The organism is Rheinheimera pacifica, from assembly GCF_024809855.1.
In the GTDB taxonomy this organism is placed as follows: Bacteria; Pseudomonadota; Gammaproteobacteria; order Enterobacterales; family Alteromonadaceae; genus Alishewanella; species Alishewanella pacifica_A.
The window spans coordinates 1-56,937 of record NZ_JANUEM010000011.1 but is presented as its reverse complement, the minus strand read 5'-3'; the positions used below and the strand labels follow the sequence as shown (position 1 = coordinate 56,937).

Below are 56,937 nucleotides of genomic sequence, written 5' to 3'. Positions count from 1 at the left end.
TCAGGCGGATCGGCTTGGTCTGGCAGGTTGTTCAGCGCACGTGACACCCGGTCGCGTACATCGTTGGCGGCAGAGTCGATGTCGCGTTCAACGGCAAATTCAATCGAAATATTCGAACGGCCATTACGGCTGACCGAGTTAATATTTTTAATGCCTTCAACGCCGCTGATACGATCTTCCAGCAACTGGGTAATTTTAGACTCAACAATTTCGGCAGAGGCGCCAGGGTAGTTAGTGCTGATACTAACAATAGGGGTGTCAATATCCGGATACTCGCGCAGTGGCAGCATACTAAAACAGACAATACCAAACACCATCAACAGCAGGTTTATAACCGTAGCAAATACCGGTCTTTTAACCGATAAATCGGACAGCAGCATATCAGCCTCCAACCCGGTTAATGGTAATACCTGAGCGCAGTTTCTGAATACCCTCAACGACCACTTCATCACCGTTTTCCAGCCCGCTCAGTATTTCAACCCAGCCTGGTACGCGCTGGCCGGTTTTTACTTCAACCTGAGTGACTTTGTTATCAGCATCGACTTTATAAACAAATTGCTTCTGCTGCTGTGGCACCAGCGCTTTTTCTGAAATTTGCATAGCCACACGGTTATCCAGCTCCAGCTTTACATGCAGCAACATGCCCGGGCGCAGGCGTAAATCTTCATTAGGTAAAGCGCCGTGTACTGTTACGGTACGGGTTACCGGGTCCAGCCGGGTATCAATAGCGCTGACGGTCCCCTTAAAGGTGATATTGCCATAAGCGGCATTTGTGACAGTTAAAGGCATACCTACACTGATATCAGCCAGATAATGCTCGGCAACGCTAAAAGCCACCCGTAGTGTATTTAAATCATCAAGCGTGGTGATCACAGTGCCATTGGTAATATAAGCACCAACACTAACCTGGCGCAGGCCAAGATAGCCATCAAAAGGCGCACGGATAGTCATTTCAGCTAACTGGGCTTTGGCGATATCAAGTTGTGCCAGCGTGGTATTAACGCGGGTTTGTTGTTCGTCCAGCAGCGATTGAGCAGTAGCCTGTGTCGTCGCCAGATTTTTCAACCGGTCTAACTGACGTTTTTGATCTTCCAGTATGCCTTCCAGCTCTGTTACACGTGCGCGCTCTTGTACATCATGCAAACGGGCAATCACTTCGCCTTTTTTGATGGCTTTGCCTTCACGGATATTCAGCTCTGTGACAAAGTCGCTGGTTGGGGAGATTAACTGAATTGAGTGATTGGAAATACCGGTGCCCAGTGAGTTAACACTGCGGATCATCGGCTTGGTTTCTACCTTGGCAGTACTTACTGCTACAACGGCGGCGTCGCGGCGGATGTCAGTTTTTTGGCTGGGTATCCAATACAAATAGCCCACAAATACCAGCAGAGCGATGAGTATCACCCAAATTAATTTTGAATGTAATTTTGCCACAATAACCCCGGATAACAGCTTGATAATAATTTCTGCCTTATTGTATGGAAGAAAGCGTTATTTAGATTTCCTGTTATCGCAGTCGTAGCGGCGTTGGTCGATTCAGCGGTGTATAACTGCGGTTTAAAGCAGCAATATTTGCTGAACTAAGCAGCAAAGCCTGTCATATTGGTCATAATATAGGGGCAGCAGAGGTAATAAATATGCAGCTAAATCAAATTCAGGGGGGCGCCAGTCGCGGAGGCGCGGCGCTGATGATAGGCAGTAGCACCGTATTGCTGTTACTGTTGCTTAGTATGCTCTGGGTAGAGCAATTAAATGTACTGCATGCGCTGGCATTTGTTATGGCGGCACTGGGGTTGTTTGCCGGTTGGGCCAAGTTATCAGAACCTGCCTACTTTTTGCAGTATGATGAAACCGGCCTACAGTATTTTCACCGCCGCGGCAGTTGGTTTTTGCCCTGGAGCAGTTTTTTATACAGCGGTGTGCCGCAGCTGGAACAAAAAAAACTCAGCTATATTGCTTTTAAACTGACCGACTACGACAGCTTTTTACAAAGTCTGCCACTACGGCTGGCTGTGCGTATTATGACAGAGCAACGAGCCTTGTATGTTGGCGCCATACGCCAGGGTTGTGACAGCGGCCAATGTGCCAGTGAGCTGATGGCGGAGGGCGAAAACTTCAGTACGGCAGGTCAGCAATATAACGGCATTAAGGCTGCTTTTGCTCACCGGATGCAGCGCCTGGTAAATGCCACTGGCTTTGATATTTTTGTGCCTGTTGAACTTAGCGAGGCAGATGCGCTTAACCTGTGTAAGCAGATTAATCAGGCAAGGTTACAATGTATCCAGAATACAGTAACCTAGACACTAGGTACTGACTGTATCATAATGTTGTCATTACCGGATATTGTGCAGGGCAATGAATGAATACTTACGAAAGAGCATTTTTAGTTAGTGGTCGCAACACATTGATACATAAGAATAAAAAGCTTGATTTGGTTATAGTAAATGATGACGGTGATCCGGTAATTGTCGTGACGCGTCATGGCGTGAAAGTTTTCACTGAAACGGTACCTGCGAACAAGGCTGATGCAAAAGAGCGCTATATGGAAGTGGTAGATATTTCCAGCTCAGACGTTTTTAGCGAGGTGAAAACCTTACTGTTTGTTCAGGCTATTAATAATAAAGAGTATAAAATTGATTACAGCAAGGCGGGTACAGAATTGTTTATCCGTATCCATCAGGAAAACTATATCTGATGTATTAGCCACAACTGAGCCCTGTATTAGCAAAAGGGCTTGTGTTAAGGCCGGTTATTTGCTTCATTAGACTAGCTTTCGTGCAGTAACCTGAAGTGTGAAGCCATATGCAATTTACCGAGCACAATAATAGTATAAAGATAACCGTGCCTGTAACTCTGAATGCGCTGACAGCGCAGGACGTTAACGCCCAGTTACAGCAAGCTGGCTATGGCCGTTGCTTTGTAATTCAGGATCAACTGACCAACCTGCTGATTGAATATCAGCAAATTCAGCAAAAAATTAAAGACAAGTTGCAAGCCGAAGGTGTGCCATTAACCTATCGTATTGCTGACATGCGCCCGGCTGAGCTTAAGTTTGATATTAGCGAAGATAAAATGTCAGCTGCTGCCATTATCACCTCAGCCTGGGGTGGGGCTCCGGTGTCAGCCAATATGCTGGTTAAAGCTGCGCAGGAAGCCGGCGTAGTATTTGGCTTTAGTAAAGAACACATTATCAAACTGGTAACGCATGCCAGCAAGGCAGATCCCGGCAGCAAAGTTAAACTGGTTATAGCGCGTGGCCGTCAGGTCGTGCAGGGGGCTGACTCCCGTTTTGAGGCGCTGATCCCCGATATGGAAAGCCGCCGTAATAAACCCTTACTGCAGTCTGACGAAAAGGCCGACTTACGCGACTTTGGTGTTATTCCGTCAATTCGTGCTGCCGAGCCGTTAATGCGCCGGCATCCGCCGACTGCCGGTGTTGATGGTATGACCGTTAGCGGCAATGTGCTGCCTGCAACACCCGGCCAGGTTATAGAGTGGAATTTGGGCGAAGGCAGTGAGTTATCCGCTGAAGACGCTGATTTACTGCTGGCCGCACGTGACGGTTTACCCCGGGTCATCGAACATGGTGCTACCATCGATGAAGTATTTACCGTAAAGAATGTTGATTTGGCTACCGGACATATTATTTTTCGCGGTTCTGTTGTTATTAACGGCGATGTAACGGAGAGCATGAAAGTTATTGCCGGCGGTAATGTATTTGTAAAAGGTTATGTTGAAGGCAGCCTGATAGAAGCAGGCGGTGATATCAGAATTGGCGGTGCCATTATAGGCCATCAGATCGCTACTGCAGAAAAAGACACCGAATATAGCACTGAGCTAAAAGCTCAGGGCGATATAGAGTGCAATATTGCTCAATATGCCCGGCTAAACGCCAGCGGTAATCTTTATGTTAAAAAGCAAATCATGCATTGTACGGTGTCGGCTGCCAAAGTGTATGCAGGGCCTGAAGACAACCCTAATGGTAAGGTGATTGGTGGCTATTTTTATCTGGATTACGGCATTCATACCGGCAACCTTGGTGCACCGTCCAGCAGTAATATTTACATTGAACTTAAGCGGCTGACCGATCCGATCGTAGAAAAACAGGAAGTGCTGCGTGCCAGTATTGCTGCTGCGAAAAAAGATATGCTGGAAATTCGTGAGCAGCTGGAAAAGCTGAAGAAAATTGAAGGCAATGCCCAGATAGAAGCACGCCGCCAGGAGTTACAGGGCGAGTTTGATGAGCACAAAACCGTAGCGCTGGCTTTAATAGAGGATGTTAAAGCACTGGAAATGCAGCGCAAAGAAAAACTGGAACAGGCGCTTATAGTCGCTCATCAGCAGTTGTTTTCAGCGGTTGAGGTGCATTTTGATAAAGACATTATCCGTAGCCGTCGCGAGTACGGCCCGTCAAAAATCCTGCTGGTAGATGGCAGTGTGTCAATAGAACCATTCTATTAATATGAGTCAGGCTGCATTTTCGACAGTTGGCAACTCCTCTGCGATGCAGGGTAATGTGTTTTTTACAGTGCTGACGTAGGCTTTGTCTGTCATCGTTACCGGGTAAATTATCAGTGAAGCGTTTTTTCTGTACCTTTATGCTGTTGCTTGCACCGCTGCTATCTGCAGCTGAGTGCAATATGGCCTTTGCGCACGGTATTATTATTTCACCTGATCAGATCCGTATTTTGCAAAACAACCGCACCCATGTGCAGATTAATGCTGATCATCAACTGTTTATCCGCGGTGAGTGGATCACACTGGAAGACGATGACACCTTATTATTGATGCAGTACAGCCAGGGGTTGCGCCGTTTTGTGCCAGAGATTGTTAGCATAGCGGTAGATGGCGTTGAGCTTGGGTTGTCCAGCATTGAAGCTATGTTTAGTGGCATTGGCAGCCAGGCGCAGCAGGCAGAATGGCGTGAGCTGGTGCGGGAAACTACCTTTCAGTGGATGTCGCGTTTTGTGCGCAGCAACGATCATTTCTATCTGGCACCGCAAAGCCTGAACGAGCTGGATTACTTTCTGCATGACGAGTTGAAACCGCAACTGGACAACCTGACCCGTCATACGGTTGGCGCGGTCTGGGGCGCACTGCGCGATGCCTTACGCCACTCCGACAACAATTTTGAACGGTCAGACAATCAGGATTGGCAATCGGTTGGTCAAATGGTAGACAAAATTAATCTGGGGCTGGATGCCAAAGCGGTAGAGCTGGAAGAGAAGTCGGCATTATTTTGTCAGCGCATGCAGGAGCTGGATGAAATTGAAAAACAATTACAGCAGCGCCTGCCAGAGCTGGAACGTTACAACGTAGTATCGCAAAAACAGTAGCGGTTTACACCACACCGTATTCTTCGCCGAGCACCGGTGGCATGGCGTTGTCTACTTCGTCATTAATGGCATCAAGGGTTTTTTCTGCTTCATCAAGCGAGCTGACTTCCGCCACATGAAACAGTGCTTCGCCTTCGTTTACCAGGGGCAGGTTGTTACGGCCAATAACAATACCGTCAAAGCTGGCAGGCACCGCCACTTCAAAATCGGAATAGGGCGAATAGATATGCGCCAGTACATCGCCGGTTTTTACCGTTTGGCCCAGGCCCACATAATATCGGGCTATACCGTCATGTTCAGCCCGCACCCAGCTGCTTTTCTTCGAAAATAACGACTTAGTGCTGGGCTTTTTTCGCATGGCTCTGAGCATACCCAGATCAGTCATGACATTTAAAATACCGCGTACGCCGACATTGATCGATTGCTCGTCAAAGCGCAGCGCTTCACCTGCTTCATACAGCAAAAGCGGAATGCCTAAATTATTGGCTGTACCGCGCATAGTGCCGTCACGGCTGGCCGCTTTAATAATAATGGGCGCGTTAAACACTTCCGCCATGCGCAGGGCTATTTTATCTTTGGCACTGGCACGTACCTGAGGCAGGTTTGAGCGGTGGATAGCGCCTGTATGCAGGTCAATGGCATGGGTGCAGTTTTTTAGTATTTTGTCGGTAAACTGAAATGCCATCCTGCTGCCGAGTGAGCCTTTTTCACTGCCGGGAAAGCTGCGGTTTAAATCACGCCGGTCAGGTAAATAGCGGGATTGCTGCACAAAGCCATAGGTGTTTACTATTGGCACTATAATCAGTGTCCCTTTAAGCTGATTCAGCCGGGGTAGCTTTAGCAGGCGGCGGCATATTTCCACGCCGTTAATTTCATCGCCGTGCAGCGCTGCGGTGACCAGCAATACCGGCCCGTCTTTACGGCCATGGATCACATGGGCACCAATGTTCAGTTCAGTATGGGTATATAGTTTACCAAAAGGGATATCTACTACAGCGCGACTGCCCGGAGGGATACTACTGTTTCCCAATATAAAAGGTGCTCTGGTGCCATTTTGCATTAGCCGGTTCCTTTGGTGTTAAGTTTACGCCTGGTTTTGTGGCTGGCCACTTTTTGTTCCAAAAAGGCAATGCTGATATCAGCAATATCTTTGTCAGTAGCTGCCTCAATGCCCTCAAGTCCGGGTGAGCTGTTTACTTCCATGACAACCGGGCCATGGTTCGAGCGCAGCAAATCTACGCCGGCGACATTTAAACCCATGGTTTTCGCTGCCCGGATAGCTGTGCTACGTTCTTCTTTACTTAGCTTTATTGCTGAAGCGGTGCCGCCACGGTGCAGGTTTGAGCGAAACTCGCCGGCTTTAGCCTGGCGTTTCATGGCTGCGACGACTTTATTACCAACAACAAAACAGCGAATATCCGCGCCGTTAGCTTCGCGGATATACTCCTGCACCAGGATATTGGCATTTAAACCCATAAAGGCTTCTATTACGCTTTCTGCAGCGGTGCGGGTTTCAGCCAGCACCACACCGATGCCCTGAGTACCTTCAAGCAGCTTTATTACCAAAGGTGCCCCGCCTACCATTTCGATAAGGTCGGGGATATCGCCGGGTTTATCGGCAAAACCGGTTACCGGCAGGCCGATCCCCTGACGCGCTAATAACTGCAGGCTACGTAGTTTGTCGCGGGCACGGCTGATGGCAACTGATTCATTTAAGCTATATACACCCATCATTTCAAACTGCCGCAGTACAGCGGTGCCATAAAACGTGATAGAGGCACCGATGCGTGGGATAACGGCGTCAAAATCTTCCAGCACCTGGCCTTTATGATGAATAGATAAATTGGTGCGGTTAACGTTCATATAACAGGTAAGGGGATCAATCACCTGCACCTGATGGCCACGCCTGGTTGCTGCTTCCACCAGGCGTTTGGTGGAATACAGTTCAGCATTGCGCGATAAAATCGCAATTTTCATGCGCTCTCCAATAAGAGGTAAGATCAGCTGCTATTGTAAAAGTGTCTGCGCCCTGAGGCAGCAACAATACTGTTGTCAGTAGCAAATAATCAGCTTGCTTTTTATGTTAGCAGCAGTAATGAGCCCAAACCCAGGAAAACAAAAAAACCGGTCATGTCAGTAATGGCGGTAAGCACAACTGAGCCCGCCAAAGCCGGGTCAATATTTACCTTTTTCATCCAGATTGGAATGATGACACCGGCAAATGCCGACACGACGATATTAATAATGACAGCAAGCCCGATAACTATGCAAATAACCCAGTTGTCGAACCAGACATAAGTTAACACCGCAATAACCAGCCCCCACAGCAAGCCGTTAAGCCCGGCTACACCTAAGGCTTTACGCAATAGCGTCATATGGGTTTGCGGAGTAATTTGTTCCAGCGCCAGGCCACGGATGATCAACGTTAATGTCTGGCTGCCGGCTATGCCGCCCATGCTGGCCACTATTGGCATCAATACAGCCAGCGCTACTACCTCTGCCAGAGTCGCTTCAAATAACCCTATGGTATTGGCGGCCAGAAAAGCCGTAATAAGGTTAACCCCCAGCCATAGTGCACGGCGTTTTGCGCTGTATAATACCGGCGCGAATAAGTCTTCTTCTTCGTCCAGACCGGCGGTATGCATAAACTGGCTTTCCAGGCTGCGGCGCACGTTCTCCAGCGCTTCACCAATAGATAAGCGGCCAAGCAATTTGCCTTCGTCGTCAACAACCGCCAGGGCGGTATAGCCAGAGCGCGAGACGATATCAGAGCCCTGATCCAGCTCCATCTCACCTTCAACTACAGGTGCTTCGTTATCAATCACGGTTTCAACCGGCAGGTGGCTGGCAAGGCCAAGTAATTGTGTGGCATGCACCAGCCCGGCATAGCGGCCGGTGCGATCCACTACAAACAGGGCATCGTGGTATTCTGCATCTTCTGCCAATTGGCGAAACAGCCGGATAGCGTCACGTACTTTGGCATTTTTATTGATGATCAGCATATCGTGATCAGCATAACGGCCACACTGATCTTCATCATACGCCAGAGCGGTATCCAGCCAGCGACGCTGGCTTTCATCAAGACGTGAGCAGGCGTAGTCATAAATCCGCTGTGGCAGCTCGTCAAGCAGTTCAATCAGATCATCAACTTCCATGCCTTCAACCAGGCTACGTAGCTGCGCTTCGTCTAATTGCTTAAATATATTGTCGCGGGCGTCTACCCGCATATAGGTCAGTGCTGCTATCTGGTCATCCGGGTGCAGGCTTAGCCAGGTGCTTACCCGTTGCTCTACCGGCATGGCCTCCAGTGCGATAGCAATTTCTTCCGGTTCCAGCTGGCTTAGCTTTCCGGTCAGGTGTTCCGCTTCGTCTTCATTAAAGCTGTCGCGTACAATTTCTTCAATATCCAGCGGTTGGTTTTCAGCCATTTACAACTCCCCAGCCTGTGGCAGCATTACCACCAGCCGCGTATTTTAAACCATGTCAGCCCGGTTATGCCGCCTATTAACATGGTAATTAACACAATAAAATAGCCATTGTTCATTTGCAGTTCTGGCATATTGATAAAGTTCATGCCGTATATACCAGCAATAAATGTCAGTGGTATGAATATGGTACTGACTATAGTCAGTACTTTCATCCGTTCGTTAATCTGGTGCGAGGTGGTAGACATATAACTATGCACCAGATCGCTAAGCTGATCGTAGTACATATCGGTCATACTGTGCAGCCGTTCAAATTTCTCATAAAAGTCGCGGATTTCCGTGTTGGTAAAGTGACGGAACAGCGGGCTTTGCTCTTCATATAAAGCGTCAGAAAAAATATCTTTCTGATAGGCCAGGTTACGGTTTATTTTTCGTAGTACTGAGCGGTAGCGCATAATCAGGGCCATTTGCTCGTCGTTACCGCTGTGCAGCATAACATCTTCCAGCTCACTTTGTTCGTCTTCAAAGTTTATTAATTTTTCCAGGTAACTGCCTGATACGGCAAAAATTAACTGTTTTATCCACTCGGCAGTATTATGGTTTTTTCCGGCGGTAAGCTGTGGCTCTAATTGCTTTAGTAACACTGGATTATGGCATTGTACTTTGCTGATCAATACTTGTTTGGAATACAACAGATTAACCTGGGCACTGCTGCTGTATTCACTAAAGTCGGCGTCGGCATAACCGCGCATAATAAGCAGGGTAAAGTCGGTTTGTGCTTCCATTTTCGGCGGATGACGCTCACGGCTGAAATCTTCAGCCAGAGTCGGGCTTATGGCAAAGCGTTGCATAACTTGCAGTTGCTCTTCCTGGCTGGCGTTGTTCAGATTTATCCATAAGGTGGCATCAGCCGGTAAACTGCCTGGTAACCGGTCTAAGGTGCTTTCATGCCAGGTGCTGGTTTCTGGTTCAAAATAGCTAAGTGAAATCATATAGTTTCTCCGGCAAAAGTGCTTATGCTACAGCATACTCATAAAAAGCGCTTGCGGGCAAATGAAGCAGAGTTGACAAGGCTAAGCGTTAAGAGGCGCGTTTATTAAGGCGATTGACAAATATTGATGTAATAGCTGCAAATAAAGCGAGTATAATGCGAATCATTCCCTTTAAGTTTTTGGCTGTACCATGAAAAAGCTACTGTTGTTGTGTTTATTCCTCGTTACCTTGCCTGGCCAGGCGTCTGACAAACTTATCCAGTTAATTGAATATATCGGTGCCGATTATAAAGAGGCTGTGCAACAAGGCCAGGTGGTCAATGCCGCCGAGTTTGCCGAGATGCAGGAATTTGCCAGCCTGATCCCGGCGCAGTTGCCAGCCGGGCAAACCGAACTGCAGCAGCAGGCAGCATTATTGCAGCAACTGGTAGCCAGCCATGCCGATGAAGCTGAAATTCAGCAATTAACAGCCGCTATGCGTAAAATGGTTATTGCTGGCATGCCCGCTATTAAACTGCCATTACAAGCACCGGATCATCAACGCGGCAAAGCCTTGTATCAGCAAAATTGTGCTGTTTGTCATGGTGATACCGGACACGGTGATGGCCCGGCAGGAACCGCACTTGACCCGTCACCTACCGACTTTCATGACACCGAGCGCTATAACGCCCGCAGTTTATTCGGGCTGTTTAATACCATCAGCCTGGGCGTAGCCGACACCGGTATGGTGGCTTTTTCACATCTGGATGAGCAAAGCCGCTGGGATCTGGCGTTTTATGTTGGTGCTCTTGCCAGCGAAGATCAGATAGGTGCCCGCGGGGCCCAGCCAGATGCCGGTGAAGGCAAAGCAGCTAAAGCTGTGCCGTCGGTACTGATTAGTAAAACTGCCATCACAAATTTAATTACTGCTACCCCACATGATGTGACACAGCAGTATGCAGAGCATGGCGCTGCGCTAATGGCCTTATTTCGCCAGCAGCCGGAGCAATTTTTTAATGCTGCGCAGGCCTCGCCACTGCAAATTGCACACGACAAGCTGGAATTAATTATGCCGCTGGTACAGCAACAGCATCATACCCAGGCATACGATATGGCGGTATCGGCGTATCTGGATGGCTTTGAGCTGGCAGAAAACAATCTGGCTGCGGTAGACGGTGCGTTAAAAGATCGCATTGAACAGCGTATGTTGCAACTGCGCCAGTTAATTAAGCAGCAAGCTGCCACTGCAGTATTACAGGCAGAGATCAGTGAAATACAGCAGTTGCTGCAACAGGCGCAGCAGGTTTTAGATGAAACCGAGCTGGCACCCTTTAATGTATTCTTGCTGGCGTTACTTATTTTACTGCGTGAAGGTTTGGAAGCCCTGCTGGTTGTGGCGGCGATATACAGCGTCGCAGTAAAAACGCAGCAGCCGCGCTTAAAGCGTTCAGTGCATTACGGCTGGGTGGCCGCACTGGCACTGGGCGCCGTTACCTGGGTGGTTGCCAGCTTTGTTATTACCATATCGGGTGCTTCGCGCGAGCTGACTGAAGGTTATACCGCGTTAACCGCAGCGGCTATTTTATTTTATATGGGCTTTTGGATGCACAGTAAAACATCTGCAGCGCAGTGGCAGCAGTTTATTGGTCAGCAGGTAAATAAAGCGCTGAAATCCGGTGCTTATTTTGGTCTTGGGTTGGTAGTGTTTTTAGCGGTTTACCGTGAAGTATTTGAAACCATCTTATTTTATCAGTCTTTGTGGCTACAGGGCGGTGCAGTGCATCAGTCCGGTTTTATCGCCGGTATTGCAACGGCGTTACTGGTATTGCTGATATTAGGGTTTGCCATGTTTAAATTTGCGCTGAAACTACCGCTAAAAACCTTTTTTGGCAGCACCGCCGTGCTAATGATAATGCTGGCTGTAGTAATGGCGGGCAAAGGGGTTGTGGCATTGCAAGAGGCTGGTACCGTGCCAATAACGCCGCTGCAGCTGCCAACGATAAGCTGGTTAGGTGTGTACCCCACAGTACAGGGCTTGGTTGCCCAACTATTACTGCTGCTTGCAGCTGTTGGGCTGGTGGTATACCAGCGACGTAAGGATAAAATATAAGCATTTGGTAACACAATGTTTGCGGCGCAGTACTTAACCGGATAAAGCATTTTATTTACAGGGCTTTAACGGTTAAACTGCGTCGTTTTATTTTAGTAAGTAATAGGAATGCCATGAAGTACCTCTGCTGCGTCGTCGCTTGTTTTGTTTTATCTGCCTGTTCTTTTTTTGATACTGATGTTGAGTTTAAACCCACGCAGGGCGAGGAGCGACGGTATCAGGTATACAGCATCACCAGCATCGAAGTTGATAATGGCCGGCGTACTGAAACACTTAAAGCTACATCGCATCAGTTAATCCGCTACAAAGTCACTGACACCGGCACAGACAGCCGCTTTGAGGTGCATATTGATTATATGCACATGCGCGATGGCCAGGGCAGTGGTGTCAATAGTACTAACAGTGCTGAACGTAACCCTGAGATGCACGCGCTTTTTTCCCAGGGGTTTGAGTTCACTGCTAATTTACGCAGCGGCAACGTAACCGATTACAGCGGGTTGAACAAACCGCTCTGGCAGGCACTGCTGGCCGATCGCGGTGCAGAGCTGGAGCAGGAAATGCAAAAGCTGTTTGGTTCAGCCACCTTTGTTAACAAAATACCTGCAACAGTGGGCGCTACTGTGCAGTTGCCGGCTTATCAAGGCCAGGCAGACGTTACTCTGACAGTGCTCAGGGTTACAGACACTCATGTTCTGGCTAAAGTAGAAAGTGAGCAGGACGACGGTAAATTTTATGGCCAGATGTTGCTGGAGCGGGAGCGTGGCTGGTTAGTGCGCCTGACACTGATAGTTGAAGCACCGTTTGAGCGCTATGGTTACAGCGGTACTATGCGCAGCAATATTATGATGTTTGAGCAACAGCCGCAATCAGGCGATTTGAGCCAGCGCTTTAAATATAACCACGACTTTCCTGCCTTTGAATATGAAGCACAACCTGACTTTGCTGTGGATGAAGCCAATGTTGATCTGACAGAGGAACAAGTATTTCCATTTGATAGCGGCTACTTTCAGCAGCAGGATCAGCAGTTACATCTGGTGTATCAGCATGATTTTACTGAGATGATGCCTGCCGGCGAATTTCAGTTAACTAATATTACCGCGCGCAATGCTCAGGGGGAAATTCTGCCGCTGCAACTGGAAGAAAGCGGTAGCTACAGCTATCCGGATCAGAATGGTTTATATAAGTCGGTGCGGCAAAACCTGTTAGCTGGCTGGAATGCTCCGGCTGAGCTATTGCAACAGGTAGCGCAGTTTAGTGCTACGGCGCAGTATACGTCGGCCAAAATAGTTACGCTTAGCCTGACGCCCGATCCGGCGAAAACAGTAACGGCGCAATATAAAGATTTGCAACTGGAGTTAGCTCCGGTTGCAGGCGAGCCACTTACTTACCACTTAATCAGCCGGGGCAGTCATAAGCAGTGGCTGCTACGCCGCTACGATGGTGCCGAAGGCGCGACAGTGCAGTATCTGCAGCCCCATAGCGACGTACCTGATTGGCTAAGTGAGCAAGAACAAACAATGGTGGCACTGGCAGCATCACAGCAGTATGAAAACCGGGTGCAGTTTACTTTTAAACAATTGCCAGCCAGCCTGACATTATATGTTAATGCGGTATCTGACAACGCAGTGTTCAGTAAAGACATTCTCTTTGTACCAGAACAGCACTACGGACAAAAAGCGGTTTATCCGCCAGCACATGAAGAGTTGTTATATCTGGAGGATATGTACGATGGCATATATGACAACTTTGCTGAATTTGCACCGCAGCAAGCTGATCCTGCCTTGCTTGATCTGCAAAGGGTGAACAACTACGGCGTAAGCCTGCAGCTTAGCGCAGAGCAAGCTGCAGTTTGCACGTTAAGTATTACGCAAGCACCTGAAGTTAATGGCCATAAACTGCAGTGGGTTCAGGTTAAAACCAGTAATAATCTCAGCGGTGCGCCGGATAAGCACATCCGTTATATGTTAAGTACAGCAGATGGTATCCGGCGTAACTTTTATGGCATCAAGGTAAGCAGCAACTTAACCTGCGCTGGTACACCACAGTGGCAAACTGTAGCTTACCAGCCGGAGCAAAACTGGCTGATAGATATCAGCCAGTTGCCAGATGTTGATACTACGCTAAGCGTTAGTCAGTTTATGCAACGCTATCGTTTTTTAAATGTCAGAAAGCAAGCGTTAGCGCCATTAATCTCAACTGACAGCAGCCCTGATTTTTACCAGCAGCCACTACAACAGGTATTGCAGGATGGCCGCTGGTTTGCCCTGGCGGGCCGTAGCCTGACTATTGAGCAACTGATAACCACCGGTGAGCCGGTTAATAAGCAGTGGCACACACAGTTCCCGGCTTTACCTTAAGGAGCGCACTATGAAAAGTTTATTAATCTTATGCGCACTGTTGTTATCGTTTAACCTGGCGGCAGAGCGGATTTTGTTGGATCAACAATGGCAGCCCAGCAACGAGCCCGGCGAAGCCATGTATTACATTAACCAGCCACCGCAGCAGCAAAACGGCGTTTGGTCATTAGAGTTGTTTCATCTTTCAACCAACAAACGGTTTTTTAAAGGCAGCTTAAGCGGGCCGGATTTAGCCGGGCATTATCCGGTTGGCGATTTTGAGTTTTTCTACGAAAACGGCCAGTTGTCTCGCACAGGCAGTAGTACCGCTGGTGGCAGTTATCACGGCACTCACCGGCACTATTGGGAAGATGGCACCATACAGGGCGAATATCAGTATCAAAATGGCCAGTTGCATGGTGAACAGAAAACCTATCATAAAAATGGCCAGCTACACCGCCACGAACAACGTGTTAACAACGAAAATCGGGGGCTGTCGCAAAGCTTTCATGCGAACGGCGAGTTAGCATCAAGAGCAACCTATGGCGAAAACGGTATGGAAGGCTTGTTTGAAACCTTTCATGATAACGGTAAGCCGGAACAGAGAGTAAATACAGTGGCTGGCGAAAACCAGGGCGAACGGCTGTACTGGACTAAAGACGGCTGGCTGGTTTATCAGCAACACTATCTTAATGGTAAATTGCACGGTGAAGAGCGTTACTATCAGGCCGATGGCGTGTTGGGGGCTGTAAAAAACTATCAGCACGGTATTTTGGTAGGGTTGCAGCAACAGTTTAGCAGGGCAGGGGTGTTAATACAGCAGCTAAACTATGACGCTGACGGCCGTGAGCTGCAGCGCATTGACTACCATCAAAATGGCAATATCAGTACGCAGACTGATACAGAGTATCTGGCTGAAGGCTCTGTGAGCACTGAGCAACGTTTTACCGACGATGCCAGGCTAAGCTATAAATATCAGCAAAATACTGCAAAAAACTGGAGTTTACGCGAAAGCTTTAACGCTGATGGTGAACACACCGCACGCGAAGAAAAGCTTGATGATCAGTATCAGGGGTTATATTTAGGTTCGGCCTGGAATGGTGATACAAAACTGGTAAGCTATGTTAACGGCAAAATGCATGGCGACTATCTTGAGGAGTCAGAAGATGGCAGTAGCTTTGTGCGTGGCAAATATCAGCACGGCGTAAAAGTAGGGCAATGGATAACCCAAACCCGGGATGTGATACTGACTGAGCAATTTAATCAGCAAGGCCAGCTGTCTGGCGAAAGAACAGAAATAACCACCAATGGTTTAGTACTGCGGCAGGAGTTTTATAAAAACGACAAATTGCACGGTGACTATTTACGCCACGGTTTTGATGGACAGATACAAGCCAAAGGCCGTTATGTTAATGGCGAACGGGAAGGTGCCTGGCAGTTGCAGGACGAAAACAGCTACCGGGAAGTGAAATTGTGGCACGGCCACTATAAAGCCGGACATGAGGTAGGTAAGTGGCAGGCATTTTCTGCTAATGGCCACTTATTGGGAAGCATACAGTATGATCAGCAAGGCAAGATACAAGGCAAAGTTTACAGCTTTAACGAAGATGGCAGCCTGATACAAACCGAGGAGTATGTTGATAACCGGCTACATGGCCGGTCAGTGTATTACGCCGATGGCGAACCTTTTTCGGTGCAATTGTTTGAGCAAGGCAGGTTCATCAGCGACTAAACCCAGATAGCAAAAACCGGCGTAAGATGCCGGTTTTTGCTTTATTGCTGCCCTTACGTTATTGGTTTTTTAAGGATACTGTTGTTTAAAGTCAGCCAACCAGAGCTTTGCGTCAGATCAATAACGTCATACTGGCAACGGCTACAATAGCTGCCTTTTGCAGCAGTATGAGCCTTAGCTATGTTTTCACCTGAATTACTCTCTCCGGCCGGTAGTTTAAAAGCGATGCGCCTGGCGTTTGCCTACGGTGCTGATGCGGTATACGCCGGACAGCCGCGCTATAGCTTACGGGTGCGCAATAATGAGTTTGATTTAACCACACTCGGAACCGGCATCAACGAAGCGCATGCGTTGGGTAAAAAGTTCTATGTAGTGGTTAATATTGCGCCGCACAACAGCAAGCTAAGCCGTTTTATTGCTGATATGGAGCCGGTAATAGCACTTAAACCCGATGCACTTATTGTGTCGGATCCGGGCGTAATTTACCTGTTACAGCAGCATTTTCCGCATATGCCGCTGCATTTATCAGTGCAAGCCAATACGGTAAATTGGGCTGCGGTAAAGTTCTGGCAAGCCCAGGGGGTAGAGCGGGTTATTTTATCGCGGGAGTTGTCGGTGGAAGAAATAGCTGATATCCGCCGTAAAGCGCCCGGCATGCAACTGGAAGTGTTTGTGCACGGAGCCTTGTGTATGGCTTACTCCGGCCGCTGTCTGTTGTCGGGTTATATTAATAAGCGTGATCCAAATCAGGGTGCCTGCACCAACAGTTGCCGCTGGCCTTATCAGGTGCATACAGCTACAGAAGATGAAGCCGGGCAATTTACACCAATTAGCACACCGGCATTGCTGGAAGAGCAAGGCCGCCCAGGTGAACTAATGGCCATTGATGAAGATATACACGGTACCTATATTCTAAACTCCAAAGACTTACGAGCCGTAGAGCATGTACCAGCGCTTACTGCGATGGGGGTACATTCGCTGAAAATCGAAGGCCGTACTAAATCAGCCTATTATGTGGCGCGTACAACACAAGTGTACCGTCAGGCAATAGACGATGCCACAGCAGGCAAGCAGTTCGATTACACTTTGTTAAGCCAGTTGGAGGGGATGGCCAATCGTGGTTTTACTGAAGGCTTTTTACGCCGGCATAAACCGCAAGACACGCAAAACTATGCCACCAGCCACAGTATTGGCAAGCAGCTATTGGTGGGGGAGTTTATTGCCGGACAGGATGAGCACGGCTTTGCTTTGCTGGAAGTAAAAAATCAGTTTGCCGTAGGTGACACGCTGGTGTTAATGACGCCACAAGGCAACCGCAGTTTTACACTGCAGGCACTGCGCGATAAACAGGATAACGCTATTTTACTGGCTCCGGGTGCCTGTTATCAGCTAAAAGTAAAGTTGCCAGTGCAAACCGATTTGCGCTTCGCCATGCTGCTAAAGCAGCTACCCGCAGCGTTAGAGGTAGGTAAGGGTTTAGCCATTAATGTTGCAGGTTAATTATGCCCGCCGTGATTGAAGTGAGCTGCATTAACTGTGATATGTGCGTGCCTGAGTGCCCTAATGAGGCCATCAGCATGGGGGCAAAGCATTACGAAGTTGCCCCTTTGCTGTGTACCGAATGTATTGGTTATTACGATAAACCGACCTGTATAGCCGTATGCCCGATAGATTGTATTAGTCTGCACAGCGCAGACGAGTTCTTTGCAACTGCTACCACTATACAGGCCGAAAATGTGAATTAAATGTCCATTCGGTCATGGGTAAGTTTGTTACAGTAAGCAAAATCCCGTTACGCAGAGGGCATTATGGTTACTGTAGGTATTGTTGTGTATCCGGATATTCAGGCGCTGGATCTTGCCGGTGCTTTGGATTGTTTTGGTCAGGCGAATCAGCAGTTGAGCGCCAATGGGCATGCGCCTTATTACCAGTTGTGCACTGTGGGACTAAGCACCGGCACGCTTTGCGCGGAAAATGGTTTGCAGCTCAGTGCCCACTATATACTACAAGATTGCCCCGCGCTGAACTATCTGGTTATTCCCGGTGGCGCTGGTGCGCGTGCGCTAAGCAAAAATTCAGAATTTATCAGCTGGTTGCAACAGTGTGCGGCCGGTGCCGATAAAGTACTGTCGATCTGCACCGGTGCTTATCTGCTGGCACACAGTGGCCTACTCGATGGCCAGCCACTGGCAACGCACTGGCGATTTGCCGCCGATTTACAGGCTAAATACCCCAAAGTTGAGGTGAGCGCCGATGCGCTCTATGTGGCGGCTGGTAAGTTTCATTCGTCCGGTGGTATGACAGCAGGCATTGATTTATGCCTGGCAGTGATAGAGCAGGATCTGGGAGTGGCTATTGCGCAAAGCGTAGCCCAGGAGCTTGTGATGTATCTGCGCCGTAGCGGTAATCAATCACAATATGCCAGCCCGCTGAAAATTCAGCACAGTGCTGAGCAGCGTTTTATTCAGCTACAGCACTGGCTGCTGGACAATTTGGCTAAACCGCTGACCGTGGCAGAAATGGCCGCGCAGGTAGCCCTGAGTTGTGGTCTGACAAAATAATTCTAAAATTGCCAAAATAGATCTAAATTTCAGCTTCTGCTGTTTATCTAACTAATTGATAATCCTAGTGACCTTGGATTTTCGCAACAGGTCACTTGCATTTTAACGAGGAGAACAACTGTATTTATTTAAAACTATTTTGTCACTAATTCTGATTTTTAGCCGCAAATATGCGGCATTCAGGACTAATCAATTTAGATCTATTTTGGTAGCCAACATGAGTGAACGCCAGTTTCGTCGCGTGTTTCGCGCACGCTTTGCCATGGCTCCGGTGCAGTATCTGCAGCAGCTAAGGCTGGACAAAGCGCGCAGTTTACTGCTGTGCGACGGTTACAGCCTGCAGCGTATTTGCAACGAAGTGGGCATTAACGAACCGCGTAGTCTGATCCGGTTATTTAACACCGCTTTTGGTTGCACCCCCGGTGAGTACAAGCAGCATTTTTGTTAGCTGTATCTCCCTTGAAAACGTATTTAACCAACAAGGTATTCTAATGACAAAATTCTATCGGCTGCTGGCAGCGATGATGCTGTTTTGGGCCTGTAACAGCTATGCCCACAATCCCAGCGAAACAGTAACGAAGCAAACTGTCACGACGGGCGCTATTACCCTGCATTATGAATTTGCTGATGCGCAGTCTTTGGCAAAACAGCAGGAGTTTACTGCAGTTATCACGGACGGTATTCGCTACTATCAGCAACTTTTTACCGGGTATCCACGTGATCTGGCTGGTAAGCACTATACCGATATCACTGTACGCATCCGTCATGGCAAACACCTGTCCGGTGAGGCCGACCCGAAGTTATTGCTGCTAACCTGGTCTGATAACACTATGTTCGGTATTCACACCTGGCAAACGCTGTTGTTGCACGAGATATTTCATTTATGGAGTGCTGAATCGTTTCGTTATCAGGATGGTCGGGAACACTGGTTTAATGAGGGGTTTTCCGAGTTTTATGCTTTTAAAGCTGCGACACAGCAAGGTTATGTTTCACAGCGCGATGCGTTGGCGATAGCAGCGCAGCCATTAGGGTTTTATTACAGTGCAAAAGGACTGGGGAAGGTGTCGTTGCGGGAAGCCGGCAAAAGTAACCAGGCAAAACGTGATAACTATTTTTTGTTGTACCACGGCGGCTGGGTGGCTGCTATGTTGCTGGATCATGATATTCGCCACAAAACTGCCAATGAGCATAGCCTGGATAAGGTTATGCGCTGGATGTATCAGTACTATCCCCGCAATATAAAACTGTACAACAACGCCGATATAATAGAGGCAATAAAAGCCAGTACTGGTTTGGATTATCAGGTTTTTTTTACGCGCTATATTGAGGGCACTGAAACCCTGCCGGTAGTAGAGCATTTTGATCTTGGCAAGGCGCTGTGGGACTTTGAGTTTAACCCTGAACAACAGCATCATCATGTTTATCTATACCATACATTAGGTATTTTAACCGACTAGAAATGGCCACGAAACCAAGCCGCTGACCGCCAGTTGTTATAACCGGGTTTTAATTTCAGCTGAACTACAGCAAGGAGAGGGTTATGTCTACGGTTCAGGCTATTCCGGCAGGTTATCATGCGGTGCTGCCATACATTGTAATAATTCGTCACCGCCAATACGGGCACACATATCTGTGCTGCGCAGGCATGCTTGCATACGCTGCGCCACCTCTTTATGTTGTTAACAATAGCCAGTAGTGGCATAAGCGCAACTATATTTTTCTGCCAGTGCTATATTTGCAAACTATTGCTATGCACGTTAATGTTTTACAGCAATAACGCCAGCGCGCCATAACCATAGCGGTGCAGCATAATCAGGGCGGGGACATCAGATGAAAATACATTTTAATAACGTTATATGGTTTGTTACGGCGGTATCAGCAGTGCTGGCCTGTGGTGCTTTGCAGGCTAAATCACCGCCGGAAAACGTCACTGTTACCGTGTTTGATCAAGTGCATGTTTTACCTATGGATTCAGATCAACTGCTGCGTAATCAGCGTGTGCTGGTGCAGGGCGCTCGTATAGTTGCCATTGGGCCGGCAGCAGAGCTTGTAGTACCACAAGGCGCCACAGTGATTGATGGTGCAGGCCGTTATCTGTTGCCTGGTATGGCAGAGATGCATGGCCATGTACCGCCGATGGTTGATTTTAGCGGTATGCCGGCGCGTTACTTAGACGATGTGTTAATGCTGTATCTGGCTGGTGGCGTTACCACCGTGCGTGGCATGCTGGGGCATGATCAACAATTACGCTTAAAAGATGATATTGCCAGCGGCAAACGGCTGGGGCCAACCTTGTATCTGGCCGGGCCCAGCTTTAATCAAAATACAGTTACGTCAGCAGAGCAAGCGCGTGAGCGGGTACGTCAGCATAAACAACAGGGCTGGGATTTACTGAAAATTCATCCGGGTTTAAGCCTGGAGCACTATCAGGCTATTGCCGGTGAGGCGAAACAGCAAGGTATAGACTTTGCTGGCCATGTGCCGGATGCGGTAGGTATTGAACAGGCTATTTTACTTGGCAGCCGTACCATTGATCATCTGGATGGTTACATGGAAGCATTGGGCGGTTTTGACAAAGAGCTGACTGCCGCTGATATGGCGCCGCTGGTGGCGCTGAGTAAAAAGCATAATGTTGCTGTAGTGCCAACCCAGGCATTGTGGCAAACCATCATCGGTGCTTCAGATGCTGCGCAGTTGCAAGGTTACGACGAACTAAAATATATGCCGGCACGGGTTATCGCCGGTTGGCAGCGTTATGTGCAGCAACCCGGTGGAGCTTATTACAGCGGCGATACTGCAGTTGTGCATGCGCAAAACCGGCAGCGCTTACTGCGTGCGCTGTATGAAGCTGATGTTACTATCTTAATGGGCACCGATGCCCCGCAGCTTTATAGCGTACCGGGTTTGTCATTACGCCGCGAGTTGCCACTGATGGCTGCAGCAGGGATCAGTAATTACGATATTTTACGTAGCGGTACTGTGCTGGTTGGCGAGTATTTTGCTGATAAAGATCAGTTTGGCCAGGTAGCCGCAGGGCAACGCGCAGATTTACTGCTGGTAGACGGCAATCCGCTGGAGGACTTATCAGTATTGTATCAGCCAGCCGGTGTAATGGTGCGCGGCCAGTGGTTAAGCCGGGCAACGCTTGACAGTAAACTGGCAGAGATTGCTGCCGCGCGCCGGGCAGAAAAGCAATAAAGCTGGCAGGTACACCAGGCTCCGGCGAGGTGTTAATTTTGCCGCCAGCATTGCGGTGTGGATGTCAGGCCACTGATACACTAAGGCACAAATTTTCGATAGCGGGGAGCAGATGAAAAAGCAGTCAGGCATATTGGTATTAGTAGTGGCATTAACGGCGTTACTGCTGGCCGCTTGTACGGGTAGTAACAATACTTCAACCCACAATATTTCTGCGCGAGCAAACGCTGCTGCACAATTGCTGCGGCTGGATTATCAAAGCAGCATCGACAATACAACACGGCAGTATTTTGTTTATTTACCGGCTGGTTACCAGCAAAGTAGTAACAAAAAATGGCCGGTAATGCTGTTTTTACATGGTAATGGCGAACGCGGTAATGGCCTGGATGAGCTGGATTACACCTTAATTCATGGCCCGCTATATGAAGCCTGGGTGCAAAAGCGCGACCTGCCGTTTATTATCGTGGTGCCACAATTACATATGTTTGATATGGCTAAGCTGCCTTATATCGCTCACCGCTCGCCAGCGGATATTCCCAAACGCTTAACCGATGGTGTGCCGCCACGCCCGGCTATGTTTGCGTCTGCCCGGCCCATTGTACCGGCTGAGCCGGTGAGTGATATGAGCACAGTACCACCGCTGTTACCCGATGGCTGGGAGCGGGCCGAGCAGGATCTGTTGGCAATGCTGCAAAATGTGCAGGCCAGCTACAATACCGATGCCAGCCGGTTATATTTAACTGGCATTAGTTATGGCGGCTTTGGCAGCTGGTTTATGGCCAGTAAGCACCCGCAGCTGTTTGCTGCTGTTGCGCCGGTTGTTGGCTGGGGCCACCCGGATTTAATGCCGCCTGTTGCGCAAGCGAAAACCCCGCTGTGGGTATTTGCTGCCGGGCGTGATTCAGCCATTAATAAAAACTACTTTTATCCCGGCATTGAAACCTTGCGCCAGCTTGGCCACAGTAATGTACGCTTTAGCATGCTAGAGCAGGCCGAACATGACGCCTGGCGTCAGGTTTATGCCGGCCAGGATTTGTACGACTGGCTGTTACAGCAACAAAAGCCGGTAGTGCACCAAACGAACATCAACAATAGTGCAGTGAACGTATTATGACATCAAACGACAGCTACTCTGAGTTTACTGCCATAGTGTACCGTGCGGCGCAGTCCGATAAGGCGTTGCTGCAGGCTTTTGTGGTGTTGCCCAAAACCGCCAGCGAAAAACTGCCCAGGCGGGGTAGAACTACAGTAAATGGTCATATCAACGGCGTGGCTTTTCAGGCCACTCTGGAGCCGGATGGTCAGCTAAGCCACTGGTTAGCTTTAAGCGGACAGTTACTTGAAGCGGCAGGTGCCACTATAGGTAGCAGTGCCAGCTTTGATATTACAGCGGCTGAGCAAGAGCCTGAACCTGAAGTACCAACCGACTTGCAGCAGGCACTGGCTGTTTCACCTGATGCCAGTACGGTTTGGCATGACACTACCACCATTGCCCGGCTGGATTGGATCCATTGGATCACGTCAGCCAAACAGACGAAAACCCGGGCCAAGCGGGTAAGCGATGCCTGCAATATGCTGGCAGAGGGCAAGCGGCGGGTGTGTTGTTTCGACCCGTCCGGTTTTTATAGTAAAGCCTTTAGTGCCCCCAAAGCTGCCCCGGATTGATATTGGCTGGCAGAATGCGTTGTTAAGGCTGACTAAACAGCCAGGCAGTGCCGCCAATGTTAGTTTGCGTATCATTGTCAGCGATGCAGTGTCGTCGGCCTGCTGGTGATTATTCTTGTTAAAGATACGGATGCCTGTTAAACCACTTTTGCAAAAATTCAATTAACACTCTTAAACGGGGCGGGGTAAATTGCCGTACCGGATACAACGCATGCAAGGTCATCTTCGGTTTTTGTTCGTTGGGCAGTACTTCAACTACTTCGCCATTTAGCAGCGCCTGATGGCTGATAAAGCGTGGTATAAAACCTACTCCCATACCTTGCTTGACCATTTGCAGCAAAAATACCGAATTATTGGCTTTGAGCTGGCCACTGATCGACACATCGACGTTACCGACCGGCCAGATATGTTTATGGCGAAAATAACTATATTCAAAACACTGATGATCAATGAGATCTTCCGGGCGGTTAATAGCACCATGCTGGCGCAAATACTGCGGCGAGGCACAAATGCTATAGCTGAAATGGGTAATTGTTTGGCTGACATAGGACGAGTCAAATGCCTGGCTGGCCACCCGTAACCCCAAATCAAAGTTGTGTTGCAACAGATCCTGAGCTTCGTCGCTTAGCTGTATATCCAGTTCAATTTGCGGGTAGCGGCGCATAAATTCGGCAAAAGCCGGTGCAAGTGCTGTCAGCCCCAGTGCCATAGCCGCATTAATTCTAAGTTTGCCCTGCGGTATTTGCTGCTGCTGTTGAATACGGGCTTCGCTGTCTTCAATCTGACGCAGGATCTCACGGCAACGCTGCAAGTAGTCGCTCCCTGTTTGTGTTAGTTGTAGCCTGCGGGTAGAACGTTGTAGCAGCCTGGTGCCAAGTTCAGCTTCCAGTGCAGTGATCTGCTTACTTAGCATTGACTTGCTGCAACCATATTGCTCAGCAACCTGACTAAAACTACCCAGCTCAGCCACCCGTACAAATAGCTGCATGGCTCTTAATTTATCCATATTGTTTCCAGAGTGGAAATAAACATGTTCAATTGTATCTATATATCAATCTAATTGGCAGCGCTATAGTGACCTTGCTCCCATGCTTTGGGCTACTTAATAATAGGAATTCATTATGTATAAATTGTATTTTTCTCCTGGTGCCTGTTCGTTAGCGGTTCAGGTGGTGTTGCGCGAATTGGGCCTGCCGTTTGAACTGATCAACAAGGCCAGTGTGGCAGATTATCAACAAATTAATGCTGTAGGTGCGGTACCGGCTTTAGACATTGATGGTGCTGTGCTGACAGAAGGCGCGGCTATTATGTTGTATTTGCTGGATAAGCACGCCAACGATTTACTACCGGCAGAAGCTTCGGTACGTCAGCAGGCGATTGAAAATCTGATGTTTGCCAATGCTACAGTGCACCCTGCGTACAGCAAACTGTTTTTCCTTAGCAACCAACTGGCAGACAGCGCCGTTAAACAACAGGCATTGCAGGTTGCAGCTGAGCACATCAGCAAGCTATGGCAACTAATAGAAAACAGACTACAAACACAGCCTTATCTTGGCGGGCAACAATACTCCGTTGCCGATATTCTGTTGACGGTGTATGCCGGTTGGGGGCGGTTTTTCTCTGTTGTCATTCATATAGGCCCCCGCAGTCAGGCCATGATAAACCGCATTAGCGCCTTGCCTGGCTATCAGGCTGCTGTAGCGGCAGAGCAGCAGGCAGCAATATGATGGCTACTGAACAAGACAGTGACTTACAGGCTATTACCGCGTTGCTCTGGCAATACTTTGATGGCTTGCATCGCGCTGATACTACATTGCTAAATCGTATTTTCGATGATGAAGCGCACTTATACGCACCAGGAGTACGCCGTAGCAAGCAGCAGTGGCTGGAACTGGTAGCCAACCGGCCAACACCGGCACAATTGGGACATACCTTTGCCTATAAAGTTTTATCAGTTGAATGTTCAGGTGAGCAGGCGATGGCAAAAGTATCTTGTCCGTTGTTGGGCCGGCAATATATTGACTATCTGGGCTTGCTAAAAGAACAGGGGCACTGGCGTATTATGGTGAAGCAATATGCCGACAATCCTTTTATCAACCCTAATTAGGAGCAGAATATGCCGTATGTAAATATCAAAATAACTGATGAAGGCGTAACCACCGAACAAAAACGCAAGCTGGTACAAGGCACCACCCAACTGCTGGTGGATGTGTTGGGGAAAAATCCGGCTACTACCTTTGTGTTAATAGAAGAGGTGAGTACCGACAACTGGGGCATTGGCTATCAACTGGTAACAGAGCTGCGCCAGACGACAGCCGGGCAATGACCACCCGGCAATATCAAGCTTTAGCCAGAGCTTAGTCTTAGCACCCTGATGTCTTTTTAACCGCCACTATGCAGTTGTTGCCGTGCTGTGGCGGTAATTTGCTGGCGCAATTGTGCCATCAAGGGGCTTTCGCTTTGCCAGTAATGCCAGTACAGCGGGGTGTCCAGATGATAATCCGGTGTTAAATCAACCAACTGGTTAGTTTCCAGATAAGGCTGCATCTGTAATTCCGGCAGTAAGCCAAAACCCAGCCCGGCCAGGGTGGCGCGTAAAAAACCTTCTGATGAGGGGCATAAATGCGTTTTTTGCGGAGTCTGGCCGCAAATGTCCAAAAGGTATTGATGTTGCAGTTGATCATCCTGATTAAACATCAGACAAGGTGCCTGCGGCAGTTGTGTCAGCAGATCCTGCGCTAAGCGGTAGCGACGGATAAAATCCGGGCTGGCCACAGCACGGTAACGCAGGGCACCCAACGCCTGCACCTTAGCGCCATTTACCGGCTGGCTGCTGGCACATACACAAGCCATCACATCGCCCTGTTTCATCCGTTTTAAACCAACCGACTGATCCTCCACTACAAAATCAAAGCACAGCTGCGGGTAATCTGGCAGCACCAGGGCCTGTGGTAGCCAGGTCGCCAGCGAGTCGGCATTTACCGCCAGTCTTACGGTAGTAACACTGGTCGTTTCCAGCCCCAGTGCCGCTTCCATTTGTCGTACCTGTTGTAAGTGATTTAGCAGCCGCTGCCCGGCGGGTGTAGCAACCGGCGGGGCAGTGCGCAGCAATACCGGCTGGCCGGCAAGTGCTTCAAGCTGTTTAATACGGTGGCTGACCGCCGACTGGGTCAGACACAGCAGTTTTGCTGCACGCTCAAAACCACCTTGCTCCACCACGGCGGATAGTGCCTGTAATAAGCGATAATCAATCATTAATTTAATTCATTTATGTAAAAAATAATTCGTTGGATTAATAGTAGTGTGAAAAGGTATGTTCTGCAGCAGATTTTTCTGCACAGGGTAAGCAGCATGACGTTTTTACTGGGGTTTGGTGTTGGCTTAAGTTTAATTGTCGCCATTGGCGCGCAAAATATCTGGGCTTTTAAGCCAAAGCATGGCCGGAGCCAACCGGCTGGTTATTGCTACGGTGTGTATTGTCTGCGACTGCCTGCTGATCGGGTTGGGGGTATTTGCCGTACAGCAAATGCAGTTATGGGTGCCACCGCTGGTGCCGTTGCTTACCTGGCTGGGTGTGGCCTTATTGTTATGGCTGGCCTGGCAAGCGGCCAGCCGGGCCCGGGCTGGCGGCAAAGGCCTACAAACCGATAGCGCTACCCAGGTGGTGAGCAACAGCAAAACTGCGTTAACCGCTTTGGCTATTACCTTATTAAACCCACATGTGTATTTAGACACGGTGTTTTTAATCGGCGGCGTGGCGAATCAGCAAGCCGCACCGCTATGGTTTATGGCTGGCGCCTGTATCGCATCATTAGTGTGGTTTTCTTCATTAACGGCAATGGCACCAAAGCTTAAAATCTGGCTAAACTCGGCCAAACGCTGGCAGTTGTTTGATGGTGCCATCGCCTTATTGCTAAGTGGTATAGCGCTTAATTTGGCGCTGCAGTAGCTCAGTGCAGTTCTGCTGACCAATTTTAACGGTCCCTTTATCTGTTTTATAAAGTTCAACATAGTAAGGAAACGCATTTATTGCTTTTTTCTTTATAGGAAACTAATATGTTTCTTTGTGATGAAAAAGCAATATATGTGACTACTAATATGGCCTCTATTCTGCAACAAATAAAACAGCGCCGGCTGACACTGGGTTTAAAACAGAACGATATGCTGCTGCGTGTCGGCGTATCACGTCAGCAGTACCAGCGCCTTGAAGCCAAGGGCAACCCCAGATTGAACACTCTTGAGTTGATAGCGCAGGGGTTAAACAGCGAGTTGCTGCTGATCCCGAAAGAAAAACTCAGTGCAGTAGTCGCGCTACTGGAACAAGAGCCCTTACTGCAACAATCCGCTAAATCCACAACTGAAAAAGCGCAGAAAAGTCTGGCCGATGACCCATGGCAGGACTTATTGGGAGATGACCAATGAGTAGTGACCTCGCGGACGAAATAAGTGTTTTAAAGTTAACCTTGCATAACAGGTTAGTAGGCTACCTGGCCGGATTTCAAAGTGGTAAGAATGTCCTGAGCTTTGCCGGGGAATTTAAGCAGGATCCTAATCGCCCTACCTTTAGTCTGATAACTCACCCGGCGTTTCCCAGAGCTGAAAAATTAATGGCTGAACCCTGGTCAAGAAACCAAAGGTTGCACCCTATACTATCCAATCTGCTGCCGGAAGGTGCGTTAAGGGAGTTAATAGCACAAGGTCTTAAAGTGCATGCCGACAACGAATTCCATATTCTTTCCTATTTGGGCGCGGATTTGCCCGGCGCTCTGGTAGCTGAGCCTATGGAACCAGAAGACGTGCCTGACACTGTGCTAAGCGCACACCGCAACGCCAGAGCCATTAAATTTAACAAAACAGCCGCAGAGAACAAGTTTTCGTTGGCGGGTGTGCAGATGAAGTTTTCCATGAAGGAAAAGGATGGACGCTACAACCTGGCCAAAGGTGATGTGTTGGGAGACTGGATAATCAAAACACCGTCGACCAAACATAAAGATGTACCGCTGAACGAGTACACTGCAATGACACTTGCGGCACTCATTGGTATCGACATTCCCGACATCAAGCTGGTTGAACTGAGTAAACTGGATAACCTTCCGCCGATAAATCTGCCTGATGAAAAGCTGGCCTTTGCGATAAAACGGTTTGATCGCAACGATAATATCCGTATTCACATGGAAGATTTTGCTCAGGTATTAGTGAAGTATCCGCATGAAAAATATCAATCGGCAAACTATGAGCAAATTGGCAAGATTATCTATGATTTTTCGGGAGACGGTCTGGCTGACGCGCAACAATTTGCCAGACGGCTGTTGGTTAATATCCTGCTTGCCAACGGCGATGCGCACCTGAAAAATTGGAGCTTGCTCTATGCTGATCAAGTCACGCCACGGCTGTCACCGGCTTACGACATCGTTACAACCAGTGTATATATTGACGGCGAAAGGCATTTCGCACTTAATTTAGGCAAAACCAAACAATGGTACGACGTTTCGCTGGCAAACTTTCAGTTGTGGACTGACCGCGCCGGGATCCCATGGCGAGCCATTAAACCTCATCTGGATGATGCTATGACAAAAGCCAGAAGCCTTTGGCCAGAGGCCATCAACAACCTGCCAATGCATGACGATCACAAATGTAAGCTAAAGCAGCACTGGCGTAATTTGACAGAAGATTTTCAGATCAAATGAAATGGTCAGTTGCTCTGCGTAACGTAATGCCAAACGGGCTAATTGCACAATGTTGTACTGTCACCATGTCGCATCTTTTACCGCGAAGCAGGCGAGTAGGTGCCAATACTGCACATCATAAGCGATGAACAGTAACCACGGGCTTTTATGTTGCAGCCAGCAAACTAGCAACTCTTCAATACACCGCCAAGGACCACTCTGCTTAACCATCAACACAACCCAGCGTTATCCAGCTATCTAAGCACATGCCATTTAAATGCTTGACCAAGTGTGATTTTTCGGTAAATGTGACAGCTGATTTAAGTTTAACTCAGTTATTTATTTTTTAGTGGTAAGGCATGGCAAAAATCAAGACCCTCAAGGGTTTCGGTATTTTTAATTGGCGGTGTGGCCAACCAGCAAGCCGCACCGCTATGGTTTATGGCTGGTGCCTGTATCGCATGATTAGTGTGGTTTTCTTCATTAACGGCAATGGCGCCCAGACTGAAAATCTGGCTTAACTCGGCCAAACGTTGGCGGTTGTTTGATGGCACCACCGCCGTATTACTTGGCGGTATCGCGCTTAATTTGGCACTACAGTGATCTGGCTTTTACCCATTCGTTTTGCTGGAGATCCCCGGTTATTAGGCGCGTCTTTTTAAGCTCCAAATACTTACCCGTATAAGCCAATAGGTCGTTAAACACAGCACCAAATTAGTGCGACCGTGCCTGTCAAAATATGCAAGTAAGTAAGCACAAAACAACCCCCTCTATTTATTTAACCTGTAGTTGTGCTATGCACCGATTTTGGGGAGCCATGAAACACTGCTGATCGCAAATATGCCTATTGCCATCGCGGCGCAAAACACAAAGATGAGGCTGGCGACGGCACTCTGGTATCGTTTGTTTTTAGGCTTGCTAGCCCAAAAATACAGTTCCAGCACTGCTAGCGGCAGTAAATACTGGGCAAAGGACACCACTTCGAGGAAGGGACCGGTGAAGGTTTTACCGTCGATGCCGATGCCGCCGGTAGCCATAAACCAGCCAAATACCATCAGCCGAAGAAACCACACTGCGCTGACTACCATAAACAGCCGCAGTGCCCAGCGCCGGTGCGCGGCAAAATTGCGTTTGATTGCGTAGTAAAGTGCTATGGGCACAAAAAGCATTACCAGCACGCCGCTGCCGGTGACACCAATATCCTGGATCAGTGAACCGATGACCCGTTCCCGCGACCAGGTCAAGTAGAATCCAGCGATACTGACAATCACTGATGCCACCATAAAGAACCAGCCGCTGCAACGGTGCAGTAGAGGCAGCGTATTACGGATCGCCGGCACCAGCTGAATTTGGCCGGCAGCAATAATCAGGCCTGCCACCAGAATATGAATTGCCAGTGAGGTATTGCCAATGCCGTCTCCGGCGATAAAGCCATTTGCCAGTTGGGTTCCTGCAAAGCCTCCGACGCCATCTGTGGCAAACCGCAGGCCGTAATAGCCCAGGATATACGCCACGAACAGCCACTGGCCTATAGCTGTGACGATAAACCAGGTTTTTGCAGAGAGGGTAAGCCAGTCTGGTTTGCGCTTCTGCTGCATAGACGTGTTGGCGTCAATTGTAATCTCGGTCATTGTGTATCCTTGTATTTTTGTGGGCATATTTCCGGCACTGGTTGCTATATATCATCGAAATGGTCACTGTATATTTTCATTTCAGATGTTCTGGCTGCTCGCTCCTTTGAAACACTGCCATCCTGCCTGTCAAAACGGCCGTTATCGCGCCAAATTTCAAATTCGGCGCATGGTTTTATATTCTGAATAAGGCTTTTATAGGCGCTTACTTTTTGTAACACAGCAATCAGCAATAAAAGAAAATTGCACTTTGACGTTAACTTCAGCCAGCTGTTAGCATTAAGCGTTGGGGCTTGTGGGAGAGGCAGGGTGTACCAGACTATTCATATTGTGTTGCTGATTGTCAGCTTTGGCTTGTTGTGCAGCCAACTGTTCGTGCAGCAAAAAAAGGTGGTGCATCTGCTGTTTGCTGCATTCTGTGGTTCTATGGCGATTACGGCGATTAAACGCCTTGGTGGCGACGGCTTTGGCTTTTATCAGTATTTTTTGGCGATGGGCGCATGCATGACATGCAACGGCGGTTGGCTGGTCGCCCGGGCGTTATTTAGGCAAGGCCGGGCTATTTTACTACAGCATATTCTGGTGGCTGCGGCGATTGCCTTATTAATGGTGAGCTTACAAGCCATGCAGTTGCTGCAACAATTCTGGCCGGAAAGCCAAACACTGCTGGCATCGGCCCGTGTTGTTTGTAAAGAGCTGCTAATCTTGCTGTCTTCCGCCATTTTAATGCTTACGCTGTGGGAAGGATGCCGGGGTTATAGCCAGACACGCGGTGCTGAACGCTGGCATCGACAGTTGTTTCTGGCGACCTATGGTGGCGCCATAGCAATTTGTGGTGTTATCGCAAAAATATGGCTGCCAGCCGACGGGGCGGCGTTACAGCAGGATTTACTTGGCGCTGTGGCGGCTTTAACCATATTGGTGGTGACACAATGGCTTATTTACTGCCGCTTTAATAAGCCACTTTGGACGCAGTCACAACGTACTGCAGAGGCCTCAACACAAACCCGGCTTGAGCCAGCACAGACTGAATCTTTGGCAACGGCGTTAACGCAGGCGGATAGTCAGCTTTGTGACAATATCCGCCAGTTGCTATTTCAGCAGCAGCTGTTTTTACAGGCTAATTTACGGCTAACCGATCTGGCGAAATTGTTGGATGTACCGGAATATCGCATTAGCAGATTGCTCAGATCTCAGTTTCATGCCAGCAATTTTAATCAGTTTATTAATACGTTACGCATTGAGCATGCAAAAACACTGCTGTCAGATCCCGATAAAGGACATTGGCCGGTAGTGGTGATTGGCCTGGAAAGTGGTTTTGCTTCGGTTGGTCCTTTCACCCGGTCTTTTAAAACGCTGGTAGGTTACACACCACATGAGTTTCGCCAAACCGTGCAGTGCCAGCAGCAATAATACGTCAACGTCATGTGTCGTCGCCGGCTGTTGGTTGCTCACTAGCATCGCCTGATTATTATTGGCCTGGTCGCTACTTGGCAATAATGCTGCGCATTGTGAATGATGTGGTAACCTTGGGTTATTACTCATTTACTGCAGGAGACATTATGGAAGCGAATCATGTTGAAGTGCGCCACCTGACCCGTGAGGATATGACAGAGCTGCGTGAAGCGTCCGAGCAGGTTTATCAGGCAGGCCCTTTACTTAGCTGGACAGAGCCGGTGGTAGATACACTGCTGACTAAATTCCCTGATGGCCAGCTTTGTGTATGTGTTGACGGCAAAGTAGTTGGCTGTGCCTTTTCGCTTATTATCGATTACAGCAAATTTAGTGACGAGCACACCTACGAGCAAATTGTTACCGGTTTCTCTTTTAAAAACCATGATCCTAACGGCGATGTGCTGTATGGCATAGAGGTGTTTATTCACCCGGATTATCGCGGTTTGCGTTTGGCGCGCCGTTTGTACGATGCCCGCAAAGAGCTGTGCGAAAACCTGAATTTACGTGCCATTATGGCCGGTGGCCGTATGCCCACTTATAACCAGCATGCTGGCACACTCAGCGCCAAGCAATATATTGACAAGGTTAAAGGCAAAGAAATACACGACCCGGTACTGAGTTTTCAGCTTGCTAATGGTTTTCACGTGCGCAAGTTGCTAAAAGGCTATTTGCGCGGTGATATCGAATCGCAGGAATATGCCACTTTGCTGGAGTGGGCCAATATCTACTACGCCAAATCAGTAAAACTGATTAATGCTCCCAAGGCCGAAGTACGCCTGGGATTAGTGCAGTGGCAAATGCGCAGTATGGCCGGTATTGAACAGCTATTTGAGCATATGGAATTTTTTGTTGATGCGGTATCGGATTACAAAAGCGATTTTATTTTGTTCCCCGAACTGTTCGCTGCACCTTTAATGGCGCACTACAACCATTTAAGCGTAACCGAAAGTATTCGCCAACTGGCAAAATATACTGAAGCTATCCGCGATAAGTTTATTGAATTCGCCATTGCTTACAATATCAATATTATTACCGGCAGTATGCCGTATCTGGTGGAAGGCAAGCTATATAACAGTGGCTTTTTATGTCGCCGTGACGGCACCTGGGAGCAGTACGACAAAGTACATGTTACCCCGGCAGAAAAGCGCAACTGGGCGATGACCGGCGGCAATAAGGTTGAGGTATTTGATACCGACTGCGGCAAAATCGGCATTATGATTTGCTACGATGTAGAGTTTCCGGAATACGCCCGGTTGTTATCCGATCAGGGCATGAATATTTTGTTTGTGCCGTTTTTAACCGATACGCAAAACGGCTACACCAGGGTGCGCCACTGTGCTATGGCGCGGGCGATAGAAAACGAATGTTATGTTGCCATCGCCGGTGCTGTTGGTAACCTGGCACGGGTAAATAATATGGATATTCAGTATGCGCAATCGGCCTTGTTTACCCCGTCAGATTTTGCGTTTCCTACCACCGGCATCAAGGCTGAAGCCACACCTAACTCAGAAATGCTGCTGATAGTAGATGTAAATATCGACTTACTAAAAGAGCTGCACAGCCATGGCAGTGTGCATACCATGAAAGACAGGCGGCATGATGTTTACCAGCTGTCGCTGGTAAAGCCATTGCCAAAATAGTTTTTAACTGCCCGTCAGCTATTGAAATAAGCGCTGATGTATAAAATTCTAGCCTGCACTTATGGGGTGTCTTCAACAGACGCCCCTGGCACTCCCTGGCGGATTATGCGGGAAAAGTCGTGTTGATCACTGGTATCGCTGTTTCGGGCTCGGGCATTTATGTGCCCCAGTTCTTGCAATTGCATATAGCTATATTCAGGTGTTAATGCGCCTAAATCGTAAGCATATTCGGCAAAGTGGCCCGATAACACCAACCGGTAATCCAGGGGGATTGTTGGCGCGATATGGCGGGCTAAATCAAATACTATCGTTGTGCAGTTACTGGTTAAGGTGTTATAGAAAGCAGGTGTGGTGCGCAGTGCTTCAGCAGCCTCTAAATAACCCAGAAACAGCGTGCGTAGTTGCTCTGGGGTCATGATCAGTCGATACAGGTAAACGTCTTCATTACGTGCATTACTGCGGGTACGGATGATGTCACGCTCATCTGCGGCGATAATTACCTGCTCAAACTGGCGGAAAAAACCACCGATAGCAGAGAACGACTCATGGCGTTCTTTACGTATCTCCAGCGAAAATACCAGTTGCTGGCCGTCGGCAAAACCGAATGAAACCAGTGTATGGGCAATATGTGGCCCCATCCAGTAGGAGAGAACCAAATCGGCAGACACCAGCAGGTTTAAGTCGTAACTGCGGGTTTCCCAGCGTGCGGTGTAGTCCGTTTCGCTGCGCCAGTCGAAGTTGCGTACATTGTGTAGCGTAACCTGTCTGCCTTGTATTTCAGAATGCAGTAAATAAGCAACATCATCGGCCCAATTCCGGTTGTGCGACGGGGTAATATTGTGCCACCAGATCAATAACAGTGCGGCCGACAGCATATAAGCGCCAAGTAAACTGCGGTAGTAGCACTCTGGATAACGCCATAGCAGGGTAACAACCATAATAGCGCCCAGCAGGCACCAGGCGGCCAGTACTACCAAACCCAAAGTGCTAAACTTCTGGGATTGTTGAAACCACAATGCCAGGCAACCCCAGGCTGTACTTAACAGTACAGCTAACGCTGTTATCCATCTTAACTTGTGCATGTGGTTCCTCTTTGTATAAGGCGGTTGCTACTGGCTCTTTTTCTGCATTTTTTCTACCAGATAATCAACAAATACCCGTATTCTTGCCGGGGTGTTTTTACCACCGATAAACACCGCATGGATGGCTTCGCGGTCTTGTGGGTTATATTGTTCCAGTAGCGGCACCAGTTGGCCGCTTGCCAGTGCTTGCTGCACATGAAAACTGCCTACTCTGGTAATGCCCACACCTTGCAGTGCCAGTTCTACCAGCGTTTCGCCATTGTTGGCAAGCACGTTACCGGTGATGGCAAGGATAAAATCCCGGCCATTTTCACGAAACGGCCAGCCCGGTTCTAAACGGCGGAAGCTAAAATCTAAGCAATTATGTTGCGCTAAATCGGCAGGTGTTTGAGGTACGCCTGCGCTTGCCAGATAGGCTGGTGATGCCACCACAACCCGGCCGGTTTCGCCCAGGCGTCTGGCATGCAGGCCGTTATCAGCCAACTGCCCAAAGCGGATAGCCACATCGACATGGCCGGCACTGACATCACGGACTTGATCTGATACATCTATCTCGATAGTGATATCAGGATAGCGCACCAGAAACTCTTTTATTAACGGCACTATGGTCAGGCGGCTGTGCGCTGTGGCCGTACTTACCCTGATATTGCCACTTGGGCTGCCACGGTTGGCAATAGCCGTTTCAGTATCGTCTAAGTCTTTTAAAATCCGCCGGGCGGCCAGTGCATAAGACTCACCCTCGCTGGTTAAGCGCAGGCTGCGCGTGCTGCGGACAATAAGTCTTACGCCAAGGCGCTTTTCAAGCCGGGTCATGATGCGGCTAACCGCTGATGGCGTCAGTTCCAGTTCACGGGCTGCTGCACTTAAACTACCGGTGCAGGCTACGCTTAAAAACGTTTCCATTTCTGCCGTTTTATCGGTTTTTATCTGATTCATTTGTGATTCCAATGCAAAGCTGAATATCTCCTGCGCTACTTTTTCAGCAGTTTGCTATCAGTTATATTCTCGTCCGTCACAAATTAACCAGAGTTTATATGAAAATCAATATTCCTTTGCTTGCACTCGCGCTTGGCGCCTTCGGTATTGGTGTAACCGAGTTTGCGCCAATGGGCATGTTACCTGTTATCGCTAATGATTTAGCGGTTTCTATTCCCAGCGCCGGTATGTTAATCAGCGCTTATGCTTTTGGTGTGCTGGTTGGCGCACCTTTAATGACCTTAGTGTTCGCCAATATGGGGCGGCGTAACTTACTGTTGTTATCGATGGCAATTTTCACCGCAGGTAATCTGATCTCTGCCGTGGCCGAGAGTTACAACGTATTGTTGCTTGGGCGCATTATTACCTCGTTTAATCACGGTGCTTTTTTTGGTGTAGGCGCTATTGTTGCCATGAGTGTGGTACCGCCGGAAAAACGTGCCGGTGCTGTGGCGGCAATGTTTTCCGGCCTAACCTTAGCCACCATAGGCGGTGTACCGCTGGCGGCTTACGTGGGTGAGGTGATTGGCTGGCGGCCAGCGTTTTATGCCATGGCGGCGATTGGTGTTGTTACCATGCTGGCGTTACGGATGTCGTTACCGCCACTGGTTAATGAGCGCAAAGCAAAGGTACGCGATGAGCTACGGGTACTCACTAAAGGACCGGTGTTAATTGCGTTGTTATTAACCGTGGTCAGTTCAAGCGCTATGTTTACTGTGTTTACCTATATAGTGCCCATTTTGCAGGATGAAACCCAGGCTTCAACCCTTTTTGTTACTACGATGCTGGTGCTGTATGGCGTGGGGTTATCTGTAGGTAACTATCTTGGCGGCCGCTTTGCTGACCGCTCGCTGGATTTAACCCTGGTGTTTTCGCTAATAGCGGTAGCGCTATTACTGGTGCTGTTTGCTGTAACCGTATCATCGAAGATGGTGGTAGCGCCGTTAATCTTTTTATGGGGAATCGCCAGTTTTGCGCTGGTGCCGCCATTGCAGTCTTTAGTTGTGCAAGAAGCGAAAGAGGCGCCCAGTTTAGCTTCAGCCATGAATATCGGCGCCTTTAATCTTGGAAATGCCTTAGGTGCCATGCTTGGCGCAGCAATGATTAATACCGGCTTTAGCTTAAGCTCAGTGCCTTTGGCGGGTGCCGGCACGGCGATTGTCGGGCTTATTATGGTGTTGCTGTTCAGGCGGGGTAGCCTGCAAAGCGCGCGGCAATTAGCGCTGCGGCAGTAAACCCAGCCCGGACAATCAGGCAATCACTTAAGATTTTTATGCTATCGCACTCTATTCTTTCTGAGCCAAATTATGGCCTGAACACAAGCATATTCAGAAAGGGGAGTAACCGAGATGACGATAGCAAGGCATTTTATGACCACTGCAGCACTGGTTTTGGCTTTGGCAAACAGTGATTTTGCCTTAGCCAGGCCAGATACTGAAACAACTGAACGCAATAAACAATTTATCGCGCAGGCATTTCAGCAGTGGGCTGCAGGCGGTGGGACATTTTTTCAGGATGTGTTGTTACCCGACGTAGTGTGGACCATCAAAGGCACCAGCCCGGCAGCGGGTACTTACCGGGGTCGCGAGGTTTTTATTGAGCAGGCCGTAGCACCCTTCGCGGCGCGTCTTTCTTCGTTCGTTAAACCAACAGTTAACGATATCTGGGCCGATGGTAATGACGTTGTGGTTTATTGGGATGGAGCAGGGGTTGCTGTTGACGGGGGGCCTTACAACAACAGCTTTGTCTGGATTTTCCGTATGCAGGAGTTACGCGCAACTGAAGTTATCGCTTTTTTGGATTTAACCCAGTATGACGCTGTTATTAATCGTATTGTGCTTGATAAACAAGACGATACACAAGTTAACAAGCAGCACCCCTATGTGGGCATGTGGGTAACCAGTGACGGGCGTATCCGCCATGAGCTGCTTGCGAATGGCCGCTATGATGAAGCCCGTGGCACCCGCGAGAGTGCTTATCAGGGGCGTTATGAGGTAAAAGGCAACCAGATTGATTATTGGGATGACACCGGGTTTACCGCTGATGGTGTGTTTGTTGACGAAAACACCTTACATCATGGCGGCATGATCTTTCGTCGTCGGTAGCAGCAACGGTAGGCCGGGGCATGTGTGCCCCGGCAGTATCCTGCTGTTAAAGCCCGCTGCTGTGTTGGCCTGGTTTAGGGTTTGATACTGCGTTCGAAAAACTCCAGCATGGCGGCTGCTATTTCATGGCCGTGCGTTTCAATAGCTAAGTGACCGGTGTCGAGAAACCGTACTTCAGCCTTGGGGTTGTCGCGTTTAAAGGCGTTAGCGCCCGCCGGGATAAAGAAAGGATCGTTTTCACCCCAAATTGCCAGTGTTGGTGGCTGGTAACGGCGGAAGTATTCATGCAGTAAAGGGTACTGCCTGATATTCTGGCCATAGTCGAGTAGTAAATCCATCTGCACTTCAACGCCAATACGCTCTATAGCAGCATAAGCCAACTGATAAGTTTCAGGTGCAATTAATGCAGTATCCTTAACGCCTTCAGTGTATTGCCATTTGATCATGTCTGCGGTGTTAAAGCGGCGTAATGCTTCACGATTTTCAGCGGTAGGCTCTGCCCAGGCTTTACGCATATCTGCCCAGCCAGCACTTAAGCCTTCTTCGTAGCCATTGCCGTTCTGAGTCACGATGGCAGTGATCTTTTGCGGATTTTTTACCGCCAGGCGCCAGCCAACCGGGGCACCATAATCAAATACATATACCGCATAACTGTTAATCTGTTTGGCAATGGTGAAAGCATCAATAACTGCAGCCAGGTTATCAAAAGTGTAATTAAATTTAATGCCGGGGTTAACCGTAGTTTGGCCAAAGCCAGGCAGATCCGGGGCGATAACGTGATATTTTTCAGCCAATTGGGGTATCAGCTCTCTGAACATATATGACGAGGCCGCAAAACCATGCAAAAGCAGCACTGTTGGTGCCTGGGGCGAGCCCGCTTCGCGGTAAAAGATATTAACTCCGTCAATATCTGCGTTGTGGTAATGAACCTGCACAGGGTTTTCTGCGCTGTAACTGTTAAGTGCGGCAGTTAGGGTTGAAACAGCCAGCAGTATTTTCTTCGTGTTCATGGTGACTCCTTAAGATAGTATCCTCAAATTAACTTTGTAACCATTTAAATTATGTTTAACTGGTTACTTGTTGTCAGTTTGGCTGAGCGATGGTAACCTGTCAAATAAATTTTTAGAGGTTACTTATGCCGGTTAATGAAATATCGAAAAACCACAAGCTGACAGAGGCTCCGATGGTGGGGGATCATCTGGCAATGGACTTGCTTAATACCGAAGCGCGCAGCGGCGATAAAGTGATTGATTACTGGAATAGTGATGCCGATGTGCTCAGATGGCTGCAGTTGCATGGTATTGTCCCTGTTACCGGCAGAAACCTGTTGGCAGCGGGTGAATTACTTAAGCAGGCCAAGGCGCTAAGAGCACTGGCCCATCAGGTGATTAGTAGCTTTAAACAGCAGAATAGGTCGGATATCAGTGAGTTAAACCTGTATTTGCATACCTATGTCAGTGCACCGCATCTTCAGCAAGATAGTGATGGCAAGCTGCTGATAACCCGTATTTCACGGAGTGAACCTGCCGGAGCTATGCTCGGGCCTGTTGCTGAGGCCGTTGCACAATTACTGGCAGAGGGCAGCGCTTCCCTTGTTAAACAGTGTGAGCATCCAGACTGTATTCTCTGGTTTTATGATCGTACCAAAGCGCACAAACGCCGCTGGTGCAGCATGGCAACCTGCGGCAATCGTTATAAAGCAGCACAGTTTCGAAAAAAGCAGTAATGATTGAAGAGTAATTAATGGGTAGGGATAAAACTCTTAGCTGCGCACCGTTGTGGCCGGTCAGGCTTTGTTGACCCCGGCTACCTGAAACAGTGGCAGCTAAGAAGTGACTTATTGAAAGATACAAGCTCAGCTTGTTGTCGGAACCCGGGCAATCACTTTGATTTCAAAGTCAAAGCCTGCCAACCAGGTTACGCCAATTGCGGTCCAGTTTGGGTATGGCGCTGAAGGAAACATCTTTTGTTTGATTGCCAGAACCGTATCAAATTGGTTCTGCGGATCGGTGTGAAATGTTGTTACATCGACAATATCATTGAGTGTGCACCCAGCAGCTTTTAAGGTGGCTTGCAGGTTAGCAAACGCCAACTCAACCTGAAGAGCAAAATCAGGCTCTGGTTTGCCATCTGGCAGGCTTCCTACTTGCCCTGAGACGAAGAGCAAATCACCGGATTTAATTGCGGCTGAGTAAGCATGTTGTTCGTAAAGAGCATGTTTGCCCTCAGGAGTGATGATTTCACGTTTAGTCATTTTGTAACCTCTGTACATTGATATTGGTAGACTGTGCTATACGCCGTGCATAAAAATAATTTAATATACACCTCGTATGTATGGTATTTCACATTCGCCTCGTATGTCAATTTAATTTATACGCGCCGTATGTCAAAGTGGGGTTACGATGAATCAACGTTTGAAATCAATGGCTGAGAACCGGGCAAAACTGATCTCGGCCGCCCGAAAAGCTTTTGCAGAAAAAGGCTATGCAGCCTCATCAATGGATGATTTAACCGCCGATGTTGGCTTGACACGTGGTGCGCTTTATCACAATTTTGGCGACAAACGCGGATTGCTGGCGGCAGTTGTTGAGCAAATTGATTCAGAAATGGCATTACATGCCCATAAGGCGGGTGAGGCGGCTGGTGATGACTGGCTGGGGCTGCTTACTGAGGGCGCTGCTTATATTGAACTGGCTCTGGTACCGGAGGTTCAGCGTATAGTGTTGCTTGATGGCCCGGCGGTTCTTGGTGATCCGTCGCAGTGGCCCAGCCAGAGCAGCTGCCTTCAGTCGACAAAATCGACAGTGGAAAGGCTGATTGCTCAGGGGAAATTAAAACAAATTGATGCTGAGGCTGCTGCCCGGTTAATCAGTGGGGCCGCACTTAATGCAGCGCTGTGGGTTGCTGCAAGTGCAGAGCCTCAGGAAGTATTGCCAAAAGCTACAGAGGCATTTTATGCGCTGGCGACAGGTTTACTTAAAACACCGGTTTAAGTGAGTGCCAGTTTTAACCGTAACCGGGTAATTGTTTTACGGCGCATGGCAGAAATGTTTGCCGTCGTTTTGTGCCAGCCCAATCGGTTGCTTAACTGTAGTACAGTAAGGCTGTAATGCAGAACACGGGATAAGGTTAACGCAATGCACGATAATGATTACGCCTCTATCGTTGATGAGGTTTTAGCGCAAATTGGCAAGCATGTGGTGCTTGGCTTACCGCTGGGCCTGGGTAAACCTAACCGCTTAATCAATGCTTTTTATCACAGGGCCTGTGCAGACAGCAGTATCAGGCTGGATATCTTCACTGCGTTGTCGCTTAATCCACCTAAACCCGGCAGCGAATTGGAACAGCGTTTTTTGCAGCCCTTTCTTAAGCGTCATTTTGGTGAAGACTACCCACGGTTGGCTTATGCCGATGCACTGGCTTCGCAACAGTTACCTGCCAATATTACCGTGACAGAGTTTTACTTTCAGTCCGGTAGCATGCTGGGTAATGCTGAGGCTCAGCGCCATTATGTCTCCAGTAATTACACCCATGTTGCAAGGGATCTGGCAGACAGGGGCGTTAATCTTATTTTGCAGTTGGTCGCCCGGCGCCCGGCAGAATTTGGCTGGGAGTACAGCCTGAGCTGCAACCCGGATGTTACGCTGGATCTGGCAGAAGAGCTTAGCCACCGGGTTGATCGTAAGTGCCTGATGCTGGCTCAGGTGCACCCGGATCTGCCTTTTATGGCCGGAGATGCAGTGGTTAGCGACGATTTCTTTCACCGGATCATTAACGATAATCCTGAGCAGCGTTTGTTTGCTTTGCCACGCAACCCCGTAACCAGTCAGGATTACGCTGTCGGGATGAATGCCAGTGCATTGGTTGCTGACGGCGGTACTTTGCAAATCGGTATTGGTTCGCTGAGCGACGCTTTGGTATACAGCTTAATCCAACGGCAACAGTGCAACGAGGCCTATCGCGGTTATTTTAACCAGGCTTTACCCGGACAGGCGCTGGTAGATGCTATTGGTGGCTATGACAGTTTTGGCACCGGGCTTTATGCTGCCAGTGAAATGTTTCTTGATGGCTTTATGCATTTATACCGGGCCGGGATCCTCAAGCGGGAAGTATTTGACGATGAACACCTGCAAAGCCTCGCCAATGCCGGGCGCATTGCTGACGATTCTGGCATCGGCGGCAGTGGCGCCTTGTTAGATGCTGCATTTTTTCTCGGCTCTGACGATTTTTACCGCTGGCTACGCGAATTAACTGAGCCGGAATGGCCACGGTTTCGCATGAGCTCGGTTGGCCGGATCAATCAGTTGTATGGCGATAACCCTAAACTGGAGAAATTGCAGCGCCAGAAAGCCCGCTTTATTAACACCTGTATGATGGTGAGTTTAACCGGCGCGGCAACGTCTGACGGCCTCAAAGATCATCAGTTGGTTTCCGGTGTAGGGGGGCAATACAACTTTGTTGCTATGGCGCATGCGATGCGGGGAGGGCGCTCGATCCTGTTACTGCGCAGTACCCGTGAAAGTGGCGGTGAGATAACATCGGGTATCGTCTGGGAATATCCGCATTGCACTATTCCACGGCATTTGCGGGATATTGTTGTTACCGAATATGGTATTGCTGATTTACGTGGTGCCACAGATGAAGAGTGCATAAAAGCCCTTATTTGCATCAGCGATAGCCGTTTTCAGCAGAACCTGAAACATAAGGCGGTGGCAGCAGGTAAATTGGACCCAAACTGGACTATTCCAGCTGTTGCTGCTGCGAATTCTCCTGCCAGCATTGAGTCACGTTTAAATGCACTGCGATTAATGGGCAATTTATCCCGTTACCCGTTTGGCAGTGACTTTACTGAGCTGGAACAAAAGCTTATGGCTGCTTTGCAACGTATGAAAAAACTGAAACACTCTAAATTACAAATGCTTGGTGCACTGCTGCGTGGTGGCCCTGATGCACCGGAAGCATTAACCAGAATGGGGCTGGCTAAACCAAGCGGGCCACAGCAATGGCTTTATGCCCGTATGCTACGCTGGGCTCTGGCGCAGATTACGCATTAACGAACAAAAACGCCCCTTAATCAGGGGCGTTTTTGTATAAGTTTACCGGCATTGCCTGGCAAGCCTGAATCGCTGCCTCCTAAAGCAAAAATATCGGGTTGTATTATCAGCGGTTCTAGTAAATCGCAGAAAGTCAGCAGAGCCTACAGCCAGCAACTGAAAGAAAGTTTATCTGGCCACAAGTGGCGGAAAAATATGCTATAAGAATTTAGATATTATTCTTTCTAATGTATAACAGTATCGGGAATAAAATTAGATTTCTTACTGAATTTACAAATATTTTTATTTTAATTTGCCATATTGTGTTCTTAATATATTGAAAGAATGGTGAAATGTTAGTGGTACAGTGGTTATGCTATGAAAACAATAATAATATTGCTTTGCTTACTGCCGTGGTTTGCTTGTTCTCAAATTTTGCGCCTGTGTCAGGAGTCTGAAGCCGAAGACCCTGATTTACCCCAGCACACCATTAATGGCGGAATTTACTATGGCGAATATACAGCCATCGTTGCCAAAGCACTGACCTCACTGCAATATCAGTTCACCATTGACAGGTTACCCTGGCGACGCTGTAAAGCTCAGGTAGAAAGTGGTGCGTATGACGGTGCTATTGGTATGGGCTGGAATGATGAGCGCAGCGCTAAGTATGCTTTTCCGGAAGTGGGAAACGGCGTACCCAATGCCGATTTCAGAATACGTAATGTTAATTATCCTGTTTATGTTCACGCCAGCAGTGAGCTGGAGTGGGATGGCACACAATTTAGCCATGTGAAGCTGGGCATTACTGCACCTAAAGGTTATTTGGTAGAACACAAGCTAAAAGAGCTTAATGTGTTGCTGAAAACCGATGTCGGCGTATCGTCCTGGTTATCTTTGCTGAAAAACAAACGCGTTGATGGCATTGTGATTGTCGAAAGTATCGGCGATAGCATGGTCAGGGAAGATGGCCAGAATGACATTCGTAAACTCGATACTCTGTTTTATCAGCAACCCGTGTTTTTGGTGTTTTAGTTTAAAACAACAGAAGTTAAGCTCGGAGCAAATGCGCGATGTTTGGCAAAGTATTGCCAATGTTAGAAACGCGGTGGCGCCATTAGATTAACGGCGTATAACTTACATTACAAAGAATCAGGTTTTAGCCAGGCGTAATGCGACAATCAGGAATAGGGGGACAGGATGTTATTCTACGTAATTCACTCCGCAGGCAGCGCGATGTACCTGGTGTTCTTTTTTCTGCTGCTGATAGCACGCAAGGTACCACGAACGAATCCCGGTTGCGGCTGGTGGGCGTTAGCCATTTTCCTAGCCAGTTTGGCGCGCTTATCATTTGCCTGGATGCAGGAAACTGACGCCGATTTGGCCAAGCTGCTGTATTCCCTGTTGACCCTGTCTGAAAAACTCGCCTTGCTTATTGGTGTGGTACGTTTTTTTGCAGCCAACATTAACATGGCAGCACTGTGCACTATGGTATTTGCTATGCAGCTGTGGGTGTTGAGTGCCTATTTATTGCACTACAGCGCCACCATTTACAGCAGCGGTTTAGCATTGTTCAACGCTATCTGTCTGGCTATGATCTGCTGGTATACCTGGCGCAGCACAGTTGTTCTTCCCAAGTTCAGTAAGGCGGCTATTGTGGCCTGCAGTGCCGTTATGGCATTGCACTGGCTGATATTTGTGCCGGTATCTCGTTTGTTATATGCCGATTGGCGCACTATGGCGTTTGTCGCGGGCACCATTGTGATGATGTTACTGTATACTGCATTGATAAGCGCTGTGTTAATGCTGTTTCAGAAGCGCTTGCTCGATTCTGAGTCTCATGCGCTTGAATTGGCCTATAAAGACCCGCTAACCGGCCTGAGTAATAAACGCTATGTTGACTCCCTGTTTGGCAAGGCATTATTACTGGCGAACCGGCCACATCAACAGTTGGCTCTGTATTACATCGATTTAGATAGATTCAAACCAGTTAACGATGAAGCCGGGCATAAAGCCGGAGATCTGGTGCTAAAAACCGTCGCCGAGCGGCTAACCTCAGCTATCAGAAGTACTGATATCTGTGCCCGTTTAGGCGGTGATGAGTTTATTGTTGTTGCCACCCAGCTTGAAAACACCGAGCAGGCAAATCTTATCGCAGAAAAATTGCTTAGCTGTTTAAGCGGGGCTTATCAGGTAAACAACAAAACATACAATATCGGTGCCAGTATCGGCATCAGCTTATACCCAGAGCACGGTAAAACCTTCCCGGAGCTGTTGGAAAAAGCCGATCAAGCCATGTACGCCATGAAGCGGGAAGGACGGGGTGGCTATCGTGCGGCTACATCCGCAGCCTAAGCAATCTCTGGTTATCAATCAGCGTATGCAGTATTGATAAGGCCAATGGCACCTTGGTACTGTCGCGGGGTGTCTGTTTTATTACCACGATTGATTAAACGGATACTGGCATTCTGGGAGTGTTTGGCGTGGATTTTCGGTAAATCGGAAAAGAGGGTTTTGCTTAAATTCGTATTTTGTTTCTCCAAAGCTTCTCCAAACACCAAGCAGAAATAAAAACGCCACCCGTAAGGTGGCGTTTTTAAAGGAATTTTTGGTGCGTCCTAGTGGACTCGAACCACCGACCCCCACCATGTCAAGGTGGTGCTCTAACCAGCTGAGCTAAGGACGCACACTTTAGGTTGCTGGCCAGCGCTTAGCTTGGCAGACAACGGCGGCTATGTTATTGCGCCGTTGGGGCAATGGCAAGTGTTTTTCTGCTAACACTGTGTGTTTGGTGTATTTTTCGCCGTATCGGCAGCTTACTGCTGGGCGGTAAGTTTAAGCGGGCATTGGTTATTCAGCGCTTGCCACCACTTTACATGGCGGCTGAGTTCAGTGCGCATTTCCCCAAATGTGTGTTCAAAGCGTAAAGTGAGCGGGGTATTAAGCTCGGTATCTTGATACAACTGTTGTAATAAAGGCCATAACTGCTGTTGGTAGCGGCTTAGCTCACTGGTGTATAGCTGTATTTCACCGACAAAATATTTACTAAATACATTCGCTAAAATATGCAGTTGCTCACTGTCGCGTTGCTGCGGGCATAACGCAGATGCTGCTTTGGCTTCGCTGAGTTGATTAAGCTGTGCCAACTGATGGCTGGCGGTACGTAAGCTATATTGCAACCGGCCGATAAAGTTGTAGCGATACAGCAGCTGTAGTTGTTGCTCAATATCTATCTGGCTGGCAGAGTACCAGTTTTGCTGCGCTATAAACTGCCGCAGCTGATTTAGTTCGGTTAATGCTTGCCAGGTTTCGCTAAAACCGGGCGCAGCCTGCAGTGGCAGGGCTTTGCGCACGCCCAATAGTTCTTTACGCAGGGTGTCGTCGGTTAGCAGCATATTATTAAACGCAATATCAATACTGCGTTGTTTTTGCTGATATACCTGTTGCAACTGGTTTAACAGGGCAGTGTCGTCCCAGCTTTGCTCCAGGCAGCGTTGCAACTGGCTTAAAAAACGCAGCTCATAGCTTAACTGTTTACTGGCACTGTACACTTTGCCCAGGCTGCTATTACGCTCGCCAATTAAGGTATCCAGGCTGCAGCGGCGTGTAGCATAAGCGTCGGTAAGGTCCAGTCGTATGTCTGGCAATGGTTGTTTTAAATCACGCTGTGCTGCCAGAGGCGCTGCATTGGGTAGGGCACTATTTTTTTGTGATATATCCAGTACCCGCTCTAAACGCTGTTGATAATTTTGCAGCGCTTTATCGCCATTGTAATCTGTGCAGGCAATAAGGCTCATCAGCACCAATGGCAGCAGATATAACTTCATCGTTTAAATGGCCTCATCGTCTAACCTGCTTGTTGTTCAAATTTAAGTAAAGTGCGTTTTAAGATCATGGCCAGTAGCACCGCTGCAACGCTTAAACCAACTATGATACCGATCCAGAAACCATGCGCGCCCATTGCCGGTACCAGCCAGTTTGTTAATCCCAGTACGGCACCCAGGCCAAAGCCGATTGGCCAGTAAGCAATAAGGGTGATAAAAAATACCGGTTTGGTGACTTTCATACCGCGTAATGCACAGGCTGATACTACCTGAATGGCGTCTGATACCTGATAAAAGCAGGCCAGAATTAACAACGATGCCGCCAGCGCAATAACAGTAGGGTCGGGTGAGTACAGAGCCGCAATACTATTTTTCAGGATAAATGTCAGGCTGGCGATAACCAACGACATCAGCACTGCCAGTATAATGGCTGTCGACACAGCTTTTTTCAGCTCCATAATGCTCTGCTGGCCTACCAGGTGCCCCACGCTGATAGTAGTGGCCATACCGAGCGACAACGGCATTTAGTCGCACGATCCGTGTAAACAGTGCATAAATGCTGAATACCGCTTGCATATTGATTCAAAACACATTTTTAGCTTCCTAAATTGGATTTCAAACGTCAAAAATGGTCGATATGGTGTTTATGTTGCCGTAACGACTGTTTACAGAAAATGAGTACAGGCTAAATGTCTGATTTCTCCATAAGCACATTTTTTCTTAATCGAAGAAATTCGACTACTTTGCTGTAACCGTCAAGATTAACCTCAGTTGTTATGTAACCATTATCAGGCCAGATCTTTCCTCGGACTTTCACTGATTTCTCAGATTCGAGTTGCTTTGATAGATCTGCAGTAAGCTCTGTGCAGCCATATTCATTTGTATTGATGGCTGTATTTTTTCCTACTCTTACCATTGCTGATTGCCCTGGAAAGTCATGACCATAAACACAAATGATCTCTGAACTGTCTGATGAAAGGTCGATATAAATTCCAATTTTCGAATTCATTGGCAGATAAGCGTCTTGATCGAACCCTCTTCTATAAGCGGTTAGTATGATTTTGTCAGTCATTTCATCTTTTTTTGTGCTGAAAGACCAGTGGTTTCCCATAGCTACCAATTCCTCTTGACGACCAAAGCTTCCTGACCCATCTTTAAAGATACGCATTAAATATCCATCTACAGAATAGGTTTGATATTCATGCCTGAAATGATTTTTTGGCGCGGCGGCACATCCTTGAATAATTAAAAATATCAAAACATTCATAACTTTATTCATAATAATTTCCTTAATTTAGATGGTGTCAGTCCAATTGCAATTTTTATTTCTGTAGTTAATGGCTTGATTAACTATTTTTTCAATATTCTCTATATAAGTTATTTCTTTATTGATGGCTTTGTTTTTATTTTTTACTGTGTTGGAATTTGAATTTGTTTTCGATATGTTTCTTGTTTCGTCGATTATTTTTTTAATCAAGAGGTAGTGGCTTGTTATTATATCGCTGATTAAGATGACTTTTGGGTTTGGCCTGCTAACGATTTTGTTAACTATAGATAAGTTTTTCTCTTTGACCTTTTTTAATTTGTTGCGCATTATTTTGAAATTTAACTTTTTCTTTTCCTTTAACTTCTTAAAGTCGCTTATTAAGATATTTCTATTGCATTTTTGGAGTATTTTAAACATATCTTCACTGCTTACAACAAAACCAGTGAGTGATATAGATCTTTTCTCTTCAGTTATGAAAGTTACTGCACGATGTAGAGAGTTAATTATCTCTATCTCATGGGCGAAGAAATGCCGTATTGCTTTAATTCCAAAACGCCAGTCTGCATCTGATTTTTTGTTATATAATTCGTTTAGATTCGTGCAATCTGTAAGTGATTTTGCTGTAACAAAAAAGGATTGGCATCGCAACCAAAACGAAAAATACTCTGCTCTACTAGTGAATTGCTGTTTGGAATGTCTGAATTCATTTGAAATTTTTTCTTCAAGATCAATTATTTCGTTTACTGCACTTGATAAAAGAAAAAATCTTGTGGTTATGGTAGAGTCTGAAGCCTCTATTTCATTTTTTTTCATTGTTCTTAGTTTTATTTTTTTGTTTTGAATTTTTATTTTTTAAAATTTATCCATGTATAAATCTCTTATAGCTCTATTTTTTTGTGATTATTTTTAGCTTTTTTAATGTATATTTTTGAGCTCGTTTCTCAAAACAATCGAAAGTAATATCGCAGCAACTGTTAATCCAAAAATAATACCAATCCAAAATCCATGAACACCCATAGCGGGTACAATCCAATTTGTTAAACCTAGCACATACCCCAAGCCAAAGCCAACAGGCCAATAGGCCAATAGGCTATAAAGGTGATAAAGAAGGTGGGCTTGGTGATTTTCATACCCCGCAGAATTGACGCACAAATTACCTGTACTGAATCTGTAACCTGATAAATACAAGCTAACAGCAGCAATGAAGATGCTAGTGCAATGACTTCGGCATTACCTGTGTACAGCGATGCGATCTGCTCTCTTAAGAGAAATGTGAGCGTTGCGGTTATGGCAGATATCACGATACCGAGAATGATTGCTGTACTAACCGCTTTCCTTAATTCACTAAGTCCTGCTGACCGTCAAGATGTCGTATCGTGCTCTTCTAAACGGCCTCACATTTTAACCTGCTTGTTGTTCAAATTTAAGTAAAGTGCGTTTTAAGATCATAGCCAGTAGCACCGCTGCAACGCTTAAACCAACTATGATACCGATCCAGAAACCATGCGCGCCCATTGCCGGTACCAGCCAGTTTGTTAATCCCAGTACGGCACCCAGGCCAAAGCCGATTGGCCAGTAAGCAATAAGGGTGATAAAAAATACCGGTTTGGTGACTTTCATACCGCGTAATGCACAGGCTGATACTACCTGAATGGCGTCTGATACCTGATAAAAGCAGGCCAGAATTAACAACGATGCAGCAAGCGCAATAACAGTAGGATCGGGTGAGTACAGAGCCGCAATACTATTTTTCAGGATAAATGTCAGGCTGGCAATAACCAGTGACATCAGCACCGCCAGTATGATGGCAGTAGATACGGCCTTTTTCAGCTCCATAATGCTCTGCTGGCCTACAAGATGGCCAACACGGATAGTGGTGGCCATACCGAGCGATAACGGCAGCATAAATACGATACCACTGTAGTTTTGTGCAATTTGATGCCCGGCAACCATAATAGGGCCAAGATGTACAATTGCCAGTGGGATACAGGCGAATAAGGTCACTTCAAAGAAGATGGAAAAGGCGATAGGCGTACCGATACAGACAATTTGCCAGATATCTTTGACATTAATGCGGTAGCTTTTAGGGTGTAGCCGGTAACGCCTGGTGGTACTGCTAAACCAGCCGTAAATTAAAATGGCGATAAACATAGCAAAAAACACCAACGCGGTGGCGATACCACACCCGGCGCCGCCCAGCGCCGGCATGCCCAGCTTGCCGTAAATAAATACATAGTTGGCCGGAATATTCACCAAAATACCAACAAAGCTGATCCACATGCTGGCTTTGGTATTACCGATACCTTCAAACATACTGCGCAGCACCATATAGCCTGCAGCAGGGAATAAGCCAAAGCTAACGTAATACAGATAATCCAGCGATTTTTGCCGCAGGGTTTGATCCATATTTAACAGGTCAACCGGCACATGCACATATAGCATTACAACAAACAGAGCAGTTGCTAACGCCATAGCCAGATACATTGCCTGCACAGTAAAGTGAGTAACCGGTTTAGTTTGTTTACTGCCATAGTACTGCGCCACTATCGGGGTGAGTGCAAGCAACAGGCCTTGCATCGTCATAACTACCGGGAACCATAAACCGGACGCTACGGCTATTGCCGCCATATCAACCGCGCTGTAACGGCCGGCCATAACGGTATCGACAAAGTACATTAAGGTTTGTGTGAGCTGTGCCAGCACTATAGGGCCGGAAAGTTTTAGTATGGTTCTGGCTTCGAAGCGGGAAAAAGGTAACATATTAAGTTTGTTGTATCAGCAGCGTGCAATGGCGCGCAATGTAGCATAAATGAGGGCTTATGTTTACCGGAATAGTTCAAACAAAAGCGCAGTTAACTGCAGTTCGGGACGCAACAGCATTTCGCCAGTTAATCATACAGCCAGGGCCTGAGTACCTGCAAAACTTAAGTCGTGGTGCCAGTATAGCTATTAATGGTGTCTGTTTAACGGTAACAGATTTTGATAGCGCGGCCGGCTGGGTGAGTTTTGATGTGATAGCAGAAACCTTAAGCAAAACCAATTTAGGTCAGCTAAGCGTGGGTGATAGGGTTAATTTTGAGCGTTCGTTAAGCTTTGGCAGTGAAATAGGCGGCCATATTGTCTCGGGCCATATACAAACCACGGCAACAATAACGGCACTGGATAAAAGCGCCAATAATTGTGCAATGCGCCTGACGCTGGCAGCGGAATATATGCGTTATATTCTGAACAAAGGCTTTATCGCGGTGGAAGGGTGTAGTTTAACAGTAGGTGAAACCTATGCTGATGGCTTTAGTTTGTATCTGATACCCGAAACACTCAGCATTACCACCTTAGGACAAAAGCAGCCGGGCGATATGCTGAATATCGAGCTGGATCAACAAACCCAAATCATAGTGCAAACGGTAGAGCGCATTATGGCTGAGCGTTTTGCTGTACCGGTTATTTAGTAATACTGCTCATCATCGGCATCAATAAATAGCTGCACACTGTGGTGCAGCTCGTCTTTATGTACCCTGATATGAATAGGGTTGCAGCAGTTACTGCAATCTTCGGTGTAATCCTGATCTTCGTCGGTAACTTCTACACTTAAATGCATTGGATGGCCACAAAACGGGCATTCTATTGTTTTTTGCAATAAGCTCATGATGATTTCCTCCAGCCGGTTTAGCCTGCTAAGTGTCAGGCTTTATGGGCACTACTTAAACTGCGACCTCCGTCCACCGTAATAATATGCCCGGTGATATAAGGTGCTTTTAGCAAAAATAACAGCGTTTGAGCAATATCAGTGGCAGTGCCCAACTGCTGTAACGGAATTTGTGCCAGTATGGCGTCTTTGTCTTGCTGTTTTAACGCAACCGATTGTTCACCGGGCCATAAAATTGCACCGGGCGCTATACCGTTGACTCTTACAGCCGGCGCCAGTTCCAGCGCCAGTGATTTTGTCATCATTAACAATGCAGCCTTTGCCATACAGTAAATACTGTGCTCTGCCAAAGGTTTGCCTGCATGAATGTCAACCATATTAACAATAGCACCGTTATTACGTGCCAGTTCAGGGGCCAGTGCCTGGCTTAGAAAAAATGGCGCTTTAACATTAGAGCCAAATAAATCCTGCCATTGGGCTGTATTAGCCGTGGCTACCGGGGTAGGGTAAAAGCCGGATGCGTTGTTTACCAGCACATCCAGCCGGCCAAAACAAGCGACAGCCTGTTTTGCCAATTCCGGCCAGCTGGCTTCCTGCAATAAGTCAGCCTGTAACACGGCGGCGCTTGCAGGGCGTTGTTGGTTTAGTTGCAGTGCCAGCGCATCAGCGTCCGGGCGTGAGCGATTGCAGTGTATTATTACGCGGTAATCATTAGCGTGCAGGGTTTCAATCATTTTCCGGCCAAGCCGTTTGGCGCTGCCTGTGATCAGTGCCACGGGTTGCTGGGCAATTTGCATAACTCGCTTTCCGTAAAGTCAGGTACTGCTGGGGGTGTAAAACATCCTGTCGCAATAAGTTTAATGAAATAGCTGCTTAATCATCTCTTGTGCCTGAACCAGATATGCACCCCGAAACAAATAAGCATGGTTAAGTATATGATACAGATTATAAAGGTCTTTACGATCACTGTAAGCATCATCCAGCGGATAATACTGCTGGTAATGTTGGTAAAAATCTTCCGGAAAACGGCCAAACATAGTGCTGTAGGCCAGATCCGTTTCTCTGTCACCAAAATAGCAGGCCGGGTCAAATACTGCTGCGGTATCACCGGTAAAGCCGACATTACCGCGCCATAAATCGCCATGCAGCAAACTTGGCGCCGGTTGATGATGATGCAAGCGTTGCCGGCATTGCTCTACCAACTGGTCGATATTGCCAAAACCAAAGCCTTGTTCCAGTAGCAACTGTAAGATCCAACCCAACCGTTGTTCAGAAAAAAAACTACTCCAGTTTGCCTGCCATTTGTTTGGCTGAGGCGTGCTGCCAAGCATATTGTCCCAATCAAAACCATACATTGCCTGATCATGTTGCTTATGCAGTTGCGCCAGTTGCTGGGCCAGATCATGCCAGCCATGTGTTGTTTCGTTGCCCAGGGGTAAATACTCCAGTACCAGAAAAGCTTTATCGATGGTTTGGCCAGAGCAAATCAGTTTTGGCACTCTAATGCTATGGCTTTGCTGTAATGCTTGTAAGCTAAGCGCTTCTGTTTCAAATTGCTCCAGTTGTTCACGCTGGTTAATTTTGACAAAAAAATGCTGCCCCTGGCCACTGATATGCCAGGCCAGGTTAATACTGCCACCTGTTAACTGGCTTTTTTGTTCAATCTGAAAATCAATATCCAGCTCACTGTTTATATGCTCAGCAATTGCCTGCCACATATGTTGCCTCCGTAAACGCTTAAGGTGAAGTATGGCTGATAACGCTAAAAAATCACGGCAGTTGCCTAGGTTAAAGTTTGTCACATTGTGGTCAAGCCAGCGGGCTGATGCTACTATAGCGCTGCTTTTTTACCGGCTGCCGTGCCCGGTTTAGCAGATGGCTTCTTGTATAGGCCATTAACTGCTTTGCTGCACTGCGGCTTTAGCCACGTTATTTAACATGTGACCCTTGGTATGGGCCACCACTGTATAAGGATTTATCATGCCAGTTATTACTCTGCCAGATGGCAGCCAGCGCGCTTTTGATCATGCAGTTTCAGTTATGGATGTCGCTAAAGACATCGGCCCGGGTTTAGCCAAAGCCACTATTGCCGGTAAGGTAAATGGCCAGTTAGTTGATGCCTGTGACCCTATTAATGCCGATGCAACCTTAAGCATTATTACCAGTAAAGATCAGGAAGGCCTGGAAATTATCCGCCACTCCTGTGCGCACTTATTAGGCCATGCCATTAAGCAACTGTGGCCCAACGTAAAAATGGCCATTGGTCCGGTAATTGATAACGGCTTTTACTATGACGTTGATTTAGACCAGCCAATTAGCAGTGACGATTTAGCCAGGCTGGAGCAGCGTATGCTTGAACTGGCGAAAACCGAGTATGACGTTATTAAGAAAAAAGTCAGCTGGCAGGAAGCGGTAGATACTTTTAAAGCCCGTGGCGAGAGCTACAAGCTGGAAATTCTTGAGCAAAACGTTAGTAAAGACGATCAGCCCGGCTTGTATCACCACGAAGAATATATTGATATGTGCCGTGGCCCGCATGTACCGAATATGCGTTTTTGCCAACACTTTAAAATTATGAAAGTTGCCGGTGCTTATTGGCGTGGCGATTCGAAAAACAAAATGCTGCAGCGCGTATACGGCACCGCATGGGCTGATAAAAAGCAGCTGGCAGCGTATTTACTGCAGTTAGAAGAAGCGGAAAAACGTGACCACCGCAAAATTGGTAAGGCACTTGGCTTGTTTCACTGGCAGGAAGAAGCACCAGGCATGGTGTTTTGGCACAACGATGGCTGGACTATTTTCCGTGAGTTGGAAAGCTTTGTCCGTGAGAAGCTGGGCGAATACGAGTACGATGAAGTAAAAGGCCCGTTAATGATGGACCGTGTGTTGTGGGAGAAATCCGGCCACTGGGAAAAGTATGCCGACAATATGTTTACTACCCAGTCAGAGCATCGCGAATATGCTATTAAGCCAATGAACTGTCCGGGCCATGTGCAAATTTTTAACCAGGGCTTGAAGTCGTACCGTGACTTACCACTGCGAATGGCTGAGTTTGGTTGTTGTCACCGTAACGAGCCATCTGGTGGTTTACACGGCTTAATGCGGGTGCGCGGCTTTACCCAGGACGATGCGCATATCTTCTGTACGGAAGATCAGGTACAGGCTGAAGTAACCAAATGTATTCAGATGGTGTTCGACACCTACAGCACCTTTGGCTTTAAAAACGTGGCAGTAAAACTGTCTACGCGGCCGGCACAGCGTATTGGTACTGACGAGATGTGGGACCGCGCCGAACAGGGCTTAAGTGAAGCGTTAAAAGCCAATGATATTGCCTACGATTTACAGCCGGGCGAAGGCGCGTTTTACGGCCCGAAAATTGAATTTACCCTGCACGACTGTTTAGGCCGTGCCTGGCAGTGCGGTACAGTGCAGTTAGACTTTGCGTTACCAGGCCGTTTGGGTGCTACTTTTGTAGCTGAAAGTGGCGAAAAGCAAACACCGGTAATGATCCACCGCGCTATTTTGGGTTCAATAGAGCGTTTTATCGGTATTTTAATTGAAGAATATGCCGGTTTATTTCCTGCCTGGTTGGCGCCAACTCAGGTGGTGGTGATGAACATTACCGATAATCAGGCCGAATATGTACAGAATTTGGTAAAAACTTTCAAATCTCACGGTATTAGAGTCATAAGTGACTTGAGAAATGAGAAGATAGGCTTTAAAATTCGCGAGCACACGCTTAAGCGCATTCCTTACCTTGTTGTCGTTGGTGATAAAGAAATGGAAGCCGGTGATATTGCACTGAGAACGCGCAAGGGAGAAGACTTGGGTAAAATGTCTGTTGACGCTTTTGTAGAGAAGCTGACTACAGAGATTAAAAACCGGGTTTAAGCCAGATTAAGCGATAAGAATAATTTTCGGAGGAACATACTATTAAAGTAGGAAAGAAAACATTACCTGCAAACCGTCCTAACAGGATAAACGAAGAAATTAACCTGCCAGAGGTAAGGTTAATTGGTTTGGAAGGTGAGCAGCTGGGTGTAGTAAGTATTGCTGAAGCCAATCGTTTGGCTGAAGAAAGTGGTGCCGATTTAGTTGAGATCAGCCCAACTGCCGAACCGCCAGTATGTAAGTTGATGGACTACGGTAAGTTCCTGTTTGAAAAGAGTAAAGCTCTGAAAGAGCAGAAGAAGAAGCAAAAACAGATCCAGATTAAGGAAATAAAATTCCGGCCTGGAACTGATGAAGGCGATTACCAGGTAAAACTACGCAACCTGCGTCGCTTCATTGAAGAGGGTGACAAAGCTAAAGTAACGCTACGTTATCGTGGTCGTGAAATGGCGCATCTTGACATTGGTATTGATATGTTAAATCGGATTAAAGAAGATTTATCAGACATTGCCTTGTGTGAATCTTTCCCTTCACGGGTGGAAGGTCGCCAGATGATCATGATGCTGGCCCCAAATAAGAAGTAATAGGTGCTTTCAAGTGTAACCCTGCACTGCGAAGTGTAGGGTTGACGCCTTATTATTCGTTGTAATTTAACAATGCGAGTTTTTAACTATGCCAAAGATGAAAACCAATAAAGGTGCTGCGAAGCGTTTCAAGAAAACCGCTTCTGGTAGCTTTAAACGTAAGCAATCACACCTTCGCCACATCCTGACGAAGAAGACCTCTAAGCGTAAGCGTCAGTTAGGTCCAAAAACCTTAGTCGCTAAAGTAGACATTGCCGGCTTAGTCCGTTGCATGCCATACGCATAATTAATTAGGAGTCTGACATGCCAAGAGTAAAACGTGGTGTAACGGCGCGCGCGCGTCATAAGAAGGTGTTAAACCAGGCCAAAGGTTACTACGGTGCCCGCAGTCGTGTTTATCGTGTTGCTTTCCAGGCCGTTATTAAAGCCGGCCAATATGCTTACCGTGACCGTCGTCAACGTAAGCGTCAGTTCCGTCAACTGTGGATCGCGCGTATCAACGCAGCGTCACGCATGAATGGTTTATCTTATAGCCGTTTCATTGATGGCCTGAAAAAAGCCTCAGTAGAAATCGACCGTAAGATTTTAGCTGACATCGCAGTATTCGATAAAGCAGCATTTACTGCTTTAGTGAGCAAAGCGAAACAAGCCTTAGCAGCGTAATTTACGCCGTAATAAAAAAGCCACCGCAAGGTGGCTTTTTTTATGTCTGTGACCCGTCCTAAATAAAGTTGACACTTTCCAGCTTCTTTTTGGAGAGTGTAATGAAAACAAGTAATAAACGAACTCAGCGGGATTACTCACTGG

At 47.7% G+C, this 56,937-nt stretch carries 59 protein-coding genes and 1 tRNA gene (1 of these 60 only partly in view); 35 read left to right on the top strand and 25 right to left on the bottom strand.

Annotated elements, in window-relative coordinates; genetic code table 11:
* Positions 1-380, bottom strand: the 5' portion of a protein-coding gene (locus M2404_RS14160; protein ID WP_259240502.1) for an efflux RND transporter permease subunit. It extends 2,740 nt beyond the left edge of the window; only the first 380 of its 3,120 coding nucleotides appear in the window; its start codon is at positions 378-380; its stop codon lies off the left edge, out of view.
* 1 nt (position 381) lies between these two features.
* Complete coding sequence (locus M2404_RS14155) at positions 382-1,434, bottom strand: efflux RND transporter periplasmic adaptor subunit (protein ID WP_259240403.1); 1,053 nt, start codon at positions 1,432-1,434, stop codon at positions 382-384.
* A gap of 203 nt (positions 1,435-1,637) precedes the next feature.
* Between M2404_RS14155 and M2404_RS14150 the strand changes: the two genes are divergently transcribed.
* The 4 genes from M2404_RS14150 (at position 1,638) to M2404_RS14135 (ending at position 5,336) form a co-directional block, all read left to right on the top strand.
* Positions 1,638-2,300 (top strand): DUF2982 domain-containing protein, encoded by a 663-nt coding sequence (locus tag M2404_RS14150; RefSeq protein ID WP_259240402.1) that lies wholly within the window; start codon positions 1,638-1,640, stop codon positions 2,298-2,300.
* A 59-nt stretch (positions 2,301-2,359) separates the two neighbouring features.
* Positions 2,360-2,695 carry a hypothetical protein gene (locus M2404_RS14145; protein WP_259240401.1) on the top strand — a complete coding sequence of 112 codons (336 nt, stop codon included), beginning with the start codon at positions 2,360-2,362 and terminating at the stop codon, positions 2,693-2,695.
* A 146-nt stretch (positions 2,696-2,841) separates the two neighbouring features.
* Positions 2,842-4,461 (top strand): DUF342 domain-containing protein, encoded by a 1,620-nt coding sequence (locus M2404_RS14140; RefSeq protein ID WP_259240400.1) that lies wholly within the window; start codon positions 2,842-2,844, stop codon positions 4,459-4,461.
* Between the two features lie 179 nt (positions 4,462-4,640).
* Positions 4,641-5,336: a DUF2884 family protein gene (locus M2404_RS14135; RefSeq protein WP_259240399.1), complete on the top strand. Its 696-nt coding sequence runs from the start codon at positions 4,641-4,643 to the stop codon at positions 5,334-5,336.
* 4 nt (positions 5,337-5,340) lie between these two features.
* Here the strand turns inward: M2404_RS14135 and M2404_RS14130 are convergent, their stop codons facing one another.
* The 4 genes from M2404_RS14130 to M2404_RS14115 form a co-directional block, all read right to left on the bottom strand.
* Positions 5,341-6,396 carry a succinylglutamate desuccinylase/aspartoacylase family protein gene (locus tag M2404_RS14130; RefSeq protein ID WP_259240398.1) on the bottom strand — a complete coding sequence of 352 codons (1,056 nt, stop codon included), beginning with the start codon at positions 6,394-6,396 and terminating at the stop codon, positions 5,341-5,343.
* On the bottom strand, positions 6,396-7,313 hold the full coding sequence (gene rimK / locus M2404_RS14125; RefSeq protein ID WP_259240397.1) for a 30S ribosomal protein S6--L-glutamate ligase: 918 nt from the start codon (positions 7,311-7,313) through the stop codon (positions 6,396-6,398). The genes M2404_RS14130 and rimK overlap by 1 nt, the downstream gene beginning before the upstream one ends.
* A 101-nt stretch (positions 7,314-7,414) precedes the next feature.
* On the bottom strand, positions 7,415-8,764 hold the full coding sequence (locus tag M2404_RS14120) for a magnesium transporter (protein WP_259240396.1): 1,350 nt from the start codon (positions 8,762-8,764) through the stop codon (positions 7,415-7,417).
* A 26-nt stretch (positions 8,765-8,790) separates the two neighbouring features.
* Positions 8,791-9,753 (bottom strand): magnesium transporter CorA family protein, encoded by a 963-nt coding sequence (locus M2404_RS14115; protein WP_259240395.1) that lies wholly within the window; start codon positions 9,751-9,753, stop codon positions 8,791-8,793.
* A gap of 190 nt (positions 9,754-9,943) precedes the next feature.
* Between M2404_RS14115 and M2404_RS14110 the strand changes: the two genes are divergently transcribed.
* From M2404_RS14110 to M2404_RS14075, 8 genes are all read left to right on the top strand, one after another.
* Complete coding sequence (locus M2404_RS14110) at positions 9,944-11,842, top strand: cytochrome c/FTR1 family iron permease (RefSeq protein WP_259240394.1); 1,899 nt, start codon at positions 9,944-9,946, stop codon at positions 11,840-11,842.
* 113 nt (positions 11,843-11,955) lie between these two features.
* Positions 11,956-14,199: a hypothetical protein gene (locus M2404_RS14105; protein ID WP_259240393.1), complete on the top strand. Its 2,244-nt coding sequence runs from the start codon at positions 11,956-11,958 to the stop codon at positions 14,197-14,199.
* Positions 14,200-14,209: 10 nt separating this feature from the next.
* Positions 14,210-15,910, top strand: a complete 1,701-nt coding sequence (locus M2404_RS14100) for a toxin-antitoxin system YwqK family antitoxin (protein WP_259240392.1) — start codon at positions 14,210-14,212, stop codon at positions 15,908-15,910.
* Between the two features lie 180 nt (positions 15,911-16,090).
* Positions 16,091-17,410 (top strand): prephenate-dependent tRNA uridine(34) hydroxylase TrhP, encoded by a 1,320-nt coding sequence (trhP, locus tag M2404_RS14095; RefSeq protein WP_259240389.1) that lies wholly within the window; start codon positions 16,091-16,093, stop codon positions 17,408-17,410.
* A 2-nt stretch (positions 17,411-17,412) separates the two neighbouring features.
* On the top strand, positions 17,413-17,655 hold the full coding sequence (locus M2404_RS14090) for a YfhL family 4Fe-4S dicluster ferredoxin (protein ID WP_259240388.1): 243 nt from the start codon (positions 17,413-17,415) through the stop codon (positions 17,653-17,655).
* 63 nt (positions 17,656-17,718) lie between these two features.
* Positions 17,719-18,471 (top strand): GlxA family transcriptional regulator, encoded by a 753-nt coding sequence (locus M2404_RS14085; protein ID WP_259240387.1) that lies wholly within the window; start codon positions 17,719-17,721, stop codon positions 18,469-18,471.
* 217 nt (positions 18,472-18,688) lie between these two features.
* Entirely contained in the window at positions 18,689-18,919 is a 231-nt protein-coding gene (locus M2404_RS14080; protein ID WP_259240386.1) for a helix-turn-helix domain-containing protein, read from the top strand.
* A gap of 43 nt (positions 18,920-18,962) precedes the next feature.
* A complete protein-coding gene (locus tag M2404_RS14075; protein ID WP_259240385.1) occupies positions 18,963-19,928 on the top strand; it encodes a M61 metallopeptidase family protein in 966 nt (321 codons plus the stop codon).
* 99 nt (positions 19,929-20,027) lie between these two features.
* Here M2404_RS14075 and M2404_RS14070 read toward each other — a convergent pair whose 3' ends face one another.
* Positions 20,028-20,138, bottom strand: a complete 111-nt coding sequence (locus M2404_RS14070) for a hypothetical protein (RefSeq protein ID WP_259240384.1) — start codon at positions 20,136-20,138, stop codon at positions 20,028-20,030.
* Between the two features lie 163 nt (positions 20,139-20,301).
* Between M2404_RS14070 and M2404_RS14065 the strand changes: the two genes are divergently transcribed.
* From M2404_RS14065 to M2404_RS14055, 3 genes are all read left to right on the top strand, one after another.
* Complete coding sequence (locus M2404_RS14065; protein WP_259240383.1) at positions 20,302-21,669, top strand: amidohydrolase family protein; 1,368 nt, start codon at positions 20,302-20,304, stop codon at positions 21,667-21,669.
* 112 nt (positions 21,670-21,781) lie between these two features.
* Positions 21,782-22,783 (top strand): carboxylesterase family protein, encoded by a 1,002-nt coding sequence (locus tag M2404_RS14060; RefSeq protein ID WP_259240382.1) that lies wholly within the window; start codon positions 21,782-21,784, stop codon positions 22,781-22,783.
* Positions 22,780-23,334, top strand: coding sequence for a YdeI/OmpD-associated family protein (locus tag M2404_RS14055; RefSeq protein WP_259240381.1), 555 nt, complete (start codon positions 22,780-22,782; stop codon positions 23,332-23,334). Before M2404_RS14060 ends, M2404_RS14055 begins: the two co-directional genes overlap by 4 nt.
* A 118-nt stretch (positions 23,335-23,452) precedes the next feature.
* Here the strand turns inward: M2404_RS14055 and M2404_RS14050 are convergent, their stop codons facing one another.
* Positions 23,453-24,340 carry a LysR family transcriptional regulator gene (locus M2404_RS14050; protein ID WP_259240380.1) on the bottom strand — a complete coding sequence of 296 codons (888 nt, stop codon included), beginning with the start codon at positions 24,338-24,340 and terminating at the stop codon, positions 23,453-23,455.
* A gap of 115 nt (positions 24,341-24,455) precedes the next feature.
* Between M2404_RS14050 and M2404_RS14045 the strand changes: the two genes are divergently transcribed.
* The 3 genes from M2404_RS14045 to M2404_RS14035 are packed head-to-tail and all read left to right on the top strand — an operon-like array spanning position 24,456 to position 25,660.
* Positions 24,456-25,061: a glutathione S-transferase family protein gene (locus M2404_RS14045; protein WP_259240379.1), complete on the top strand. Its 606-nt coding sequence runs from the start codon at positions 24,456-24,458 to the stop codon at positions 25,059-25,061.
* Entirely contained in the window at positions 25,058-25,441 is a 384-nt protein-coding gene (locus M2404_RS14040; protein WP_259240378.1) for a nuclear transport factor 2 family protein, read from the top strand. The genes M2404_RS14045 and M2404_RS14040 overlap by 4 nt, the downstream gene beginning before the upstream one ends.
* A gap of 9 nt (positions 25,442-25,450) precedes the next feature.
* Complete coding sequence (locus tag M2404_RS14035; protein ID WP_259240377.1) at positions 25,451-25,660, top strand: 4-oxalocrotonate tautomerase family protein; 210 nt, start codon at positions 25,451-25,453, stop codon at positions 25,658-25,660.
* A gap of 56 nt (positions 25,661-25,716) precedes the next feature.
* On the opposite strand, the gene M2404_RS14030 is transcribed toward M2404_RS14035, so the two are convergent.
* Positions 25,717-26,589: a LysR family transcriptional regulator ArgP gene (locus tag M2404_RS14030; RefSeq protein WP_259240376.1), complete on the bottom strand. Its 873-nt coding sequence runs from the start codon at positions 26,587-26,589 to the stop codon at positions 25,717-25,719.
* Between the two features lie 181 nt (positions 26,590-26,770).
* Between M2404_RS14030 and M2404_RS14025 the strand changes: the two genes are divergently transcribed.
* The 3 genes from M2404_RS14025 (at position 26,771) to M2404_RS14015 (ending at position 29,021) form a co-directional block, all read left to right on the top strand.
* Positions 26,771-27,283 carry a LysE/ArgO family amino acid transporter gene (locus M2404_RS14025; protein ID WP_259240375.1) on the top strand — a complete coding sequence of 171 codons (513 nt, stop codon included), beginning with the start codon at positions 26,771-26,773 and terminating at the stop codon, positions 27,281-27,283.
* 137 nt (positions 27,284-27,420) lie between these two features.
* On the top strand, positions 27,421-27,756 hold the full coding sequence (locus M2404_RS14020) for a helix-turn-helix domain-containing protein (protein ID WP_259240374.1): 336 nt from the start codon (positions 27,421-27,423) through the stop codon (positions 27,754-27,756).
* The gene (locus M2404_RS14015) at positions 27,753-29,021 is read left to right on the top strand and encodes a type II toxin-antitoxin system HipA family toxin (protein ID WP_259240373.1); all 1,269 of its coding nucleotides are present in this window, start codon (positions 27,753-27,755) and stop codon (positions 29,019-29,021) included. Before M2404_RS14020 ends, M2404_RS14015 begins: the two co-directional genes overlap by 4 nt.
* A gap of 314 nt (positions 29,022-29,335) precedes the next feature.
* Here the strand turns inward: M2404_RS14015 and M2404_RS14010 are convergent, their stop codons facing one another.
* A complete protein-coding gene (locus tag M2404_RS14010) occupies positions 29,336-29,554 on the bottom strand; it encodes a hypothetical protein (protein ID WP_259240372.1) in 219 nt (72 codons plus the stop codon).
* A 240-nt stretch (positions 29,555-29,794) separates the two neighbouring features.
* Positions 29,795-30,631 (bottom strand): DUF2306 domain-containing protein, encoded by an 837-nt coding sequence (locus M2404_RS14005; protein ID WP_259240371.1) that lies wholly within the window; start codon positions 30,629-30,631, stop codon positions 29,795-29,797.
* A gap of 309 nt (positions 30,632-30,940) precedes the next feature.
* Between M2404_RS14005 and M2404_RS14000 the strand changes: the two genes are divergently transcribed.
* Both M2404_RS14000 and M2404_RS13995 read left to right on the top strand, forming a co-directional pair.
* Positions 30,941-32,044, top strand: a complete 1,104-nt coding sequence (locus M2404_RS14000; protein ID WP_259240370.1) for a helix-turn-helix transcriptional regulator — start codon at positions 30,941-30,943, stop codon at positions 32,042-32,044.
* Between the two features lie 149 nt (positions 32,045-32,193).
* A complete protein-coding gene (locus M2404_RS13995; RefSeq protein ID WP_259240369.1) occupies positions 32,194-33,726 on the top strand; it encodes a bifunctional GNAT family N-acetyltransferase/carbon-nitrogen hydrolase family protein in 1,533 nt (510 codons plus the stop codon).
* A 59-nt stretch (positions 33,727-33,785) separates the two neighbouring features.
* Here the strand turns inward: M2404_RS13995 and M2404_RS13990 are convergent, their stop codons facing one another.
* Both M2404_RS13990 and M2404_RS13985 read right to left on the bottom strand, forming a co-directional pair.
* Positions 33,786-34,808, bottom strand: a complete 1,023-nt coding sequence (locus tag M2404_RS13990; protein WP_259240368.1) for an Lnb N-terminal periplasmic domain-containing protein — start codon at positions 34,806-34,808, stop codon at positions 33,786-33,788.
* A 27-nt stretch (positions 34,809-34,835) separates the two neighbouring features.
* Positions 34,836-35,744: a LysR family transcriptional regulator gene (locus M2404_RS13985; RefSeq protein WP_259240367.1), complete on the bottom strand. Its 909-nt coding sequence runs from the start codon at positions 35,742-35,744 to the stop codon at positions 34,836-34,838.
* Between the two features lie 98 nt (positions 35,745-35,842).
* Between M2404_RS13985 and M2404_RS13980 the strand changes: the two genes are divergently transcribed.
* Positions 35,843-37,018, top strand: coding sequence for an MFS transporter (locus M2404_RS13980; protein ID WP_259240366.1), 1,176 nt, complete (start codon positions 35,843-35,845; stop codon positions 37,016-37,018).
* Between the two features lie 114 nt (positions 37,019-37,132).
* Positions 37,133-37,888, top strand: a complete 756-nt coding sequence (locus tag M2404_RS13975; protein ID WP_259240365.1) for an Atu4866 domain-containing protein — start codon at positions 37,133-37,135, stop codon at positions 37,886-37,888.
* 74 nt (positions 37,889-37,962) lie between these two features.
* Here the strand turns inward: M2404_RS13975 and M2404_RS13970 are convergent, their stop codons facing one another.
* Complete coding sequence (locus tag M2404_RS13970) at positions 37,963-38,898, bottom strand: alpha/beta fold hydrolase (RefSeq protein ID WP_259240364.1); 936 nt, start codon at positions 38,896-38,898, stop codon at positions 37,963-37,965.
* Between the two features lie 125 nt (positions 38,899-39,023).
* Between M2404_RS13970 and M2404_RS13965 the strand changes: the two genes are divergently transcribed.
* A complete protein-coding gene (locus M2404_RS13965) occupies positions 39,024-39,614 on the top strand; it encodes a CGNR zinc finger domain-containing protein (protein ID WP_259240363.1) in 591 nt (196 codons plus the stop codon).
* Between the two features lie 129 nt (positions 39,615-39,743).
* On the opposite strand, the gene M2404_RS13960 is transcribed toward M2404_RS13965, so the two are convergent.
* Complete coding sequence (locus M2404_RS13960; protein WP_259240362.1) at positions 39,744-40,142, bottom strand: RidA family protein; 399 nt, start codon at positions 40,140-40,142, stop codon at positions 39,744-39,746.
* Between the two features lie 148 nt (positions 40,143-40,290).
* On the opposite strand from M2404_RS13960, the gene M2404_RS13955 reads away from it, so the two are divergent.
* The 4 genes from M2404_RS13955 (at position 40,291) to M2404_RS13940 (ending at position 45,273) form a co-directional block, all read left to right on the top strand.
* Positions 40,291-40,881, top strand: a complete 591-nt coding sequence (locus tag M2404_RS13955) for a TetR/AcrR family transcriptional regulator (RefSeq protein WP_259240361.1) — start codon at positions 40,291-40,293, stop codon at positions 40,879-40,881.
* Between the two features lie 144 nt (positions 40,882-41,025).
* The gene (locus M2404_RS13950; RefSeq protein WP_259240360.1) at positions 41,026-42,942 is read left to right on the top strand and encodes an acetyl-CoA hydrolase/transferase C-terminal domain-containing protein; all 1,917 of its coding nucleotides are present in this window, start codon (positions 41,026-41,028) and stop codon (positions 42,940-42,942) included.
* A 357-nt stretch (positions 42,943-43,299) separates the two neighbouring features.
* Positions 43,300-43,953 (top strand): type 2 periplasmic-binding domain-containing protein, encoded by a 654-nt coding sequence (locus M2404_RS13945; RefSeq protein ID WP_259240359.1) that lies wholly within the window; start codon positions 43,300-43,302, stop codon positions 43,951-43,953.
* Positions 43,954-44,118: 165 nt separating this feature from the next.
* Complete coding sequence (locus M2404_RS13940; protein ID WP_259240358.1) at positions 44,119-45,273, top strand: GGDEF domain-containing protein; 1,155 nt, start codon at positions 44,119-44,121, stop codon at positions 45,271-45,273.
* A gap of 254 nt (positions 45,274-45,527) precedes the next feature.
* Here the strand turns inward: M2404_RS13940 and M2404_RS13935 are convergent.
* The 7 genes from M2404_RS13935 to M2404_RS13910 form a co-directional block, all read right to left on the bottom strand.
* A tRNA-Val gene (locus tag M2404_RS13935) sits at positions 45,528-45,604 on the bottom strand.
* Positions 45,605-45,734: 130 nt separating this feature from the next.
* The gene (locus M2404_RS13930) at positions 45,735-46,745 is read right to left on the bottom strand and encodes a DUF3080 domain-containing protein (protein WP_259240357.1); all 1,011 of its coding nucleotides are present in this window, start codon (positions 46,743-46,745) and stop codon (positions 45,735-45,737) included.
* Between the two features lie 20 nt (positions 46,746-46,765).
* Positions 46,766-47,266 (bottom strand): MATE family efflux transporter, encoded by a 501-nt coding sequence (locus tag M2404_RS13925; protein ID WP_259240356.1) that lies wholly within the window; start codon positions 47,264-47,266, stop codon positions 46,766-46,768.
* A gap of 161 nt (positions 47,267-47,427) precedes the next feature.
* Entirely contained in the window at positions 47,428-48,021 is a 594-nt protein-coding gene (locus M2404_RS13920; RefSeq protein WP_259240355.1) for a hypothetical protein, read from the bottom strand.
* Positions 48,022-48,036: 15 nt separating this feature from the next.
* Entirely contained in the window at positions 48,037-48,822 is a 786-nt protein-coding gene (locus tag M2404_RS13915) for a hypothetical protein (protein WP_259240354.1), read from the bottom strand.
* 230 nt (positions 48,823-49,052) lie between these two features.
* Entirely contained in the window at positions 49,053-49,310 is a 258-nt protein-coding gene (locus tag M2404_RS20355) for an MATE family efflux transporter (RefSeq protein ID WP_405047787.1), read from the bottom strand.
* Between the two features lie 100 nt (positions 49,311-49,410).
* Complete coding sequence (locus M2404_RS13910; protein WP_259240353.1) at positions 49,411-50,769, bottom strand: MATE family efflux transporter; 1,359 nt, start codon at positions 50,767-50,769, stop codon at positions 49,411-49,413.
* Positions 50,770-50,828: 59 nt separating this feature from the next.
* On the opposite strand from M2404_RS13910, the gene M2404_RS13905 reads away from it, so the two are divergent.
* Positions 50,829-51,458 carry a riboflavin synthase subunit alpha gene (locus M2404_RS13905; protein ID WP_259240352.1) on the top strand — a complete coding sequence of 210 codons (630 nt, stop codon included), beginning with the start codon at positions 50,829-50,831 and terminating at the stop codon, positions 51,456-51,458.
* Here the strand turns inward: M2404_RS13905 and M2404_RS13900 are convergent.
* The 3 genes from M2404_RS13900 to M2404_RS13890 are packed head-to-tail and all read right to left on the bottom strand — an operon-like array spanning position 51,455 to position 53,373.
* Positions 51,455-51,655 carry a CPXCG motif-containing cysteine-rich protein gene (locus M2404_RS13900; RefSeq protein WP_259240351.1) on the bottom strand — a complete coding sequence of 67 codons (201 nt, stop codon included), beginning with the start codon at positions 51,653-51,655 and terminating at the stop codon, positions 51,455-51,457. The genes M2404_RS13905 and M2404_RS13900 overlap by 4 nt on opposite strands.
* Before the next feature lie 35 nt (positions 51,656-51,690).
* Positions 51,691-52,452, bottom strand: a complete 762-nt coding sequence (locus M2404_RS13895; protein ID WP_259240350.1) for a pteridine reductase — start codon at positions 52,450-52,452, stop codon at positions 51,691-51,693.
* Between the two features lie 60 nt (positions 52,453-52,512).
* Positions 52,513-53,373 carry a fructosamine kinase family protein gene (locus tag M2404_RS13890; protein ID WP_259240349.1) on the bottom strand — a complete coding sequence of 287 codons (861 nt, stop codon included), beginning with the start codon at positions 53,371-53,373 and terminating at the stop codon, positions 52,513-52,515.
* A gap of 262 nt (positions 53,374-53,635) precedes the next feature.
* On the opposite strand from M2404_RS13890, the gene thrS reads away from it, so the two are divergent.
* The 4 genes from thrS to rplT all read left to right on the top strand — a co-directional run bounded on the left by thrS (position 53,636) and on the right by rplT (position 56,793).
* Positions 53,636-55,546 carry a threonine--tRNA ligase gene (gene thrS / locus M2404_RS13885; protein ID WP_259240348.1) on the top strand — a complete coding sequence of 637 codons (1,911 nt, stop codon included), beginning with the start codon at positions 53,636-53,638 and terminating at the stop codon, positions 55,544-55,546.
* A gap of 41 nt (positions 55,547-55,587) precedes the next feature.
* Positions 55,588-56,130, top strand: a complete 543-nt coding sequence (gene infC, locus M2404_RS13880) for a translation initiation factor IF-3 (protein WP_215398627.1) — start codon at positions 55,588-55,590, stop codon at positions 56,128-56,130.
* A gap of 88 nt (positions 56,131-56,218) precedes the next feature.
* Entirely contained in the window at positions 56,219-56,416 is a 198-nt protein-coding gene (gene rpmI / locus M2404_RS13875; RefSeq protein ID WP_027672243.1) for a 50S ribosomal protein L35, read from the top strand.
* A 17-nt stretch (positions 56,417-56,433) separates the two neighbouring features.
* A complete protein-coding gene (rplT, locus tag M2404_RS13870) occupies positions 56,434-56,793 on the top strand; it encodes a 50S ribosomal protein L20 (RefSeq protein WP_068235207.1) in 360 nt (119 codons plus the stop codon).
* Positions 56,794-56,937: the final 144 nt, after the last annotated feature.

Coding starts and splice junctions, on each gene's coding strand:
- M2404_RS14150 (WP_259240402.1), top strand. CDS start 1,638: ATGCAGCTAAATCAAATTCAGGGGGGCGCCAGTCGCGGAGGCGCGGCG.
- trhP (WP_259240389.1), top strand. CDS start 16,091: ATGTTTTCACCTGAATTACTCTCTCCGGCCGGTAGTTTAAAAGCGATG.
- M2404_RS14115 (WP_259240395.1), bottom strand. CDS start 9,753: ATGATTTCACTTAGCTATTTTGAACCAGAAACCAGCACCTGGCATGAA.
- M2404_RS14090 (WP_259240388.1), top strand. CDS start 17,413: ATGCCCGCCGTGATTGAAGTGAGCTGCATTAACTGTGATATGTGCGTG.
- M2404_RS14055 (WP_259240381.1), top strand. CDS start 22,780: ATGACATCAAACGACAGCTACTCTGAGTTTACTGCCATAGTGTACCGT.
- M2404_RS14025 (WP_259240375.1), top strand. CDS start 26,771: ATGGCCGGAGCCAACCGGCTGGTTATTGCTACGGTGTGTATTGTCTGC.
- M2404_RS14120 (WP_259240396.1), bottom strand. CDS start 8,764: ATGGCTGAAAACCAACCGCTGGATATTGAAGAAATTGTACGCGACAGC.
- M2404_RS13890 (WP_259240349.1), bottom strand. CDS start 53,373: ATGTGGCAGGCAATTGCTGAGCATATAAACAGTGAGCTGGATATTGAT.
- M2404_RS13950 (WP_259240360.1), top strand. CDS start 41,026: ATGCACGATAATGATTACGCCTCTATCGTTGATGAGGTTTTAGCGCAA.
- rpmI (WP_027672243.1), top strand. CDS start 56,219: ATGCCAAAGATGAAAACCAATAAAGGTGCTGCGAAGCGTTTCAAGAAA.
- M2404_RS14075 (WP_259240385.1), top strand. CDS start 18,963: ATGACAAAATTCTATCGGCTGCTGGCAGCGATGATGCTGTTTTGGGCC.
- rplT (WP_068235207.1), top strand. CDS start 56,434: ATGCCAAGAGTAAAACGTGGTGTAACGGCGCGCGCGCGTCATAAGAAG.
- M2404_RS14130 (WP_259240398.1), bottom strand. CDS start 6,396: ATGCAAAATGGCACCAGAGCACCTTTTATATTGGGAAACAGTAGTATC.
- M2404_RS13905 (WP_259240352.1), top strand. CDS start 50,829: ATGTTTACCGGAATAGTTCAAACAAAAGCGCAGTTAACTGCAGTTCGG.
- M2404_RS13975 (WP_259240365.1), top strand. CDS start 37,133: ATGACGATAGCAAGGCATTTTATGACCACTGCAGCACTGGTTTTGGCT.
- M2404_RS13910 (WP_259240353.1), bottom strand. CDS start 50,769: ATGTTACCTTTTTCCCGCTTCGAAGCCAGAACCATACTAAAACTTTCC.
- M2404_RS14110 (WP_259240394.1), top strand. CDS start 9,944: ATGAAAAAGCTACTGTTGTTGTGTTTATTCCTCGTTACCTTGCCTGGC.
- M2404_RS13990 (WP_259240368.1), bottom strand. CDS start 34,808: ATGCACAAGTTAAGATGGATAACAGCGTTAGCTGTACTGTTAAGTACA.
- M2404_RS14035 (WP_259240377.1), top strand. CDS start 25,451: ATGCCGTATGTAAATATCAAAATAACTGATGAAGGCGTAACCACCGAA.
- M2404_RS14040 (WP_259240378.1), top strand. CDS start 25,058: ATGATGGCTACTGAACAAGACAGTGACTTACAGGCTATTACCGCGTTG.
- M2404_RS13900 (WP_259240351.1), bottom strand. CDS start 51,655: ATGAGCTTATTGCAAAAAACAATAGAATGCCCGTTTTGTGGCCATCCA.
- M2404_RS13940 (WP_259240358.1), top strand. CDS start 44,119: ATGTTATTCTACGTAATTCACTCCGCAGGCAGCGCGATGTACCTGGTG.
- rimK (WP_259240397.1), bottom strand. CDS start 7,313: ATGAAAATTGCGATTTTATCGCGCAATGCTGAACTGTATTCCACCAAA.
- M2404_RS13960 (WP_259240362.1), bottom strand. CDS start 40,142: ATGACTAAACGTGAAATCATCACTCCTGAGGGCAAACATGCTCTTTAC.
- M2404_RS14005 (WP_259240371.1), bottom strand. CDS start 30,631: ATGACCGAGATTACAATTGACGCCAACACGTCTATGCAGCAGAAGCGC.
- M2404_RS14030 (WP_259240376.1), bottom strand. CDS start 26,589: ATGATTGATTATCGCTTATTACAGGCACTATCCGCCGTGGTGGAGCAA.
- M2404_RS13945 (WP_259240359.1), top strand. CDS start 43,300: ATGAAAACAATAATAATATTGCTTTGCTTACTGCCGTGGTTTGCTTGT.
- M2404_RS14105 (WP_259240393.1), top strand. CDS start 11,956: ATGAAGTACCTCTGCTGCGTCGTCGCTTGTTTTGTTTTATCTGCCTGT.
- M2404_RS13955 (WP_259240361.1), top strand. CDS start 40,291: ATGAATCAACGTTTGAAATCAATGGCTGAGAACCGGGCAAAACTGATC.
- M2404_RS14045 (WP_259240379.1), top strand. CDS start 24,456: ATGTATAAATTGTATTTTTCTCCTGGTGCCTGTTCGTTAGCGGTTCAG.
- M2404_RS13980 (WP_259240366.1), top strand. CDS start 35,843: ATGAAAATCAATATTCCTTTGCTTGCACTCGCGCTTGGCGCCTTCGGT.
- M2404_RS13895 (WP_259240350.1), bottom strand. CDS start 52,452: ATGCAAATTGCCCAGCAACCCGTGGCACTGATCACAGGCAGCGCCAAA.
- M2404_RS13970 (WP_259240364.1), bottom strand. CDS start 38,898: ATGAACACGAAGAAAATACTGCTGGCTGTTTCAACCCTAACTGCCGCA.
- M2404_RS14050 (WP_259240380.1), bottom strand. CDS start 24,340: ATGGATAAATTAAGAGCCATGCAGCTATTTGTACGGGTGGCTGAGCTG.
- M2404_RS13920 (WP_259240355.1), bottom strand. CDS start 48,021: ATGAATAAAGTTATGAATGTTTTGATATTTTTAATTATTCAAGGATGT.
- M2404_RS14145 (WP_259240401.1), top strand. CDS start 2,360: ATGAATACTTACGAAAGAGCATTTTTAGTTAGTGGTCGCAACACATTG.
- M2404_RS14015 (WP_259240373.1), top strand. CDS start 27,753: ATGAGTAGTGACCTCGCGGACGAAATAAGTGTTTTAAAGTTAACCTTG.
- M2404_RS14060 (WP_259240382.1), top strand. CDS start 21,782: ATGAAAAAGCAGTCAGGCATATTGGTATTAGTAGTGGCATTAACGGCG.
- M2404_RS14100 (WP_259240392.1), top strand. CDS start 14,210: ATGAAAAGTTTATTAATCTTATGCGCACTGTTGTTATCGTTTAACCTG.
- M2404_RS14065 (WP_259240383.1), top strand. CDS start 20,302: ATGAAAATACATTTTAATAACGTTATATGGTTTGTTACGGCGGTATCA.
- M2404_RS14080 (WP_259240386.1), top strand. CDS start 18,689: ATGAGTGAACGCCAGTTTCGTCGCGTGTTTCGCGCACGCTTTGCCATG.
- M2404_RS14085 (WP_259240387.1), top strand. CDS start 17,719: ATGGTTACTGTAGGTATTGTTGTGTATCCGGATATTCAGGCGCTGGAT.
- M2404_RS14135 (WP_259240399.1), top strand. CDS start 4,641: ATGGCCTTTGCGCACGGTATTATTATTTCACCTGATCAGATCCGTATT.
- thrS (WP_259240348.1), top strand. CDS start 53,636: ATGCCAGTTATTACTCTGCCAGATGGCAGCCAGCGCGCTTTTGATCAT.
- M2404_RS13985 (WP_259240367.1), bottom strand. CDS start 35,744: ATGAATCAGATAAAAACCGATAAAACGGCAGAAATGGAAACGTTTTTA.
- M2404_RS13965 (WP_259240363.1), top strand. CDS start 39,024: ATGCCGGTTAATGAAATATCGAAAAACCACAAGCTGACAGAGGCTCCG.
- M2404_RS13930 (WP_259240357.1), bottom strand. CDS start 46,745: ATGAAGTTATATCTGCTGCCATTGGTGCTGATGAGCCTTATTGCCTGC.
- M2404_RS13925 (WP_259240356.1), bottom strand. CDS start 47,266: ATGCCGTTGTCGCTCGGTATGGCCACTACTATCAGCGTGGGGCACCTG.
- M2404_RS13915 (WP_259240354.1), bottom strand. CDS start 48,822: ATGAAAAAAAATGAAATAGAGGCTTCAGACTCTACCATAACCACAAGA.
- M2404_RS13995 (WP_259240369.1), top strand. CDS start 32,194: ATGGAAGCGAATCATGTTGAAGTGCGCCACCTGACCCGTGAGGATATG.